General features: G+C 67.3%; 54 protein-coding genes and 1 pseudogene (1 of these 55 cut by a window edge). 21 read left to right on the forward strand and 34 right to left on the reverse strand.

Annotation, left to right across the window (positions count from 1 at the left end; all coding sequences use genetic code 11):
• Window positions 1-13 precede the first annotated feature (13 nt).
• The gene (locus tag CDO87_RS08505) at window positions 14-2,755 is read left to right on the forward strand and encodes a [protein-PII] uridylyltransferase (RefSeq protein ID WP_100930887.1); all 2,742 of its coding nucleotides are present in this window, start codon (window positions 14-16) and stop codon (window positions 2,753-2,755) included.
• On the opposite strand, the gene CDO87_RS08510 is transcribed toward CDO87_RS08505, so the two are convergent.
• Window positions 2,746-3,168: a hypothetical protein gene (locus CDO87_RS08510; protein WP_100928377.1), complete on the reverse strand. Its 423-nt coding sequence runs from the start codon at window positions 3,166-3,168 to the stop codon at window positions 2,746-2,748. The two genes, CDO87_RS08505 and CDO87_RS08510, sit on opposite strands and share 10 nt — an antisense overlap.
• 160 nt (window positions 3,169-3,328) lie before the next feature.
• Here CDO87_RS08510 and CDO87_RS08515 point away from each other — a divergent pair, with 160 nt between their 5' ends.
• From CDO87_RS08515 to CDO87_RS08525, 3 genes are all read left to right on the forward strand, one after another.
• Complete coding sequence (locus CDO87_RS08515; protein ID WP_100928378.1) at window positions 3,329-3,919, forward strand: LysE family translocator; 591 nt, start codon at window positions 3,329-3,331, stop codon at window positions 3,917-3,919.
• Window positions 3,920-4,002: 83 nt separating this feature from the next.
• The gene (gene murJ, locus CDO87_RS08520; RefSeq protein WP_100928379.1) at window positions 4,003-5,556 is read left to right on the forward strand and encodes a murein biosynthesis integral membrane protein MurJ; all 1,554 of its coding nucleotides are present in this window, start codon (window positions 4,003-4,005) and stop codon (window positions 5,554-5,556) included.
• The gene (locus CDO87_RS08525; protein WP_100928380.1) at window positions 5,553-6,959 is read left to right on the forward strand and encodes a phosphatidylserine/phosphatidylglycerophosphate/cardiolipin synthase family protein; all 1,407 of its coding nucleotides are present in this window, start codon (window positions 5,553-5,555) and stop codon (window positions 6,957-6,959) included. The genes murJ and CDO87_RS08525 overlap by 4 nt, the downstream gene beginning before the upstream one ends.
• On the opposite strand, the gene CDO87_RS08530 is transcribed toward CDO87_RS08525, so the two are convergent.
• Entirely contained in the window at window positions 6,956-7,645 is a 690-nt protein-coding gene (locus CDO87_RS08530; protein ID WP_100928381.1) for a rhomboid family intramembrane serine protease, read from the reverse strand. The genes CDO87_RS08525 and CDO87_RS08530 overlap by 4 nt on opposite strands.
• A 76-nt stretch (window positions 7,646-7,721) precedes the next feature.
• Between CDO87_RS08530 and trpS the strand changes: the two genes are divergently transcribed.
• Window positions 7,722-8,753 (forward strand): tryptophan--tRNA ligase, encoded by a 1,032-nt coding sequence (trpS, locus tag CDO87_RS08535; RefSeq protein ID WP_100928382.1) that lies wholly within the window; start codon window positions 7,722-7,724, stop codon window positions 8,751-8,753.
• 354 nt (window positions 8,754-9,107) lie between these two features.
• Complete coding sequence (locus CDO87_RS08540) at window positions 9,108-10,943, forward strand: bifunctional diguanylate cyclase/phosphodiesterase (RefSeq protein WP_100928383.1); 1,836 nt, start codon at window positions 9,108-9,110, stop codon at window positions 10,941-10,943.
• A 3-nt stretch (window positions 10,944-10,946) separates the two neighbouring features.
• On the opposite strand, the gene CDO87_RS08545 is transcribed toward CDO87_RS08540, so the two are convergent.
• Together CDO87_RS08545 and CDO87_RS08550 are read right to left on the reverse strand one after the other, a co-directional pair.
• Complete coding sequence (locus tag CDO87_RS08545; RefSeq protein ID WP_100928384.1) at window positions 10,947-13,220, reverse strand: ATP-binding protein; 2,274 nt, start codon at window positions 13,218-13,220, stop codon at window positions 10,947-10,949.
• A gap of 73 nt (window positions 13,221-13,293) precedes the next feature.
• Window positions 13,294-13,659 carry a response regulator gene (locus CDO87_RS08550; RefSeq protein WP_254698386.1) on the reverse strand — a complete coding sequence of 122 codons (366 nt, stop codon included), beginning with the start codon at window positions 13,657-13,659 and terminating at the stop codon, window positions 13,294-13,296.
• Window positions 13,660-13,740: 81 nt separating this feature from the next.
• Between CDO87_RS08550 and CDO87_RS27195 the strand changes: the two are divergent.
• Window positions 13,741-14,460 (forward strand): annotated as a pseudogene (locus tag CDO87_RS27195) (chemotaxis protein CheB); the annotation flags it as partial.
• A gap of 175 nt (window positions 14,461-14,635) precedes the next feature.
• The gene (locus CDO87_RS27200; protein ID WP_254698388.1) at window positions 14,636-16,276 is read left to right on the forward strand and encodes a CheR family methyltransferase; all 1,641 of its coding nucleotides are present in this window, start codon (window positions 14,636-14,638) and stop codon (window positions 16,274-16,276) included.
• Between the two features lie 43 nt (window positions 16,277-16,319).
• On the opposite strand, the gene CDO87_RS08560 is transcribed toward CDO87_RS27200, so the two are convergent.
• The 4 genes from CDO87_RS08560 to ruvC all read right to left on the reverse strand — a co-directional run bounded on the left by CDO87_RS08560 (window position 16,320) and on the right by ruvC (window position 19,295).
• On the reverse strand, window positions 16,320-16,970 hold the full coding sequence (locus tag CDO87_RS08560) for a hypothetical protein (protein WP_100928386.1): 651 nt from the start codon (window positions 16,968-16,970) through the stop codon (window positions 16,320-16,322).
• Between the two features lie 110 nt (window positions 16,971-17,080).
• Window positions 17,081-18,106, reverse strand: a complete 1,026-nt coding sequence (gene ruvB, locus CDO87_RS08565) for a Holliday junction branch migration DNA helicase RuvB (RefSeq protein WP_100928387.1) — start codon at window positions 18,104-18,106, stop codon at window positions 17,081-17,083.
• Window positions 18,107-18,144: 38 nt separating this feature from the next.
• On the reverse strand, window positions 18,145-18,810 hold the full coding sequence (gene ruvA / locus CDO87_RS08570) for a Holliday junction branch migration protein RuvA (protein WP_100928388.1): 666 nt from the start codon (window positions 18,808-18,810) through the stop codon (window positions 18,145-18,147).
• Window positions 18,807-19,295, reverse strand: coding sequence for a crossover junction endodeoxyribonuclease RuvC (ruvC, locus tag CDO87_RS08575; protein WP_100928389.1), 489 nt, complete (start codon window positions 19,293-19,295; stop codon window positions 18,807-18,809). Before ruvC ends, ruvA begins: the two co-directional genes overlap by 4 nt.
• 325 nt (window positions 19,296-19,620) lie before the next feature.
• On the opposite strand from ruvC, the gene CDO87_RS08580 reads away from it, so the two are divergent.
• Complete coding sequence (locus CDO87_RS08580) at window positions 19,621-19,827, forward strand: DUF1127 domain-containing protein (RefSeq protein ID WP_100928390.1); 207 nt, start codon at window positions 19,621-19,623, stop codon at window positions 19,825-19,827.
• Window positions 19,828-19,911: 84 nt separating this feature from the next.
• Here the strand turns inward: CDO87_RS08580 and CDO87_RS08585 are convergent, their stop codons facing one another.
• Complete coding sequence (locus CDO87_RS08585) at window positions 19,912-20,259, reverse strand: hypothetical protein (protein WP_100928391.1); 348 nt, start codon at window positions 20,257-20,259, stop codon at window positions 19,912-19,914.
• Between the two features lie 111 nt (window positions 20,260-20,370).
• Complete coding sequence (locus tag CDO87_RS08590; RefSeq protein WP_100928392.1) at window positions 20,371-21,240, reverse strand: 50S ribosomal protein L11 methyltransferase; 870 nt, start codon at window positions 21,238-21,240, stop codon at window positions 20,371-20,373.
• 114 nt (window positions 21,241-21,354) lie between these two features.
• Here CDO87_RS08590 and CDO87_RS08595 point away from each other — a divergent pair, with 114 nt between their 5' ends.
• Window positions 21,355-21,735, forward strand: a complete 381-nt coding sequence (locus tag CDO87_RS08595) for a hypothetical protein (protein WP_100928393.1) — start codon at window positions 21,355-21,357, stop codon at window positions 21,733-21,735.
• Between the two features lie 4 nt (window positions 21,736-21,739).
• On the opposite strand, the gene CDO87_RS08600 is transcribed toward CDO87_RS08595, so the two are convergent.
• The gene (locus CDO87_RS08600) at window positions 21,740-22,975 is read right to left on the reverse strand and encodes an MFS transporter (protein ID WP_100928394.1); all 1,236 of its coding nucleotides are present in this window, start codon (window positions 22,973-22,975) and stop codon (window positions 21,740-21,742) included.
• Between the two features lie 69 nt (window positions 22,976-23,044).
• Window positions 23,045-23,485, reverse strand: coding sequence for a cupin domain-containing protein (locus tag CDO87_RS08605; RefSeq protein ID WP_100928395.1), 441 nt, complete (start codon window positions 23,483-23,485; stop codon window positions 23,045-23,047).
• Between the two features lie 232 nt (window positions 23,486-23,717).
• Here CDO87_RS08605 and CDO87_RS08610 point away from each other — a divergent pair, with 232 nt between their 5' ends.
• Window positions 23,718-24,779 (forward strand): YeeE/YedE family protein, encoded by a 1,062-nt coding sequence (locus tag CDO87_RS08610; RefSeq protein ID WP_100928396.1) that lies wholly within the window; start codon window positions 23,718-23,720, stop codon window positions 24,777-24,779.
• A 45-nt stretch (window positions 24,780-24,824) separates the two neighbouring features.
• Here CDO87_RS08610 and CDO87_RS08615 read toward each other — a convergent pair whose 3' ends face one another.
• Together CDO87_RS08615 and CDO87_RS08620 are read right to left on the reverse strand one after the other, a co-directional pair.
• Window positions 24,825-25,586, reverse strand: a complete 762-nt coding sequence (locus tag CDO87_RS08615) for an ABC transporter permease (protein ID WP_100928397.1) — start codon at window positions 25,584-25,586, stop codon at window positions 24,825-24,827.
• On the reverse strand, window positions 25,583-26,521 hold the full coding sequence (locus tag CDO87_RS08620; protein ID WP_100928398.1) for an ABC transporter ATP-binding protein: 939 nt from the start codon (window positions 26,519-26,521) through the stop codon (window positions 25,583-25,585). The genes CDO87_RS08615 and CDO87_RS08620 overlap by 4 nt, the downstream gene beginning before the upstream one ends.
• Window positions 26,522-26,655: 134 nt before the next feature.
• On the opposite strand from CDO87_RS08620, the gene CDO87_RS08625 reads away from it, so the two are divergent.
• Window positions 26,656-27,630: a DMT family transporter gene (locus CDO87_RS08625; RefSeq protein WP_100928399.1), complete on the forward strand. Its 975-nt coding sequence runs from the start codon at window positions 26,656-26,658 to the stop codon at window positions 27,628-27,630.
• 12 nt (window positions 27,631-27,642) lie between these two features.
• Here CDO87_RS08625 and hemE read toward each other — a convergent pair whose 3' ends face one another.
• Entirely contained in the window at window positions 27,643-28,671 is a 1,029-nt protein-coding gene (hemE, locus tag CDO87_RS08630) for a uroporphyrinogen decarboxylase (RefSeq protein ID WP_100930888.1), read from the reverse strand.
• Window positions 28,672-28,762: 91 nt separating this feature from the next.
• Between hemE and hemC the strand changes: the two genes are divergently transcribed.
• Together hemC and CDO87_RS08640 are read left to right on the forward strand one after the other, a co-directional pair.
• Complete coding sequence (gene hemC, locus CDO87_RS08635; RefSeq protein WP_198521886.1) at window positions 28,763-29,707, forward strand: hydroxymethylbilane synthase; 945 nt, start codon at window positions 28,763-28,765, stop codon at window positions 29,705-29,707.
• A gap of 147 nt (window positions 29,708-29,854) precedes the next feature.
• A complete protein-coding gene (locus CDO87_RS08640) occupies window positions 29,855-30,709 on the forward strand; it encodes a DUF2189 domain-containing protein (RefSeq protein WP_100928401.1) in 855 nt (284 codons plus the stop codon).
• 43 nt (window positions 30,710-30,752) lie between these two features.
• On the opposite strand, the gene CDO87_RS08645 is transcribed toward CDO87_RS08640, so the two are convergent.
• A complete protein-coding gene (locus CDO87_RS08645) occupies window positions 30,753-31,733 on the reverse strand; it encodes an NAD(P)H-quinone oxidoreductase (protein ID WP_100928402.1) in 981 nt (326 codons plus the stop codon).
• Between the two features lie 66 nt (window positions 31,734-31,799).
• Complete coding sequence (locus tag CDO87_RS08650) at window positions 31,800-32,474, reverse strand: COQ9 family protein (protein WP_100928403.1); 675 nt, start codon at window positions 32,472-32,474, stop codon at window positions 31,800-31,802.
• A 117-nt stretch (window positions 32,475-32,591) separates the two neighbouring features.
• Between CDO87_RS08650 and rpsU the strand changes: the two genes are divergently transcribed.
• A complete protein-coding gene (gene rpsU, locus CDO87_RS08655) occupies window positions 32,592-32,798 on the forward strand; it encodes a 30S ribosomal protein S21 (protein ID WP_005614280.1) in 207 nt (68 codons plus the stop codon).
• 311 nt (window positions 32,799-33,109) lie between these two features.
• On the opposite strand, the gene CDO87_RS08660 is transcribed toward rpsU, so the two are convergent.
• A complete protein-coding gene (locus CDO87_RS08660) occupies window positions 33,110-34,543 on the reverse strand; it encodes a D-alanyl-D-alanine carboxypeptidase family protein (RefSeq protein ID WP_254698390.1) in 1,434 nt (477 codons plus the stop codon).
• 356 nt (window positions 34,544-34,899) lie between these two features.
• On the reverse strand, window positions 34,900-36,036 hold the full coding sequence (locus tag CDO87_RS08665) for an alpha-D-ribose 1-methylphosphonate 5-triphosphate diphosphatase (RefSeq protein WP_404944746.1): 1,137 nt from the start codon (window positions 36,034-36,036) through the stop codon (window positions 34,900-34,902).
• Window positions 36,037-36,089: 53 nt separating this feature from the next.
• Here CDO87_RS08665 and CDO87_RS08670 point away from each other — a divergent pair, with 53 nt between their 5' ends.
• A complete protein-coding gene (locus tag CDO87_RS08670; RefSeq protein WP_100928406.1) occupies window positions 36,090-36,530 on the forward strand; it encodes an NUDIX hydrolase in 441 nt (146 codons plus the stop codon).
• On the opposite strand, the gene CDO87_RS08675 is transcribed toward CDO87_RS08670, so the two are convergent.
• The 3 genes from CDO87_RS08675 to CDO87_RS08685 all read right to left on the reverse strand — a co-directional run bounded on the left by CDO87_RS08675 (window position 36,500) and on the right by CDO87_RS08685 (window position 41,387).
• On the reverse strand, window positions 36,500-37,357 hold the full coding sequence (locus CDO87_RS08675; protein WP_100928407.1) for a DMT family transporter: 858 nt from the start codon (window positions 37,355-37,357) through the stop codon (window positions 36,500-36,502). The two genes, CDO87_RS08670 and CDO87_RS08675, sit on opposite strands and share 31 nt — an antisense overlap.
• A gap of 85 nt (window positions 37,358-37,442) precedes the next feature.
• Window positions 37,443-40,898, reverse strand: a complete 3,456-nt coding sequence (gene smc, locus CDO87_RS08680; protein WP_100928408.1) for a chromosome segregation protein SMC — start codon at window positions 40,896-40,898, stop codon at window positions 37,443-37,445.
• Window positions 40,899-41,012: 114 nt separating this feature from the next.
• Window positions 41,013-41,387 (reverse strand): hypothetical protein, encoded by a 375-nt coding sequence (locus tag CDO87_RS08685; RefSeq protein ID WP_157814946.1) that lies wholly within the window; start codon window positions 41,385-41,387, stop codon window positions 41,013-41,015.
• 149 nt (window positions 41,388-41,536) lie between these two features.
• Between CDO87_RS08685 and CDO87_RS08690 the strand changes: the two genes are divergently transcribed.
• Window positions 41,537-42,745 (forward strand): TsoY family (seleno)protein, encoded by a 1,209-nt coding sequence (locus CDO87_RS08690; protein ID WP_100928410.1) that lies wholly within the window; start codon window positions 41,537-41,539, stop codon window positions 42,743-42,745.
• 72 nt (window positions 42,746-42,817) lie between these two features.
• Here the strand turns inward: CDO87_RS08690 and CDO87_RS08695 are convergent, their stop codons facing one another.
• The 7 genes from CDO87_RS08695 to CDO87_RS08725 form a co-directional block, all read right to left on the reverse strand.
• Complete coding sequence (locus CDO87_RS08695) at window positions 42,818-43,627, reverse strand: division plane positioning ATPase MipZ (protein WP_100928411.1); 810 nt, start codon at window positions 43,625-43,627, stop codon at window positions 42,818-42,820.
• A gap of 209 nt (window positions 43,628-43,836) precedes the next feature.
• A complete protein-coding gene (locus CDO87_RS08700) occupies window positions 43,837-44,394 on the reverse strand; it encodes a F0F1 ATP synthase subunit B (RefSeq protein ID WP_100928412.1) in 558 nt (185 codons plus the stop codon).
• 5 nt (window positions 44,395-44,399) lie between these two features.
• Window positions 44,400-44,951: a F0F1 ATP synthase subunit B' gene (locus tag CDO87_RS08705; protein WP_100928413.1), complete on the reverse strand. Its 552-nt coding sequence runs from the start codon at window positions 44,949-44,951 to the stop codon at window positions 44,400-44,402.
• Between the two features lie 87 nt (window positions 44,952-45,038).
• Window positions 45,039-45,260, reverse strand: a complete 222-nt coding sequence (locus CDO87_RS08710; protein WP_005862946.1) for a F0F1 ATP synthase subunit C — start codon at window positions 45,258-45,260, stop codon at window positions 45,039-45,041.
• A 70-nt stretch (window positions 45,261-45,330) separates the two neighbouring features.
• Window positions 45,331-46,122 carry a F0F1 ATP synthase subunit A gene (locus CDO87_RS08715; RefSeq protein WP_100928414.1) on the reverse strand — a complete coding sequence of 264 codons (792 nt, stop codon included), beginning with the start codon at window positions 46,120-46,122 and terminating at the stop codon, window positions 45,331-45,333.
• A complete protein-coding gene (locus CDO87_RS08720; protein WP_100928415.1) occupies window positions 46,112-46,504 on the reverse strand; it encodes an AtpZ/AtpI family protein in 393 nt (130 codons plus the stop codon). The genes CDO87_RS08715 and CDO87_RS08720 overlap by 11 nt, the downstream gene beginning before the upstream one ends.
• A gap of 254 nt (window positions 46,505-46,758) precedes the next feature.
• Complete coding sequence (locus CDO87_RS08725; protein WP_198521847.1) at window positions 46,759-47,661, reverse strand: LysR substrate-binding domain-containing protein; 903 nt, start codon at window positions 47,659-47,661, stop codon at window positions 46,759-46,761.
• Between the two features lie 106 nt (window positions 47,662-47,767).
• On the opposite strand from CDO87_RS08725, the gene CDO87_RS08730 reads away from it, so the two are divergent.
• Window positions 47,768-47,974 carry a DUF1127 domain-containing protein gene (locus CDO87_RS08730; RefSeq protein ID WP_100928417.1) on the forward strand — a complete coding sequence of 69 codons (207 nt, stop codon included), beginning with the start codon at window positions 47,768-47,770 and terminating at the stop codon, window positions 47,972-47,974.
• Between the two features lie 30 nt (window positions 47,975-48,004).
• Window positions 48,005-48,370, forward strand: a complete 366-nt coding sequence (locus CDO87_RS08735; protein WP_100928418.1) for a metalloregulator ArsR/SmtB family transcription factor — start codon at window positions 48,005-48,007, stop codon at window positions 48,368-48,370.
• A gap of 196 nt (window positions 48,371-48,566) precedes the next feature.
• Here CDO87_RS08735 and CDO87_RS08740 read toward each other — a convergent pair whose 3' ends face one another.
• Together CDO87_RS08740 and CDO87_RS08745 are read right to left on the reverse strand one after the other, a co-directional pair.
• Entirely contained in the window at window positions 48,567-49,493 is a 927-nt protein-coding gene (locus tag CDO87_RS08740) for a DMT family transporter (RefSeq protein WP_308213929.1), read from the reverse strand.
• Window positions 49,487-50,371, reverse strand: a complete 885-nt coding sequence (locus tag CDO87_RS08745; protein WP_100928419.1) for a LysR family transcriptional regulator — start codon at window positions 50,369-50,371, stop codon at window positions 49,487-49,489. The genes CDO87_RS08740 and CDO87_RS08745 overlap by 7 nt, the downstream gene beginning before the upstream one ends.
• A 117-nt stretch (window positions 50,372-50,488) precedes the next feature.
• On the opposite strand from CDO87_RS08745, the gene CDO87_RS08750 reads away from it, so the two are divergent.
• Complete coding sequence (locus CDO87_RS08750) at window positions 50,489-51,073, forward strand: FMN-dependent NADH-azoreductase (RefSeq protein ID WP_100928420.1); 585 nt, start codon at window positions 50,489-50,491, stop codon at window positions 51,071-51,073.
• A gap of 220 nt (window positions 51,074-51,293) precedes the next feature.
• On the opposite strand, the gene CDO87_RS08755 is transcribed toward CDO87_RS08750, so the two are convergent.
• The 3 genes from CDO87_RS08755 to CDO87_RS08765 form a co-directional block, all read right to left on the reverse strand.
• On the reverse strand, window positions 51,294-52,163 hold the full coding sequence (locus CDO87_RS08755; protein ID WP_157814947.1) for an NAD(P)-binding domain-containing protein: 870 nt from the start codon (window positions 52,161-52,163) through the stop codon (window positions 51,294-51,296).
• A gap of 214 nt (window positions 52,164-52,377) precedes the next feature.
• On the reverse strand, window positions 52,378-52,824 hold the full coding sequence (locus CDO87_RS08760; RefSeq protein WP_100928422.1) for a hypothetical protein: 447 nt from the start codon (window positions 52,822-52,824) through the stop codon (window positions 52,378-52,380).
• A 107-nt stretch (window positions 52,825-52,931) separates the two neighbouring features.
• The gene (locus tag CDO87_RS08765) at window positions 52,932-53,441 is read right to left on the reverse strand and encodes a hypothetical protein (protein WP_198521848.1); all 510 of its coding nucleotides are present in this window, start codon (window positions 53,439-53,441) and stop codon (window positions 52,932-52,934) included.
• A 346-nt stretch (window positions 53,442-53,787) separates the two neighbouring features.
• Here CDO87_RS08765 and ffh point away from each other — a divergent pair, with 346 nt between their 5' ends.
• Window positions 53,788-55,211 carry the 5' portion of a signal recognition particle protein gene (gene ffh / locus CDO87_RS08770; RefSeq protein ID WP_100928424.1) on the forward strand. Its footprint extends 88 nt past the window's final position, so 1,424 of the gene's 1,512 nt are visible here — the first part of the coding sequence; the start codon lies at window positions 53,788-53,790; its stop codon lies beyond the right edge, outside the window.

Below are 55,211 nucleotides of genomic sequence, written 5' to 3' on the forward strand. Positions count from 1 at the left end.
AGACCCGGGTACGCTGCCGACCGACCTGATCGCGTCGGCAGCGGATATCTTCGACCTTCCGGCCGTGAGGGCAGAGCTGTTCGCAGCCCTGCCCACCGGCGCGGAGAACGGTGTCCGCAAGGCCACCGTTTCGGTCCTCTCGGCGGCGGCAAAGCACGGGCGCGACACGGTGCAGGCCGCCTTCGAACGCGAACCCTTCGGCTCCCGCCGCACCACACGGGCCTACACCTGGATCACCGACGGGCTGGTCACACTGGCCTTCGAGGTCGCGACGCAGGTCATCCACCCCAACCCCAGCCCGACCCGGTCCGAACGCATCGCCGTTCTCGCGGTCGGCGGTTACGGCCGGGGCGAGATGGCGCCCTATTCCGACGTCGACCTGCTGTTCCTGACCCCCTACAAGATCACCCCCTGGGCCGAGAGCGTCATCGAATCGATGCTCTACATCCTGTGGGACCTGAAACTGAAGGTCGGCCACTCCTCCCGCACCGTCCGGGATTGCGTCCGCCTCGGCGGCGAGGATTTCACCATCCGGACCGCCATGCTCGAAAGCCGTTACCTGATCGGCGACGAGAAGCTGGCCAACAACCTTGAAGAAAAGCTCTGGTCCGACCTCTTCGAAGGGACGGAGCGCGAATTCGTCAAGGCCAAGCTGGAGGAGCGCGACGCCCGCCACGGCAAGCAGGGCCAGCGCTACATGGTCGAGCCCAACGTCAAGGAGGGCAAGGGCGGCCTGCGCGATCTCCAGTCGCTGTTCTGGATCACGAAATACGTGCATCACACCGACGATGTCGGACAGCTCGTCCGCAGCGGCGTGTTCCTGCCCGAGGAATACGAGACCTTCGTTCAGGCCGAACGCTTTCTCTGGGCGGTGCGGATTCACCTGCACCTGTTGGCGGGCCGCGCGGTGGAGCAACTGACCTTCGACATGCAGGTCGAGGTCTCGGCCCGCATGGGCTACAACGACCGTGGCGGGCGGCGTGCCGTGGAATGGTTCATGCAGGACTATTTCCGCCACGCCACCGCGGTGGGCGACCTGACCCGCATCCTTCTGACCTCGCTCGAGGCCGACCATTCCAAGGGGCCGCCGCTGCTGGAACGGTTCTTCAAGCGCGCCCCCGAGACGGGCGATGGCTACAGCGTGGTGAACGGACGGCTGGCGATTGCCGACGACAAGGCCTTCCTCGCCGACCCGCTGAACCTGCTCCGCATCTACGAGGAAGCGCTGCGCACCGGGCTGCTGATCCATCCGGACGCCATGCGGCTGATCAAGGCCAACCTGCACCTCATCAACGACGCCATGCGGAAGAACCCGCAGGCGCAGGAGCTGTTCCTCAACCTTCTGCTGAACCACGGGAACCCGGAACGTGCGCTGCGCCGGATGAACGAGCTTGGCGTCCTTGCCGCCTTCATCCCCGAATTCGCGCCCATCGTGGCGATGATGCAGTTCAACATGTACCACCACTACACGGTAGACGAACACACCATCCAGTGCATCTGGCACCTGTCGGAGATCGAGCACGGGCACCTGAAGGAAGAGCTGGTCGTCTCCTCCTCGATCCTCGACGAAGGCGTGAACCGCCGGGTGCTTTACGTCGCGCTGCTGCTGCATGACATCGGCAAGGGCCGGGACGAGGATCACTCGATCATCGGCGCCCGCATCTCCCGCACGGTGGCGCCGCGCCTCGGGCTCAACAAGGAAGAATGCGAGACGGTGGAATGGCTGGTCCGCTACCACCTGCTGATGTCCGATATGGCGCAGAAACGCGACATCGCCGACCCGCGTACCGTGCGCGACTTCGCCAAGGCGGTGAAGACGGTCGAGCGGCTGAACCTGCTGACGGTGCTGACGGTCTGCGACATCCGTGGCGTGGGTCCCGGCACGTGGAACAACTGGAAGGCCGCCCTGCTGCGCGCCCTCTACCGCCAGACCCGCCGCGCGCTCGAAGGCGGCATGGAAGAGCTGAACCGCGAAAAGCGCGGCACCGTGGCCAAGCAGGAACTGCGCGAGAAGCTGTCCGACTGGTCGGAGGCCGATCTGGCGCACGAAACGTCTCGGCACTACGGGCCCTACTGGCAGGGCCTGCATGTCACCGCGCATGTCATCTTTGCCAACCTGCTGCGCGGGCTCACGGACGACGAGGTGCGGATGGATATCCATCCCGACGACGACCGCGACGCCACCCGCGTCTGCTTTGCGCTGCAGGATCATCCCGGCATCTTCTCCCGCCTGACCGGCGCGCTTGCGCTGTCGGGCGCCAACGTGGTGGACGCGCGGACCTTCACGACCCGCGACGGCTATGCCACGGCGGTCTTCTGGATACAGGATGCGGACGGCGCCCCCTACGAGGAAGTGCGCATCCCCCGCCTGCGCGAAACCATCCGCAAGACCCTGACCGGAGAGGTGGTGGCCCGCGAGGCGGTGAAATCGCGCGACAAGTACAAGAAGCGCGAAAAGGCGTTCAAGGTGCCGACCCACATCACCTTCGACAACGAAGGGTCCGAGATCTTCACGATCATCGAGGTGGACACCCGCGACCGGCCTTCGCTGCTCTACGATCTGGCGCGTGTGCTGGCGAGCCAGAACATCTACATCGCCTCCGCCGTCATCGCCACCTATGGCGAACAGGTGGTCGATACCTTCTACGTGAAGGACATGTTCGGGCTGAAGCTGCACTCCAAGACGAAGCGCGACATGATCGAGAAGAAGCTGCGGCTGGCGATGGCGGAAGGGGCGGAACGCGCCTACGGCTGAAGGGCGCGCGCCCCGGCCTGCTGCGCCCTCGCGGGCCATGCCGGCCCCCGGTATCCCAGCCAGCGGTCTGCAAAGGCGGCGTAGTCGGGATGCCCCTGGTCCAGTTGCATGAAATCCAGCGCTTCGGCCCGGCTGTGAAAGATCTCCGTCTCCCACGGCGCATCGTCGAGCAGCATCTGCAACATCCGGCACATGCCGTAGGTCACGTCATCGGTCACGAAACAGGCGTGTCGGACGTTTGCCGACTGCGCCAGGAAGGTCCGGCGCGATTTCATGGCGACGGCGCGCATCTCGGCGTAGCCGTGGTTCGGAAAGCGGCATCCGTCGAGGTCGAAGAGGATGCTCTGGCTCGGCTCGAAATCGGGGTCCTGGGCATACGCCGCGATGGAGTCGAGATGCTCCAGCGGATCCACGTCGCCTCTCAGCGTGACTACGACCGCCCCGAGACTCTTGTGTATGCGGTATCCAATTCCCAAGCTGCCCCCGCTGAGCGTCAGGAAAGTTGACTGGTAAACTATCTTAGCACCTTTTTGCATTGTTGCAACTGAATATATGGCGCGGTAGCTCAAACGCATGAGCGACCTTCCGCAATTCCTGCTTGCGGGATTCGCCCTTGCGGGCAGCCCCGGGCCGAACACGCTGTCGATGGCAGCGGTCGGTGCCGCTTTCGGCCGCCGCGATGCGATAGGCTACCTGCTGGGGCTCAGCTTCGGGATGCTCGGGGTCATCGCGCTGGTCGGTACGGGCACGGCGGGGCTTTTGCTGGCTGTTCCCGGCGCCGCGCCGGTCATCACCGGGCTCGCCGCGCTCTACTTCCTGTGGCTCGCCTGGCGGATCGCGAATGCGCCGCCCATCGGCCCGGCAGACAGCGGTCGCCGCCCGCCGCGCTGGCACGAAGGCGCGCTTCTGTCGATGATGAACCCCAAGGCCTACGCCGCCATGGCCGCGCTCTTCTCGGGCTTCACCCTGCGCCCGGAGCCGCTGCCCGATGCGCTGACGAAGACCCTCGTGGCCTTCGCGGTGATCCTGACCGTGAACGCGGCATGGATGGTCATCGGCACCTTGCTGACCCGTCTGGCGGGCAATCCGCGCACTGCCCGGGCCATCAACTACGGGTTTGCGGCGGCGCTGCTGATCTCCGTCGCCGCGACCACGCTGCTCTGACTGCACGAAACCTGCACGAAGGCGGGGTTCACCCTGCACATCTTTCGCGGTAACTGCATCCAGACCTCTTGCTGCGAGCAGCCATGAAACCCATCCGCCTCATCTCCGGCATCCTCACTGTCGGATTCTGGACCCTCGCCAGCCGCGTGCTGGGCCTTGTCCGCGATATCCTGATCGCCACCGTCATCGGCCCCGGCCCGCTGATGGACGCCTTCGTCGCCGCTTTCCGGCTGCCGAACCTGTTCCGCCGGTTCTTTGCCGAGGGCGCGTTCAACGCCGCCTTCGTGCCGATGTTCTCCAAAAAGTTCGAAGCCGGGGAGGACCCGCAGGGCTTTGCCCGCGACGCCTTTTCCGGGCTTGCCTTCTTGCTGCTGATCCTGACCGCGCTGGCAATGATCTTCATGCCGCTCCTGGTCTGGGCCACGGCGGGCGGATTTGCAGGCGACGAACGCTTCGACCTGACAACTGCCTTCGGGCGCATCACCTTCCCCTACATCCTGACGATCTCGCTGGCGGCGCTCCTGTCCGGCGCACTGAACGCCGTGGGCCGCTTTGCCGCCGCCGCCGCCGCGCCCGTCCTGCTGAACATCCTGATCGTGTCCGGCCTGACCTTCGGACAGGGCCTGTTCGGCGGCGCCCATATCGAGTGGCTGATCTGGACGATCCCGGTGGCGGGCCTGGCACAGCTGACCCTCGTCTGGGTCGCGGCAGAGCGCGCCGGGCTGAAGATCCGCCCCGGCCGCCCGCGCCTGACCGACGACATGAAGCGCCTGACCCGCATCGCCATTCCCGCGGCCCTCGCCGGAGGCGTCATGCAGGTGAACCTGCTGGTCGGCCAGCAGGTGGCCTCGCACTTCGAAAAGGCGGTATCGTGGCTCTACAACGCCGACCGTCTCTACCAGCTTCCGCTGGGGGTCGTCGGCATCGCCATCGGCATCGTGCTCCTGCCCGACCTCTCGCGCCGCCTGAAGGCAGAGGATCACGTCGGTGGGCGCATGGCCTTCTCCCGCGCGGGCGAACTGTCGCTGGCCCTGACCGTGCCCTGCGCCGTGGCACTTGTGGTCATGCCGCTGCCGCTGGTCTCGGTGCTGTTCGAACACGGTCGCACCGGGCCGGAGGACAGCCGCGCCATGGCCATAGCCGTCGCGATCTACGGCGTGGGCCTGCCCGCCTTCGTCCTCCAGAAGGTGCTGCAACCCGTCTATTTCGCGCGCGAAGACACCCGGTCGCCCTTCCGCTTCGCAGTCTGGTCGATGGTCGTCAACGCCGTGGCCGCCATCGGGCTTGCGCCGCTGATCGGCTGGCTCGCGCCCGCCATCGCCACCTCGCTCGCCGGATGGACGATGGTCTGGCAACTGGCACGCGGAACCCGGGGCATGGGCGACGTGGCGCGCTTCGACACCCGCTTCTACAAGCGCGCGGGCCGCATCGTCGCCGCGTCGGCGATCATGGGCGCCGCGCTTTTCGGGGCCGAACTGCTGCTGGCCCCGTGGCTGGCGACCGCCGGTCTGCGCGTGCTGGCCCTGCTCCTGCTGATCGCCGTGGGCGTCGCGGTCTATGGTGTCGCGGGGCAGCTTCTGGGCGCCTTCCGGCTGTCGGAGTTCCGCTCCATCGTGCGCCGCCGCAAGCCCGCATGACCCGCCTCCTCCACACCCGGTCCGAAACCCTCGCCGCGCTGGAAACGCTCGCCGCCTCCGCGACAGAAGAGCTGATCCTCGCCGTGCGGACCCTGTCGCCGGGAACGCCCCTGCTGACCGAGGCACTGACCGAGCGTGGCCTGACCACCTGGAGCGACCTGATCGCCTGGGTCACGCGCCGCGGCGTCCGCCTGCTGATGGCGTTCGGGGACGACGACCCGCTGTTCGACGCGGACCGTCACCGGCGGGTGTGGCTGGCGGCCTCGGCCTTTGCCAACGTGCACCAGGGCAATGCGCAGATCCTTTGTGCCCCGCACGGCCAGACGATGGGCAGGCTATGGGCGCTGCGCTTTCGCAGACCGATCCGTGCCGCGCTCCGGCAGCTTGCCACCGACGACGCGCGGCGGCTGACCCTGCCGCAGCGCGCGGCACTCGCCAAGGGTCCGACGCCCAGGCCGCAGCGGATCGCACAGTCCTTTGCCGTGGCGGACGGCGAACGGGCCCTGATCGGCGGCTACTCCATCGACATGCGGCACAAGGGTCAGGACTGGCACGACGTCGCGGCCCTGATCGAGGACGCGGATTTCGCCGGGGCCCTCCGGTCGCATTTCGCCGACTGCTGGAGCGCCGCGATCGCCACCGGCGCGCCCACCCTCGCGTCGGAGCCGCGCCCCTTCGCGACGGTCTCCCGCCGTCAGAGCCGGCCCGAACTGCGCCTGCTCCGCACGCTCTCCGACCCGTCCTCAGGCCCGCTCGCCTTCACCGGCACGACGAAGGCCCGCGATGCGGAGACGCATCTCCTCCGCACATTCGGGGCGGCCCGGCAGCACGTCTACATCGAGACGCCCGCCTTCCGTCATCCCGCGCTTGCCGACGCGCTGGCCAGCGCCGCACGCGCCACGCCGGAGCTGCAACTGACGGTCGTGCTGCATCCAGACGCGGACATCCTGCCCTTCGGCGGCGCCCTGCCCGACACGGTGGCGCGGGCAGAGGACGCACGCGACCACACGCTCGCCCTGCTCGCCCGGGCCTTCGGTCGGCGGGTCACCTTCCTGAGATACGCGCCGCAGGGCCGGGACACGGTGGCACAGCGCGGACCGGACGGGACGGCCGGGCGGGTGATCGTCGTGGACGGCACCACCATCGTGCTCGGCTCGCACAGCCTGACGCTGCGCTCCATGCGGCTGGACACCGAAGCCTCCGTCCTGATCCGCGACACGTGCCTTGCGCAGGACCTCGTGGCGCAGCGGGCGCGGAAATGGCTGGGACCGGAGGCAGACCACAAGGATGCGACCCGGGCCGATACTTGGGCCACGGCGCCCGCGCCGCTGGAACCCTTCAAACCGCAGGCCCCGGCGCCACGCAGCACCCGGCCCATGCGCCTGCCGGACAAGGCGTTCTAGCCCCGGCCCCCGCGCACGCGGTGCAGGAAGCGGCGCCAGCCGCCCGGCACCATCACGACCGCCAGCAGGAACCCCGCAAAGAAACCGCCGAGGTCGGCGATCCATGTGTCGTCCGTCCCGAAGAGCAGGCCGAACACCAGCCGGATGCCCATGAGCATGCCGATCAGCCCGAAAGCCCGCATCTGCGGGCCGCCCTCCTGTCCCAGCCGCAGCCACAAGAGATAGGTGAACCCTCCGATCAGGCCGAAGTCCGAAGGGTAGGCGCCCACCAGCCACGGATCGTTGCTGAACAGGCCGAAGCACAGCGCGCCCGCCACGGCGCTGACGAAGAAGATGGCGACAAAAGCCAGCGCCCCCATCGACTCCGTGACGATCTTGCCCATGGCCAGCAGGAAGACCATGCCGAACAGAGCCTCGTAGAAACTGCCGTGCAGGAACGGGTAGGACACGAAACGGATCAGGTGCTCGGGCGGGTAGCGCGCGTTGTCCAGCATCCAGTCGAAGACCTGCCCCGAGAATCCGAACCGCTCGATGTAGCCGAACCGCAGGCCCACGGCGTCGCGGCCGCCGATCATGCCCATGTCGGCCAGCGAAAAGAACGCCTCGATCCCCAGCAGGACAAGGAACATCGCGGCCACGACCGGGGGCAGCGGGTTCACCGGCGCTTCGTTGTGCGGATGGGTCATGCGGGGCCTTTCCTTGACGGGGTGTCCGGGCATGGGTAAGCCAGCCGCGCAGCAATTTCCAGACGGAGACACCGCCATGACCGAGGGGGTCCAAACCTCTCCCGCTTTCGCGCCCCGCGTCTTTTCCGGCATCCAGCCTTCCGGCGGCCTGACGCTCGGCAATTATCTTGGCGCGCTCAAGCGTTTCGCGCAGAGCCAGAACACCGGCGTGCAGTCGATCTACTGCATGGTGGACATGCACGCGATCACCGTCTGGCAGGACCCTGCCAGCCTGAAGCGCGCCACCCGCGAACTCTGCGCCGGCTTCATGGCGTCAGGTGTCGATCCGGAGAAATCCGTGCTCTTCAACCAGAGCCAGGTCTCCGGCCATGCAGAGCTGGCGTGGATCTTCAACTGCGTCGCCCGCATGGGCTGGATGCAGCGGATGACCCAGTGGAAGGACAAGGCCGGCAAGAACCAGCAGAACGCCTCGCTGGGCCTGTTCGCCTATCCCGCGCTGATGGCCGCCGACATCCTCCTGTACCACGCGACGCACGTCCCGGTGGGTGAGGACCAGAAGCAGCACGTCGAGCTGACCCGCGACATCGCGATCAAGTTCAACCACGACTTCGGCGTCGACTTCTTCCCGATCCCCGAGCCGGTGATCGAGGGCGCGGCGACCCGCGTCATGTCCCTGCGCGACGGCACGAAAAAGATGTCGAAGTCCGATCCCTCGGACATGGCGCGCATCAACATGACCGACGACGCGGACGCCATCGCCTCTAAGATCCGCAAGGCGAAGACCGACCCGGAAGCCCTGCCCTCCGAGGCGGAGGGGCTCGAAGGCCGGGCCGAGGCGCGCAACCTCGTCAACATCTACGCCGCCCTGGCGGACATGACGGTGGACGAGGTGCTGCGCGATGTCGGCGGGCGTCAGTTCTCGGAGTTCAAGCCGATGCTCTCCGAGCTTGCCGTGGCGAAACTGTCGCCGATCTCCGGCGAAATGGCCCGCCTGATGGAGAACCCCTCGGAAATCGACGCCATCCTCGCCCGCGGGGCCGAGCGTGCGCGAGAGATCGCGACGCCGATCATCGACCGCACCTTCGAAATCGTCGGCATGGTACGATGACGTAACGATCTTGCCGGGGCGCATTGCCGCCCCGGTTGTCGGAGGGTATCCACAGCCCGTCTGTTTACGGCTCGTGCCGCCTGTCAGGACCGAATGTTTTTGGTGTCGAAAAGCAACGAATCGGCGCACACTGCGTGCGGCGTTTACCGCGTTAGGACATTATTAACATAAATCAGTTTTCTGGAAGCGCGCGGGCCGGGTCTTTCAACGCCAGGCCGATGCGGTTTCACGGTGTTAAGGATCCAGACAGGAGGTCGTGGCGTGGACGGCCCGGCGACTACCAAAGTAGGGCAGGCCACTGTACGGTCACCCAGGCGGGCCCGTTACAGGTTTGACCGATGGAAAGATGGCAAGTTGAGCGACCTCTGGGAAAGTAACGCAGTTGAATCCGGTGCCGCCTTTCAAGAGGAAGTCAGGCGCATCGTCGAAGGTGCAGAGACTCTGATCCGTGATTCGCTCGGGGCGGCGGAGGTCGTGCTGATCCCGCGCGCGAGCTCCAAGCACGGCGATGTCCACGTGCTGCGCCAGGTGCAGTCGTCCCAGCTGGAAGAGGCCGCGACCCGCTTTCTCGATGACTACCTGATCCAGCGCGCCACCGGCACCAGCATCCCGACAGTCAGGACGATGCCGTATCCCGTGGACGGGCGGCACGGGTCGGACCAGATCATCTGCCGGATCCTCCTGGACGGGGACTACAGCGTCTGCGGCTGCCTCGCGGTGCGCATGCAGGAAGCGGACGCCGCGACGGCCCCGCACAAGGCACGGCTCGACGCGATCTCTGTCATGGTGTCGACGATGCTGAAGGCGGTGACCACCAGCTTCGAGCTGGAGATCGAGCTGATTGCCGCGCAACGCCGCTCTGCCCGGCTCGAGCTGCAGACCCGTACCGATCCGCTGACCGGCGCGCAGACCCTCGGCGCCTTCGAACGCGAGGTCCGAAAACGGTTGCAGGACAGCGCGGATGCCTGCGCGCTGATCCTGTTCGAGGTGGAGAACCTCAAGAACGTCAACGATCTCTTCGGATACCAGTTCGGCAACAGCTACCTCGGACTGGTGGCGGGTGCCCTTTCGGCGGCCCTGCCCGACACCGCCATCGTCGGGCGCCTTGCCGGCGACCAGTTCGGGGCGCTGGTCGAACTGCCCGAACGCTACAACAGCTACCTCGGCGACGTGCTGTCCCGCTGCCGCGACAGCATCCTGCGCAGCACCGCCACGCTGGGGCGTCCGAACCTCGGGCGGACCAGTGCAGGCGCCGCGACCTACCCCAACGACGCCGTGGACTACGACACCCTCTTCGAACTGGCCGAAGGCGCGCTCCACGTCTCCAAGAGCGGCGGGCGCGGCCTGTCCACCGTCTTCGCCCCCGGCATGGACCGGCGCCCGAACCCGCGCGAGATCACGCGCCGCTTCAATGCCGCGCTGTCCGCCAACCAGATCCGCCCGTATTTCCAGCCGGTCCACAACCTCGTCACCGGCGACTGCACGGGCTTCGAGGTGCTGGCCCGCTGGGAAGACCCGGACCGCGGCGTCCTGATGCCCGACGATTTCATCCCGATCCTGAACGATCCGGAAAACGCGGAGCGGCTGACCCAGAAGCTGACCGGCTCCGCGCTGAAGGCGCTCGCCGATCTCGGCCCCAACCGGGCGCGGGACCTGACGCTTGCCATCAACGTCACCAGCTTCGACCTGATGAACCGGGAATTCGCCTTCGAACTGCAATCCCACCTGTCCGAGATCCACGGGCTGTCGTGGTCGCAGATCATCATCGAGGTGACCGAGAAGATCATGCTCGGCGCCGCCGAGGGGCAGGTCTTCCGCACGCTGGAGGAACTGCGCCGCCGCGGCGCGCGCGTGGCGCTGGACGACTTCGGCACCGGGTACGGCGGGCTGCGCCATCTCAGCGGATGGCCGGTGGACATCCTCAAGATCGACCGCCACTTCATCGGGCGGATGCTGGACAGCGAAATCGACCGCGCCATTGTCGAGTCGATCCTCCACCTGTCCGAAAGCTCGGACCTGACGGTCATCGCCGAGGGGATCGAGACGCCGGAACAACTGCGGGCGCTGCAAAGCATGAACTGCGCCAAGGGTCAGGGCCACCTCTTCGCGGCGGCGCTGCCCGCTTCCGGCCTGGCCGACAGCCTCAGGACCATCGACTTCGACATGCTCAACAGCCGGGACGACTGGTAGGCCCTACCGGCCAAGTGCCAGCGCAGCCGTCCGCTTCAGCAGCATGATCGACACCGGCTTGCGCAGGCCGAGGCCGGGAACATGGCGCAGCGCGGGGTCGACCATCTCGGCATAGCCCGAGCAATAGATCACCCTGAGGTCCGGATTGCGCCCTCGGGCCAGCTTGGCAAGGTAATCGCCGCTGCTGCCGTCGTCCAGTTGCACGTCCGTGATAAGCAGATCGATCCGGGCGTCGCCCTTCAGGCTGTCGCGCGCCGCGGCGGCGGTCGCGGCGGTCGTGACATCGGCCCCCATGGCCGCCAGCGCCTCTGCCGACAGGGCCCTCGTGTCGACACGCTTGTCCATCAGCAGCACGCGCACGCCGGACAGGACGGGCTGCTCGACGGGCGTCTGTCCGGCGGCGGCGGGCTCCGGCTCCAGCACCATCCGCACCGAGAGGCCCGCACCGGGCACGTTCGACAGCTCCAGCCGTCCGCCCGTCCGGTCGGCAAAGGCGCGGACGGCGAACAGTCCGATCGGCGTGTCGCCCACCCCGGGACGCTTCACGGCCTGCCGTTCACTGAACCGCGCCAGCAACTCCGCCGACATGCCGGGCCCGGTGTCGCGCACCTCCAGCACGACGGGGTCGCCCTCTGCCCCCCCGGTCAGCCGCACCGTGATCCGCCCGCCGGGACCAGAGGCGATGCAGGCGTCGCGGGCGTTCAGGATCAGGTGGACCAGCGCCGTCTCGTAGTCCGCAGGCCCACCGGGCACCGACACCGGCCCCTCTGGCAGGTCCGCCTCCAGGATCATGTCCGTCGGCAGGGAGGGCCGGACGACCGAGACCGTCTCCTCGATCAGGCGGACGAGTTCAGTCCGGAGGTCCGGGCGCGAATCCCGCGTCAGCGCCATGAGCTGGTCGATCAGCAGCACCCCGCGCGAGACGACCTTCTGCAAGGTGCCGATCACCCCGTCCATCGACGGATCGGTCTTGCGCAGCGACCACGTGTCGGTGGACAGCCGGATGACCCCGAAGATGTTGGCGACCTCGTGCACCACGCCCGAGGCAAGCTGGCTCATCGCCTCGAAGCGTTCGGTCCGCGCCATGTTGGTGCGCACGACCCAGCTTTCGGTCTCGTTCCAGACGGTCAGCACATGACGCCCGGCAGTGCCCGGAACCGGCTCCAGCGGGGTCAGGACGAACTGCAGGGCCTGCTCGCTGCCGTCGGGGCCGAGATGCCCGACAAAGACCGACCGGAAGGCCTCTGCGCCCGTCAGGCGTGCAAAGGGATGCTCTTCCCCCACAAGCCGCCGCCGGGTTTCCAGTTCGTGAAACTCCGCCTCGCGCAGCCAGCGGTCCGCCGTTTCGCCGTCACCGATCATCGCCCGTGCACTGTGGTTGGTCAGGATCACCTTCATGTCCGCGTCCATCAGGAAGACGCCAAGCGGCACCGCCCCAAGGATCGTCCCCAGTTCCTCCAGCCGCTGCCGCGCGGCCTGCGCCCGCTCGTTCTGGAACGCCGCGACCCGCAGGATCACGTAACCCCCGAGCGCGCCCAGCAACATGCTAAGCGCGCTCAGCCGGACGCTGGGTGTGATGAACCCGAGCTCGGTGGCCTTCAGCGCCAGCCACGCCAGCACAACCGGCCCGATGACGACCGGAAGAAGGAACCGCCGGGCGATGTGGCTGCCCGATCCTTCGCCGGTCAGCACAGCCATCCAGCCGCGCGACGGGCGCGAAAGGATCTGGGCAAGGAAGATCAGCGTCAGGCTCAAAGCGGTCGGCAGCGACAGGCCGGTCAGGACCGGGGTGCCCTGCATGCCGCCCAGGTCGAAGGCGAAACTGACAAGCGAGACAAGCGCCAGCAGAAGCCCGGCGCTTGCCACGTAGCCCTTTGCATCGTGCCGCTCCGGCATCGCGGCGACCAGCGCGGCAAGGACGACGCCCAAGCCGGTCGCGGTCGACATCCATGCCGTGGGCTCTGCCCCGACCCGGCCCAGCGTCAGCCCCCAGAAGGCGATCAGGACAGCGAGGCCCTTCAGCCCAAGTGCCAGCGGCGCCAGGCGCGGCGCAAGGTGCCGAAGCGCAAAGCCCGCCGACAGCAGCATCACGCAGACCGAGGTGGCGGGCACCATCGCCGGGCCCAGATCGAAGGCAAGCCCGCCGCCCGTCAGCCGCGTCACGAGGTTGAGAAACCCGACCGCGAAGGCGGCGGCGTTCAGCACATGCGCGGCGCGGCGCACCCGGGAACGCCGCCGTTCGCCGCTCTGGTCCATGTGGGCTGCCGCTGCGCGCATTCCTGTCCTCCGGCCGTGTTCCGGCCAAGCTTGGCGTTCCGCAAGACGGCGAGACGCAGGCCCGAAGCCCGCCTCAGCCTTTGGTCAGGACCCGGACAACCTCGGCCAGCTCCGACAGCGTGGACGTTTTCCTGATCTTCGCATCTGCAGACCGCAGCCCCTGCGTGAACAGCGGAGAGTCAATCAGTTCGGGCCGCCCGGTGATGACCACCACCGGAATGTCCGGCTTGAGTGCGCGGACGCTGTGGACCGCGGTGATCGCCCCGCCCCCGTCCATGATGACATCGAGGAACACGATGTCGAAGGGATCTGCCTGCAACGCCTCCAGCGTCTCGGCCACGGTTTCGAAGGCCGCCACTGAGTGTCCGACCGCCTCCATCGCCTCTGCAAAGGCGATGCGATACTCCGGATCGTCGTCGGCAAGCAGAATACGGACCAAGCTCGGCTCCACGTTCGATTGAAAACGCCTTCTTCTGTGTTACCAAGAGTTCAGGCACATTTAAACCGGGAAGGATCTGGTATGGCCGACGCGAAAGGCAGCTCTGAGAGTGTCCCTCTCGTCGTTGTGGGCGCATCTGCCGGCGGGCTCGAACCGCTCGAAGACTTCTTCGAAGCCGCTTCGGATCTTTCCGGCTGGGCCTTCGTGGTGATCCAGCACCTCTCGCCGGACTACAAGTCGATGATGCACGAACTTCTGTCGCGGAAGTCGCGCATGAAGATCGAACACATCGAAGACGGCATGAGGCTGCGGCCCGACACGATCTACCTGAACCGTCCCGGTATCAGCGTCGAACTGGAGGACGACATCTTCCGGGTCCAATCGTTTTCAAGCCAGGACAAGCTGCCCCGCCTGCCGATCGACACTTTGCTCAGGTCAGTCGCCAAGCGCAAGAAACAGCCCGTGGTCGGGGTGATCCTTTCCGGATCGGGCAGCGACGGATCGCGCGGGGCGAAGGTTCTGCACGAGGCCGGAGGCGCCGTAATCGCCCAGTCTCCGAACGAGGCCGGCTTCAACTCGATGCCGATGGGCGTGATCGCCGCAGGCGCCGTCGACCGCGTGCTGCGCGCCGCCGACATGCCCGATGCGATCCGCGATATCTTTGCCGGACGGGCACCCGATAGCGGCGAAGACAAGGATTTTTCCGGCACGATGAACGGCATCCTGCAATTGCTCGAAGACGGGTTCCGCGTCGACTTTTCCTCCTACAAGTCGGCCAACGTCCGGCGGCGGGTGGAACGGCGGCAACACCTGCGCGGCATCGAGGATCCGGCCGACTATTTCAAGCTGCTGGCCGACGACCGGTCGGCCCTGGACGAGCTTTACCGCGACCTGCTGATCGGCGTGACGGAGTTCTACCGCGACCCGGAGGCCTTCACCGTCCTGCGCAAGCAGGTGCTGAACAAGCTCGCCCGCAATGACGACGAAACCTCGCCCCCTGCGTATCTGGGTGCCGGGCTGCGCCTCCGGCGAAGAGGCCTATACGCTCGCCATAGAGATGTCCGAAGCGCTGGCCGAGGCAGGGGCCGCCCGCAAGTTCCGCATCATCGCGACCGACATGCACCGCGGCTCGCTCGAACGGGCCTCTGCCGGGGCCTATGACGCGCAGGCCGTCGCGAACCTGCCGCCCGAGATCGTCGGCCGCTACTTCGAAAAGCGCAACAACAAGTATGTGGTCGATCCGATCCTGCGCCAGAAGATCATCTTCTCCGCCCATGACGTGCTGAGCGATCCGCCCTTCATGAACCTCAACCTGATCTCCTGCCGCAACCTGTTCATCTACCTTCAGGACCGCCCGCAGGCGCGCGTCCTGTCGATGTTCCTCTTCGGGCTGCGGCGGAACGGCTACATGTTCCTCGGCCCCTCCGAAAGCCTTGGCCGGTTCAGCCAGGAATTCGACACCATCGACTCGCGCTGGCGCATCTTCCAGAAGGCCTCCGAAGGCCGTGTGCTCGACCACAGCGTGATGACCGGCAAGTTCCGCGCCCGCCCGCTGCACGAAACCGCCGTCGCCGCGCCAAAGCGTCCGCGTGACCGTTCCGTCGCCTCGGACATCGCCGACATCCGCAGCCGCGAGACGCTGATCAAGGGGTACGACGCCCTGCTCAAGCGCTATGCGCCGCCGTCGATCCTCGTGACCGGGGACGGGTCGGTGCTGGGCTGGTTCGGCATGGCGCGGCTGTTCATCGACACGATGAACAACCTCACCGACTGGACGGTCGAGAACATCGTGCACCACGACCTGCACTTCACCATCAACGTCGCGCTCGAGAAACTGCGCCAGGGCCAGCTCGAGTCCTACAGCCGCAAGACCAAGGTCACGCTGACCGATGGCGAGGTCCAGACCTGCAACGTCCGCATCGAGGCGCTGGACCAGGTGTCGCGCGTCAAGGTCATGCTGGTCGGGCTGGAACTCGCCAAGGAAGAGGCTCCGCAGGACTCCGCTGCCGCGATCCAGCCGATCAGCGACGAGGACGTAAGCGTCGTCACCACCCGCATCCACGAACTCGAACGCGACCTCCGCCTGACCGAACAGACCCTCCAGCACGTGACCGAACGGCTGGAGGCCAGTGGCGAGGAACTTCAGGCCTCCAACGAGGAACTGCAGGCCTCCAACGAAGAGCTTCAGGCCGCGAACGAGGAACTCCAGTCCTCCAACGAGGAACTGCACGCGGTGAACGAGGAACTCGTCTCCGTCAGCGCCGAGCACGAGCGCAAGATCGAACTCCTGTCGCAGCTCAACGCCAACACCGAACAGGTGCTCGAACTTCTGGGCACCGGGGTCATCTTCCTCGACAAGCAGGGGCGCATCCAGCGGTTCAGCGAACTGGTCTCCGAACGGTTCAAGCTGGAAACCCACGACATCGGCCGCACCTTCCACGTAGTCGGTCCGCGGCTGGAATTCACCGCCCTCGAAACGGTGATCGACGAGGTGCTGGAATCCGGCACGTCCCAGACGGTCAGCGGCGAGCATCGCGGCCAAGCGATCACGGTCGAGGTGCACCCCACGAAGGAGAACCCCGACTCGGACACCGGCGCCGTGGTGCTGGTCCGCTAGCGGCGGCACACGCCGCGTGACGTGCAGGCCCCGCCGGCGCGCCTCAGGCGTCCGGCAACTGCGCGGCCATGCGTGCGAACAGCCGCAGCGCGTGGCTCGGGTCCAGCGACACGGCGGGCAGCACGGGATCGTAGGCGGCGCGGATCACACCCGCGATGTCGGGCCGGAGTACCGTGGTCTCCCCCGCCCGCGCCAGCGGCGAGCGTTCCGAAAAGGCCGTGTCGGACCAGCACAGGATGCTCTGCGCCACCTGTCCCAGGGCCAGCTCCTCTGCCGGGACTTTCGACAGCGCATCGTCCATCCGCAGGAACACGAAACAGGCCCGGATCGCGCCGCTTTCGTCAAAGCGGAAGACCCTGTACTGGTTGGCCTCCGCCGCGTCCAGCCGCGCGACCAGCGCGCCCAGCCCGTCGATCAGCCGGTCGAGGTTGGGCACGTCCAGCAGTTCCGGCCAGTCGCGGAAGAAGAACACCATGAAGTTGCTGCCCAGTTCCGTATCCGTCTCGGCCATGCCGTGAGCGGCCAGCGCACAGACCGCCTCGAACGCCCCCTTCACCACGCTTAGTGTCGCGTCCTCCACGCCAAAGACGATGGGCGCGATGGGCCGCCCCCAGCGGGCGCAAAAGAAGCTGCCGTCCGACCGGGTGAACAGGGCCGCGATGTCCTCGGGGGTGATGGTGTCGGTCTGGGTCATGGGCCCTCCGCCATGTCTCGGGGCGCGCGTGCGGCCACCGGGGCCGGCGCAACAGGATGTGGGGCGGGGTTACACGCCCCTCCCCTTGCGGGCAATCCCGGCGTTTTGTCTCACTTCCCGAACAGGTCGGGGGGTGTGTCCGGGCGCGGCGGGGCCATGCCGATGTGCTTCCACGCCGACTGCGTCAGCATCCGCCCGCGTGGCGTCCGCTGGATCAGGCCCTGTTGCAGCAGGTAGGGCTCCACCACTTCCTCCAGCGCGTCGCGGCTTTCCGACAGCGCGGCCGAGAGCGTCTCGATCCCCACCGGCCCGCCGCCATAGCTCTGCGCGATCAGCTGCAGGTAGCGCCGGTCCGCACCGTCCAGACCCAGCGCATCCACGCCCAGCCGAGTGAGCGAGGAATCCGCAAGCGCCTGCGTGACAACCCCGCCACCCTCGACCACGGCAAAGTCCACGACCCGGCGCAGCAGCCGCCCGGCGATCCGGGGCGTGCCCCTTGCGCGCCGCGCGATCTCCCGCGCGCCGGAGCCTTCGACCCGCACGCCCAGCTTGCGCGCGTTGCCAGCGACGATCGTCTCCAGCTCGTCGACCGTGTAGAAGTTCAGCCGCGTCGGGATGCCGAAGCGGTCGCGCAGCGGCGTCGTCAGAAGCCCCAGCCGCGTCGTGGCCCCCACCAGCGTGAAGGGCTGCAACTCGATCCGCACGGTGCGCGCCGCCGGCCCCTCGCCGATCACGAGGTCCAGCTCGTAGTCCTCCATCGCCGGATAGAGGACCTCCTCCACCGCCGCGCTCATGCGGTGGATCTCGTCGATGAACAGCACGTCCCGCGCTTCGAGGTTGGTCAGGATCGCCGCCAGATCGCCCGCCTTGGCCAGCACAGGACCGGAGGTCATGCGGAACCCCACCCCCAGTTCGCGCGCCATGATCTGCGCCAGCGTCGTCTTGCCCAGCCCCGGCGGGCCGTGGAACAGCGTGTGATCCATCGCTTCGCCGCGCGACCGGGCGCTTTCGATGAACACCCGGAGGTTCGCCCGGGCCTCCGCCTGGCCGACGAAATCCACCAGCATCTGCGGCCGGAGCGCGCGGTCGCGGTCCTCGGGCAGGGGCTCGGGCCGCATCGTCGGGTCAGGTTCCATGCCTCTTCCTTACCGGTCGGTCGGGCGCGCGACCCGCCTCACCCCTTGGGCGCCAACAGCTTCAGCGCCGCGCGGATCAGGCCCGCCGTGTCCAGCGCTCCGTCCTCTCCCGCGGCCTGCGCCACGGCGCCTGCCGCCTCGCCCGGTCCATACCCGAGGTTGCCGAGCGCGGAAAGCGCCTCTGCCTGGGCCGAGGCCACGGGTGCCGGGGCCGCTGCAGGGGCGCGCGGGGCGGTCTCGATCACCTCGTCGGGCGTATCCGACAGCGGCACCGAGGTCGCGCTCACGCCCATGGCCATGACCATCGGCGCCTTGTCCTTCAGCTCGTTCACCACGCGCTGCGCGGTCTTGGGACCGATGCCCTTCGCCGCCTTGATCGCGTTCCAGTCGCCAAGCGCCAGCGCCCGCGACACGCCATCCGCGCCAAGCGCGCCGAGGATCGCAAGCGACGCCTTGGCCCCCACGCCCTGCACCGACATCAGCAGGCGGAACCATTCCTTCTCCACCAGCGTCGGAAAGCCGAACAGCTGCAGCAGGTCCTCGCGCACCAGCAGGTCGGTATACAGCGCTGCGAACTCCCCGGCCCGGCCAAGCGACGCCAGCACCCGGTCGGTGCAATAGACGACATAGCCCACGCCGCGCACGTCGATCAGCACGTGGTCGTCGCCGCGATAGACGATCTGTCCGGCAATCCGCCCGATCATGCCCGCACCTTCATCCGCTGCACGCCGGAGTGATGCGCATGGCAGATCGCGATGGCCAGCGCATCCGCCGCGTCCGGGCCGACCGGCTGGCAACCGGGCAACTGCATCTTCACCATGTGCAGGATCTGGTTCTTGTCCGCATGACCCACGCCGACCACCGTCTTCTTGACCTGGTTCGGCGCGTACTCCCCGATGCTCAGCCCGAACTGCGCCGGCACCAGCAGCGCGACACCCCGCGCCTGGCCCAGCTTCAGCGTGCCCACCGCGTCCTTGTTGACGAATGTCTTCTCGATGGCGGCCTCGTCCGGTGCGTGCGTCTCGAAGACCCGCGTCAGCTGGCTGTGCAGCGACAACAGCCGCAGCGCCAGATCGGTCCCTTCCGAATCGCAAATGCCGTTGGCCACGTGCCGCAAGCGGCTGCCGTCGACCTCGATGACCCCCCATCCGAGGTGTCGCAACCCCGGATCAATGCCCAATACCCGCATCCTCGCCCACTTTTCTTGTTATGCGGCCACAGTTAGCACGAAACGCGAACAAACGCCAAGGTTAAAGCGGCGGAGCCCAAAAGCGACACCCCTTTATCCACAGGCGACATCGCGCGGCAGGCGGTGTCGGTTTGCGCCGGTTGCGGAGTGGAAAGCGACACGATTTCAGGCGGAATTTTGCCAGTTTTTATAGGCAGTTAACCGCGAATGCTGCCATGCAGAAAATGCAGATGTCCCATGCAATTTCCGCCCCTTGCTTGTGCGCTTCGCACATTTTACGTGCGCTTTGTAAACATGCACCCCCCCCATCATCCAGGAGATCGAGATGGCCGCATACGACACCACCCGCCACCACGCCGCCACGGGCTCCGCCGCCCGCATTGGCACCATGTTCACCACTGCCGTCGGCGCGTTCGCCGCATGGAATGACACCCGTCAGACCCGCAAGGCACTTGCATCGCTGACCGACCGCGAACTCGACGACATCGGCCTGCACCGCGGCGACATCGACGCCGTAGCCCGTCGCTACTAAGCGCATGGGGCGCTACAGAAAAAGGGCCGCGTCTGGCAAAGACGCGGCCCTTTTTACGTGAGCACAGCGAGAGATAGTCAGTCTTTACGAAACAAGCAGTGATCCGAGCTCGGCCAGTTTCGCGGTCAGCGGGTCGATCTGCATGAGCCACGCGCCGACCCGTTCAAAGATGGAGCCGCTGGCCAGGGTATCGACGTGGACCTGGTAATCCCCGCTGCCGAGGTACGTCAGGACCAGCGTCTTGAAGGCGATGAAGCCTGCCACCGCCGCCAGAATGACACGCAGTCCCACTCCGCCGGTCTTGCCGGCGGGCACCTGCACGTAATTCCCTGTCTTCTTGTCGAGCTTCGTCACATAGCCCCGCGCCAGGCGCTCGTGCTTGCGACGAAGGGCCTGTTCGCGACGTTTATAGCTGGAGAGCGCTTCTTCCATGGCAGCCTCTGAAATACCGGCCCCCACCGATTGGACACATTTTTAGCCAAGGAATGTGGCGAGAATTGGGCACTTGCCGCAGGTTTTACCCAAAAACGGCATGAACCCTCCTCATTTTTGCAGGAGCAGCGTGACCCAGTCACCGATCGTGGTGCGGTTCACCTCGGCGATTCCCTCTGCCGCGTAGGCCTCTGCGACCTCGTCGGCCTGACGCGTCAGGATGCCCGACAGGATCGCATAGCCGCCGTCGGCCAGATGCGCCTTCATCGACGGGGCAAGGTCGATCAGCGGCTGCTTGAGGATGTTCGCGAACACGAGGTCATAGGGCGCGCGTTCGTGCAGGACGTCGTTCTCGAAGCCCGCCGCCTCCACGCAGATGACCTTGCCCTCAAGCGCGTTGGCGCGCACGTTGGCCTCGGCCACCTCGACCGCAACCTCGTCGATGTCGGAGGCCACCACGGTCTCCGGCCAGATGCGCGCGGCACCCATGGCCAGAACCGCCGTGCCGCAACCGATGTCCGCGACGCTGCGGCCGACAAAGCCCTCGCCCGCCAGCCGGTCCAGCGCCTCAAGGCAGCCCTGCGTGGTGCCGTGGTGCCCGGTGCCGAAGGCCATCGCCGCTTCGATCAGCAGCGGCTCCGACCCTTCCGGGATCTTGTCCGCATCGTGGCTGCCGTAGACGAAGAACCGCCCCGCAACGACGGGCGTCAGTTCGCGGCGCACCTTGTCGACCCAGTCGGTGTCCGGCACTTCGGACACGACAAAGCCCTGCGCGTGGTAGGCCGCGGACAGAAGCGCAAGCTCCACTTCGTTCGGCGCTTCGATGAAGTAGCCGCCGATTTCCCACAGGCCCGATCCGTCCTCGATCTCGAAAACGCCGACGCCTGTCGGTTCCGGTTCGAGCTCTTCCATCGCCTCGCCCAACGCCTCGGCGCGGGTCTTGTCGTCGATCTTGGTGAAGGCGGTCCAGGTCGGCATCATCGGGTCTCCATCGGGTGCTTCCGCGCCTTACACCAGCCGGAGGGCACACGCCAGCATTGCCAGACTCGCGAAACTGCGCCACGCTCACGGCGTATTCTTTCGGAGTCCATTCTTATGAAAACCGTTCTCAAGGTCCTTGGCGGCCTCGTTCTTGTTGTCGCGCTGTTCGCCGGTGCCATGTTCTTCTTCACCTCCGGGTCGCGCGACATCGCCCGGCAGTTCGTCACGCTCAGCACCACCGGCGGCCACGCCGAGGCGCGCGCCCTCCTCCATCCCGGCCTTCAGGATCAGCTCAGCACCGACAAGATGGCCGAGATGTTCGCGGGCGCGAAAGCCTACGAGAAGGTCTCGTTCTCCAGCGTCTCGACCGGCACCGGCAAGCCGACCGTCCTCGAAGGCACGGCCACGACCGCCGACGGCTGCATGTCGGTCCTGAAGTTCGAGCTGCTGAACGAACAGATCGTCGGTTTCGACGTCTCGCCGCTCTGCCGCTGACGGATCACTCCGCCGGGGCGGGGGCCAATGCGCTGAACCGGGTCTCGTTCCCCGGCGCGGGGTGGCGCGGGATCAGCAGCGCCAGCCCCAGCGAGGTCATCGCCATGCAGGACGCCAGCCCGAACACCGCCCCCGGCGAGGTCAGCCAGAGGTAGCCCAGCAGCGCCGGCAGGAAGACCGCCGCGATGTGGTTGATGGTGAACGCTACCGCCGCCGTGGGCGCGATGTCGCCCGGGTCGGCAATCTTCTGGAAGTAGGTCTTCAGCGCCAGCGCCATGGCAAAGAACAGGTGGTCGACGACATACAGCACCGCCGCCAGCACCACGCCCCAGCCGAACCAGTAGATCCCGCCATACAGCGTGAACACCAGCGTCAGGCCGATGTACTCGAAGACCAGCGTGTTGCGTTCGCCGAACCTGAAGACGGCGCGCCCGAAGACCGGCCCGATCACCATGTTGGCGACAAGGTTGATGAGGTACAGCGCCGTCACCTCGTGCACGTCGAAGCCGAAACGCTCGACCATCATGAAGCCCGCGAAGACCACGAAGATCTGCCGCCGCGCGCCCGACATGAACTGCAGCGCGTAGTACAGCCAGTACCGCTTGCGCAGGATGAACTTCTTCACCTGCGGGTTCGGGCTCTCGAACTGCGGGAAGGCGATGGCGCAATAGATCACGATCACCAACGTCAGGCCGCCCGAGGCCATGAACACCGTGTCATAGCTGAGGCCAAGCCGGTCCCAGGTCAGCACGATCAGCCCGTAGGCCACCAGCGTCGCGCCCGATCCGGCAGCGATCAGCCAGCCCAGGATCTGCGGCGCGCGGTCCTTCCTCAGCCACTGAAGCTGCAGCGACTGGTTCACCGTCTCGTAGTAGTGGAAGCCGATGGACGACATCAGCGTAATGAACAGCAGCCCGCCCATCGTCGGGAACCACGCCGTGACCGCCGTGGCCACCGCCAGCAGCGCCAGCGACACCAGCGCCAGCACCTGTTCGCGCATTACGATGATCACGAGGATCACCCCGATGGCAAGGAAGCCGGGGATCTCGCGCACGGTGTGCAGCCAGCCGATGTCCGCCCCGTCGAACTGCGCCACCTCGATGACGAAGTTGTTGAGCAGCGCCGACCACGTCGCGAACGACAGTGGCATGGCAATCGACATCAGGAACAGCAGCGTGATGGGCCGGCGCCAGATCGGCAGCGAACGTGCCTCGGAGAGCGGAATAGGTGTCATGAGCATGCTTTACGCCCGGGCAAACACTTTGGCGAGTCCGCTTTTCGTGCGAAAACGCACAGCCCGGCGAAAAGATCACGCCACGGAGAAGCGGTACTCCACCTCGGCAAAGCGGTCGCGCGGGAAAACGTAGAGGAAGCGCAGCCCCTCAGACCCGGCCACCGTGCCATGCTCCACGTCCGACGGGATGTAGAGCGCAACGCCCGGCGCGATCTCATGTGCTACGCCATCGATGGTGACGATGCCGGTGCCCGACAGGCCGAAGTAGATTTCGGCCGGGGCATGGCGGTGCGGCAACAGCGTTCCCTGCGGGCCGAACTCCGCCACGCCCAGCACCATGGAGGAGGTCGCGGTCTTGTCGCCGTCGAACAGGGTCTTCCAGCGCACCGTGCCAAACGCCGGGTCCTCGCCGCCTTCCAGCGGCGCATGGTCGGCATTGGCCACCACCGGAAGCGCAGACATGGCCACGGCCGCCATCGTCGCGGCGGTCAGGTCGAACTGGACGGTCTCGTTCATCGCGGGCGCCTCCCGGCAAAGCGTGTCTCTGGATCCGCCCATTGCATTTCAGACACCTCCACCGCTGCCCGGAAAACGACGCGCATGTCGCACATGACGCTGTGACGGGCAAAAAACCGGCGCCGTGACCGGCCATTCATGCGGAAAATTGAATTTAATGATCTGCATCAAGTCACCTTTTCCGATTCTCCGGCAGAACCCCGGCCAGCGTCACACCGCAGGAGGGCCGCCCATGGACATCGTTCCGCTGATCGACCGGATCGGAGAATCCCCGACCGCCGCGCTCTTCGGGCTGGTGACCGGCGTGATATTCGGCATCGCGGCGCAACGCTCACGCTTCTGCCTGCGTGCCGCGACGGTCGAATTCGCCCGCGGCATGATGCAGGACAAGGTCGCGGTCTGGCTGCTGACCTTCTCCACGGCGCTTGTCTGGGTGCAGGGCGCGCAGCTACTGGGCCTGCTCGACACGACCGAGGCCCGCATGATGGCCGTCCCGGGAAGCTGGTCGGGCGCCATCGTCGGCGGGCTGATCTTCGGCGCCGGCATGGTGCTGGCGCGCGGCTGCTCGGGCCGCCTGCTGGTGCTGGCGGCCACGGGCAACCTGCGCTCCGTCGTGTCGGGGCTGATCTTCGCCGTCACCGCACAGATGAGCCTGACCGGCTGGCTCGCCCCGATCCGCGACCGCATCGCCGCACTCTGGATCACCACCGGCGGGCGCAACATGGACCTGCTGACCGCCCTGCACCTGCCGCGTGAGGCCGGGCTTGTGATCGGCCTCGCCATCGCGCTCGTCGCGCTGGAACTGAGCCGCCGCAACCGCATCGGGTTTTCGCGGCTGGTCTTCGCCTCCGGCGTGGGCTTTGCCGCGGCTGTGGGCTACGGGCTGACCTACATGCTGTCGCAATCCGCGTTCGAGCCGGTCCAGATCGAAAGCCTGACCTTCACCGGCCCCTCGGCCAACACGCTGATGTTCTTCCTCGACCGTACCTCTGTGCTCGAATTCGACGTGGGTCTGGTGCCGGGCGTCGTGCTGGGGTCGTTCCTGTCGGCCCTTCTGGCGAAGGAACTGAAGTTCCAGGGGTTCGAAGGCTCGACCCCCATGCGCAACGCCATGATCGGCGCGGTGATGATGGGCTTCGGCGGGATGCTGGCCGGCGGCTGCGCCATCGGCGCGGGCGTCTCCGGCGGCTCGATCTTTGCCGGAACCGCGTGGCTGGCGCTGTTCTGCATGTGGATCGGCGGGATGAGCATGGACGTCATCCTCGGCGGCCGCGGCCAGCCCGCGCACGTCTGACCCGCCGAAAAAGCTGCGGGCGACCCGAAGGCCGCCCGCGCAGTCTCAGTTCCGGATCCGCCAGCCGGTCCGGAAGATCAGCCAGATCACCGCCAGACACAGGAACAGGAACCCGCCGATCGCCAGCAGCGACAGGCCGATGGGCACATCCGCCGTGCCGAAGAACGACCAGCGGAAGCCCGAGATCAGGTAGACCACCGGGTTGAACAGCGTGATCTTCTGCCAGATCGGCGGCAGCATGGAGATCGAGTAGAACGACCCGCCAAGGAACACCAACGGCGTCACGACCAGCAGCGGCACAAGCTGAAGCTGTTCGAAGTTCTTCGCCCATATGCCGATGATGAAGCCGAACAGCGCGAAGCTCACGCAGGTCAGGATCATGAACACCAGCATCGCGAAGGGGTGCAGTATCGTCAGGTCCACGAACAGCGCCGATGTGGCAAGGATCACCACGCCGATGAACAGCGCCTTGGTGGCCGCCGCCCCGACATAGCCCGCCACCACCTCGAGGAAGTTCACCGGGGCGGACAGCAGTTCGTAGATCGTGCCGATGAACTTCGGGAAGTAGATCCCGAAGGACGCGTTCGACAGCGCCTGCGTCATCACCGACAGCATGATGAGACCCGGCACGATGAAGGCGCCGTAGGACACACCCTCCACCTCATCGATGCGCGACCCGATGGCCGCGCCGAACACCACGAAGTAGAGCGACGTGGAAATGACCGGAGAGATGAAGCTCTGGAACAGCGTGCGGAAGAACCGCGCCATCTCGAACCGGTAGATGGATGCGACTGCGCGGAAGTTCATGCCGCGTCCTCCTTCTGCTCGTCTTGCACGAGGCCGACGAAGATGTCTTCGAGCGAGTTCTGCGCGGTCGCCACGTCGCGCACCACCAGCCCCTCCGAGGATATGGCAGACATGAGCCGCCCGATGCCCGTCCGCTCGGCGTTGGAATCGTACTGGTAATCCAGGCGCGTGCCGTCCTCCGCCAGCGTCAGGCCGAAGTCCGACAGCGCCGGGGGAATGGCCGACAGCGGCTCGCCCAGTTCGATGCGCAGCTCCTTCTGGCCCATGCGGACCATCAGCGCGTCCTTGTCCTCCACCAGCAGGATGCGGCCCTTGTTGATGACGCCCACGCGGTCGGCGATGGCCTCCGCCTCCTCGATGTAGTGAGTGGTCAGGATGATGGTGACGCCCTGCCGCTTGAGGTCGGCCACCACCTCCCACATGTCGCGCCGCAGTTCCACGTCGACACCGGCGGTCGGCTCGTCGAGGAACAGCACGCGCGGTTCGTGGCTCAGCGCCTTGGCGATCAGCACCCGGCGCTTCATGCCGCCCGACAGTTCCTTCACCGCCGAGTCGCGCTTGTCCCAGAGCGACAGCTTCCTGAGGATGTCCTCGAGCAGCGCCTCGTCGTGTTTCAGCCCGAACAGCCCGCGCGAGAAGCGCACGGTGTTGATGACCTTCTCGAACGGTTCGAGGTTGATCTCCTGCGGCACCAGCCCCACGAGGCTCCGCGCCGCGCGGTATTCGGTGACCACGTCGTGCCCGCCGATGCGGATCGTGCCCTCGGTCGGAATGGTGATGCCGCAGATGGCCGAGATCAGGGTGGTCTTGCCTGCCCCGTTCGGCCCGAGCAGCGCGAGGATCTCGCCTTCCTCGATGGTCAGGTCGACCCCTTTCAGGGCCTCGAACCCGCCCTCATAGCGCTTCTTCACGCCGTCAATTTCTACCATGGCCATGGTCAGAGCCCCTCCGTTTACGCAAGCGGAACCTAAACTCGCCGGTTCGGATTGCAATTGTGCAAACGCGCATACTGCCTATTCATGTCGCTTTCTGACAGGACGGGGGCAGCCCCCTGCCGTATGGGCAGGGCATGAAGGACCGCCTCGACAACCCCGCCCTCGGAATAGTGCTCATCTGCCTCGGCGTACTGGCGATCTCGGTAAATGACTTGCTCATCAAGTGGTTGTCGGGCGGATACCCGCTGCACCAGATGGTCTTCACCCGCTCCGCCATCGGGCTTTGCTTCACCTTCGGCTTCGTGTTCTGGGAAGGCGGGCTCGGGCTCCTCCGCAGCAGGACGCCGGGCATCCACGCCCTGCGCGGCTTCCTCGTGGTCGTGGCGAACATGACCTTCTACGCCGCGGTGGCCGTGCTGCCACTGGGCCAGGCGACCGCGCTCTTCTTCGTGGCGCCGCTGTTCATCACTCTCCTGTCGATCCCGATTCTCGGGGAAAAGGTCGGGCCGCTCCGGCTCGGCGCGGTAATCGTCGGATTCCTCGGCGTGCTGGTGATGCAGCAGCCGTGGAACACCGATGCACAGGTCTCGCGGATCGTGATGCTCCTGCCGGTGGCGGCCGCGCTGTTCTATGCGCTGATGCAGGTCCTGACCCGCAAGCTGGGCGCGACGACGGCGGCCTCCGCCATGGCGGTCTACACGCAGGGCGCCTTCCTGCTGGTCTCCACCGCGTTTTTCCTGATCGCGGGGAACGGGCGGTTTGCGGAGGGCGTCAGCAACGAAAGCCTGATCTTCCTCCTGCGCGCATGGACATGGCCCACGCCCGAGGACTGGCCGGTGTTCATCGGCCTTGGCCTGTGTTCGGGCGTGGTGGGATACTGCCTCAGCTCGGCCTACCGGCTGGCCGACGCGGCGATCATCGCGCCCTTCGAATACATCGGCCTGCCGATGGCGATCTTCTGGGGCTGGACGATCTTCGGCGAATGGCCGGAAATCGCCACGTGGATCGGCTGCGCGCTGATCATCGGGGCGGGCATCTTCGTCTTCCTGCGCGAACAGGCGCGCAACCGGCCGCTGCCCGGCCGCCGGTCGCGCTGGGGCCGCCGCTGACGGCGGACCCGCTCAGGCGCTGCGCACCGCGTCGATCATGATCTGCACGTTCTCCGGATCGGCGTCCGGCGTGATCCCGTGGCCGAGGTTGAAGATGTGCGGCCCCTTCGAGAATGCCCGCACCACGCGCTTCGTCTCTTCGACCAGCGCGTCGCCGCCGGTGACGAGATGCGTGTTGGCCAGGTTGCCCTGCACGCAGCCGTGGGGCTGAACATGCTCTGCCGCCCACTCCGGCGTCACGCTGTCGTCGATGGCGACGCAGTCGGCGCCCGTTGCGGCGTGGAAGTCGATGTACCTGTCGCCCGCCTGACGCGGGAAGGCGATGACCGGCAGACCGGGAAAGCGCGACTTCAGTTCCTGCGTGATGATCTTCGCAGGTTCCAGCGCATAGCGGTCGAAATCCTCGCCCTGCAGCGACCCGGCCCAGCTGTCGAAGATCTTCACCACCTCGGCCCCGGCCTTCACCTGCTCCGTCAGGTAGTCGATGGTGCCCTCGGTCAGCCGGTCGATGATCTTCTCGAACAGCGCGCGGTTCTCGGCCTTCAGCGCATGCGCCGGGCCCTGATCGGGGGTGCCGCGCCCGGCGATCATGTAGGTCGCCACCGTCCAGGGCGCCCCGGCAAAGCCGATCAGCGTGACCTCCTCGGGCAGGGTCCTGCGCAGGATCTTCACCGTCTCGTACACCGGCGACAGCGTGTCGTGGATCATCTCGCCACGGCCCAACTTGTCGAAGTCCGCATCCCGGGTGATCGTCGACAGTCGCGGCCCCTCGCCCGTGACGAACCACAGGTCCGCCCCCAGCGCCTGCGGCAGCAGCAGGATGTCGGCAAACAGGATCGCCGCGTCGAAACCGTAGCGCCGGATCGGCTGCAGCGTCACCTCGGCGGCCAGCTCCGGGTTGTAGCACAGCGACAGGAAGTCCCCCGCCTCGGCCCGTGTGGCCTTGTACTCCGGCAGGTAACGTCCCGCCTGCCGCATCATCCAGATCGGCGGGGTCGGAAGCGTCTCTCCGGCAAGCGCGCGCAGCAGGGTCTTGGTCATGTTGGCTCCCATCGGTGTTTTGCCGCACTTAGGGCAAAACGCGGGTGGTTGCCAGCGGTCAGCCTGCCGCATAAAGCTCTGGGCCATGACGATGCCCACGCCCAACTCCCCGCTCAAGATCGGCACCCGCGGCTCTCCGCTGGCGCTGGCGCAGGCCTTCGAGACCCGTGAACGGCTGATGGCCGCCTTCTCGCTGCCCGAGGAAGCCTTCGAGATCTGCATCATCAAGACGACCGGCGACGACCGCGCGATGATCGCCGCGGACCGGCCGCTGAAGGAGATCGGGAACAAGGGCCTCTTCACCAAGGAAATCGAAGAGGCGCTGATCGCGGGCCGCATCGACATCGCCGTGCACTCGATGAAGGACATGCCGACGGAACAGCCCGAAGGCCTGATCCTCGACTGCTATCTCCCGCGCGAGGACCCGCGCGACGCCTTCATCTGCCACGATCACGGCTCGATCCACAATCTGCCGATGGGCGCCGTTGTGGGCTCCTCCTCGCTCCGCCGCCGTGCGCAGCTGCTCCACCGCCGCCCCGACCTGAGCGTGGTGGAGTTCCGCGGCAACCTCCAGACCCGGCTGAAGAAGCTCTCGGACGGTGTGGCCACAGCCACCTTCCTCGCCTGCGCCGGTCTGAACCGGATGAAGATCCCCGGCGTGCCGATGTTCCCCATCGCCGAAGAGGACATGCTGCCTGCCATCGCGCAGGGCGCCATCGGCATCGAACGCCGCATCGACGATCCCACCACGCAAGAGATGCTGGCCGCCATCCACGACCACGACACCGGCCTGCGGCTTGCGGCGGAACGCGCCTTCCTCGCCCAGCTCGACGGTTCGTGCGAGACGCCGATTGCCGGGCTGGCCGAACTCGACGGCGAGAACCTGAGGCTCCGTGGCGAGATCCTGAAACCGGACGGCTCGATCTCCCACGCAGGCGAGATCAGCGGCCCGGTGGCCGACGGCGCGACCCTCGGCCGGGCCCTCGCCGACGACCTTCTGGCCCGCGCGGGCGACGGCTTCTTCGACTGGCATTGACGCCCCTCTGACCGCGCGCCTCTCGCACAGAGGTGATATGCCGGGCCCCGCTTCCGTGTTACGCTGAGTTCGGAAGCGCCCGCGGTCGAGGCCGGCGCAAAGATCGACCTCTTCCACCGGCGGGCGCCACGCCGGGAGGAGATCGACATGACCCAAACCATCGGAAATCCCGCAAGCTGGCTCGCCGGCGCCTTCGGACGCGCCTCGCACCACGCGGTCGAAAGTTCGCGCCGCATGGGCGGCATCGCCCATCTCGCAGCCCCCCGAACGCGCAGGCTGCGCATGGGCGATATCGGCGACGCCCTCCGCGCCGGATGGGCGGATTTCAAGGCCTGCCGGACGGACGTGATGTTCCTCGTCCTCATCTACCCGGTGATCGGGCTGGTGCTGATGGCCATGGGGTTCGACCGCAACCTGATCCCGCTGATCTTCCCGCTGATGGCCGGCTTCGCCATCCTCGGCCCGGTCGCCGCCGTCGGCGTCTACGAGATCAGCCGCCGCCGCGAACGTGGCGAGGACACCGGCCTCTTCGCCGCGCTCAAGGTGGTCCAGCGCCCGCGTTTCAGCGCGGTGGTGATGCTGGGCCTCTACCTCTGCGCGTTGTTCATCGGCTGGATGCTGATCGCCGCGGGCCTGCACAGCGCCCTGCTGGGCGACGCCCCCGCCTCCCTCTCAGCCTTCGCGGATCAGGTCTTCGGCACGGCCGCGGGCTGGACGATGATCGTCGTGGGCTGCGGCCTGGGGTTCGCCATCGCGCTCGCGGTGCTCGCCATATCGCTGGTGTCCTTCCCCCTGCTGATCGACCGGCCCGTGGGCCTGCCCGTCGCAGTCTCCACCTCGATCCAGGTCACGCGCGAGAATCCGAAGGTCGTCCTGACATGGGGCGCGGTGATCGCCGCCGGGCTGATCCTCGGCAGCCTGCCCATGCTGATCGGCCTCGTGGTGGTGCTGCCGGTGCTGGGCCACGCCACGTGGCACCTCTACCGGCGCGCGATCCACTGAAGGCGGCAGGGGCCGGGTCGCCCCCGGCCCGCCACCCGCCGGCTCAGCCGACCTTCAGCACGATCTTCCCGATATGGCCGGAGCTTTCCATCCGGGTATGCGCCTGCGCGGCGTCGTCCAGGGCGAACTCCGAATCCATCACCGGCGCGATCTTGCCCGCATCCAGAAGCGGCCAGACCTTCGCCTTCAGCTCATCCGCGATGCGCGCCTTGGCCAGGTCGCTCTGCGGACGCAGCGTGCTGCCGGTGATCGTCAGCCGCTTCACCATGACCATGGCGAAGTTCAGTTCCACCTGCGGCCCCTGCAGAAAGGCGATCTGGACCAGCCGCCCGTCCTCCGCCAGCGTCTTCACGTTGCGCGGTATGTAGTCGCCGCCCACCATGTCGAGGATCAGGTTCGCGCCGCCTTCGTCCTTCATGACCTTGACGAAATCCTCGTCGCGGTAATTGATCGCCCGCTCTGCCCCCAGCGCCTCGCAGGCGGCGCATTTCTCCACCGACCCGGCGGTGGCAAAGACCCGCGCCCCGAAATGCTTTGCCAGCTGGATCGCGGTCGTGCCGATCCCGGACGACCCGCCGTGGATCAGGAACCGCTCCCCCGCCTGCAGGCCGCCGCGCATGAAGACGTTGGACCAGACGGTGTAGAAGGTCTCCGGCAGGCAGGCTGCCTCCTTCATGCCCATGCCCTCCGGCACCGGCAGGCAATGCGCGGCGGGCGTCGCCACGTATTCCGCGTAACCGCCCCCGGGCAAAAGCGCGCAGACCATGTCGCCCACCGCGGGCCAGTCCACGCCCGCCCCCACGGCCACCACCTCGCCCGAGGCCTCAAGCCCCGGCAGGTCGGACGCGCCCGGCGGCGGCGCGTAGCTGCCTGCCCGCTGCAGCGCGTCGGGGCGGTTCACCCCGGCATAGGCCACCTTCAGGACGACCTGCCCGGCCTTCGGCTCCGGCACGGGCCGCGTGCAGGGCTTCAGCACCTCCGGCCCCCCGGCCCCGGTTATCTCGATCGCGCGCATGTCGGCCATGGGGCCCTCCCTGTTGTCTCGTCCGGCAACGCTATCAGCGCACCGGCCCCGGGCAACACCCCGAGATCAGCCGCGGGTGGTCCAGCCCCCCGGCAAATCGTCGCGCTTCGGCGCCTTCACCATGTCGAGGATCCGCGCCGGACCGGCGGCCAGCGCGCTCAGCACCTTGCTGTCCCGCACGCCCGCCTTCATCTTCTCGATCCGCATCACGTCCTCGATCCTCCGGTCGAGGAAGGCCCAGGTCGCCTCGTGCCCCGGCGAATCGTCGCCCAGCCAGAACAGCACGGTCGAGGAATAGACCCCCGACAGCGTCGCCCGCTTGGTGTACCAGTTCACGTCCTCCGAGGTGTCGCCCAACGCCCGCCAGATCGCATCCGCCGTGCCCCAGATCAGCTTCGCGCCCTCGGCGGCATACATCGGCAGCGCAAAGAGCGTGGTGCCCCGCCGCACCGCCTCCCGGTCCTCCGCCGCCTCGATCCGCGCCCGCACGGCAAAGGCCACCTTGTCGCGGAACCGCATGCCTTCCATGTCGGCCGCCTCGATCCGCTCCAGCATCAGCGCGTCGCCCCGCCGGTGATAGGCCGCGGCCAGGTCCACGGCGCCGCGCGGGAACAGCGCCCGCGCCACCGTGCGGTCGACCTCCGCATCCTGCACCGCCGCGCGGAACGTGGTCTCCGACCAGCCGTCGAAGGGCACGTGTGTCAGGGCTGCATCCAGCAACCGGTCAGCGGTATCGGGCATGGGACCTCTCCTCTTGCATCGCGCATCAGGGTAGACAAATAGTCCGCCCCTTGCTATAGGGCCGCTTCCTGCAAAACTTCCTTGCAACTCCAGACTTAGAAAGGTGGTGAAAACCACATGCAGGTCAGTGTTCGTGACAACAATGTCGATCAGGCGCTCCGCGCCCTGAAGAAAAAGCTGCAGCGCGAAGGCGTGTTCCGCGAAATGAAGCTCAAGCAGCATTTCGAGAAGCCGTCCGAGAAGAAGGCCCGTGAAAAGGCCGAGGCTATCCGCCGCGCCCGCAAGCTGGCTCGTAAAAAGGCCCAGCGCGAAGGTCTCCTCTGAGGCTCAGCCGTTCTTCGGCACTGAACAAACGATCGACCCCCGGGGCACCCGCCTTCGGGGGTTTTTCATGTGCTCAAGCCGCCAGCCCCCTTGAACTGGCCCCAGCCACAGGCGGGCGAGCCCACACCTGCCGCGCCGCCGGCGCCCCCCCAAACGCCCTCCTCCTTCATCTTGGCAAGAAATACCTCGGGGTGAGGCCGCAGGCCGAGGGGCGGAGCCCCTCCCCTGTCCCGCAAAGGAAAAGGGCCGGCACGAAGCCGGCCCAGTATGGCATGTCAGCGGAGGGCAGGGCGTCCACCGCCCACCCGGGATCAGCTAGGCCCGATCATGAAGCAGTTCACCTGCCGCGCCTGCAGCCGCTTGCAGGCCAGTTCGGCGGTGTCCCGCGTCAGCCCCATGAAGTTCGCGTCGAACCCGCGGTTGCCCTGCACCACCTTGCGCAGCGATCCGTCCAGCGTCGCGGTCTCCGCGAGGGCAGTCTTCAGCAGGATCTTCTCGGCGGCGTAGCGGCTCGGGAAGCGGCCGACGTTGATGCCCCAGTGCCGGGCGTCGTTGGTGGACAGCCGCGTGACGACCTCCGCCTCGCGCGCGGGCGTCGGCGTGTCGCGCAGCGCGGCGCTGGCCAGCGTCACGCCCTGCGGCCTGCGGATCGGCTTGGCCGAGGCCGAAGGCGCCACAGCCGAGGCCGCGACCACGGCGGACCCGACCGGCGCCGCGGCGGCGGCGGACGACGTGGCCTGCACTTCCTTCAGCACCGTCTCGATCTCGTCCTCGAGCTGCGCAACCAGCGGCGCGACCTCGCCCGCGGGCACCGCCGGGGCCACAGATCCCGCCCGCGCCAGCGGACGCAGGCTGCGCGAAACGGCGGCGCTGGCCACGCGGATCGACTTCGCCCGCGTGCCCGGTGCCGGATCGGAGGTATTGGCGACCACGATGCCCGCAGTCCCCGCGCCACGGCCCAGGTAGGGCGGCTTGCCGGGTGCCGCAAAGGCCACGCGGCTCGGCGATTCGCGGAAACCGAGGTCCAGCAGCTCCGCCACCTTGGCGTTGCGCGACGCGGTCGACTGGCCGCCGAACACCGTGGCGATCACTCGCTCCTGCCCGCGCTCGGCCGAGGCGACAAGGTTGAAGCCCGCCGCCCGGGTGTAGCCGGTCTTGATGCCGTCGGCGCCCTTGTAGCTCTGCAGCAGGCGGCGGTTGGTGTGCGACACGGTGCGCACGCCCGCATCCGCCGTCACGCGCGAGAACAGGTTGTAGTACTCCGGGTAGTCGTAGATCACGTGCCGCCCGAGGATGGACATGTCACGCGCGGTGGACAGGTGCCCCTCCGCCGTCAGCCCGTGGGCGTTCTTGAACGTGGTCCGGGTCATGCCCATCGCCTGCGCGGTGCGGTTCATCCGGCGGGCAAAGGCCGCCTCCGACCCTTCCACCGCCTCGCCGATCGCGGTGGCCGCGTCGTTGGCCGACTTCACCGCCGCCGCACGCACGAGGTAGCGCAGCTTGATCTTCTGCCCCTCGCGCAGGCCCAGCTTCGACGGCGGTTCCGCCGCCGCGTTCTTCGACACGGTGACGAGCGTGTCCATCGTCAGCTCGCCGTTCTGCACCGCCTCGAAGGCAATATAGAGTGTCATCATCTTGGTCAGCGACGCCGGGTGAAGCCGGGTGTCCGCGTTCTGTGCGTGCAGCACCTTGCCGGTGCGCGCGTCCATGACCATGGCTGCGTAGGGCGCGGCTTTCACTGCCATCGGCAGCAGAGCCACCAGCCAAACGAATGTGAGTAAACGGAGGCCTGTCCGGCCCCACTTCCTGCGACGTCCCGTCACCTGTTCCGCCTTTCTGCCTCTTTCCCCCCGATGTTTCGGTGGGGTTTGTCCTGGTACCATTCTGCGGGCACCATGGTTAAACAAATGCTAACACGGAAAGGGCTTGTGGAAAAGCCTGCAGTGCATTGATTTGCATCACATTTTCCGGGCAGGTGTTACCAACATCTTGGGGGTTGTCCGCACAACCCCAACTATTGAGGCCATTGTGTCCGGAATAAGGCAAATTGTGGCGAAAATGGGGCAGCCAAACCCGGGCTACAACCGGACCGCCGCGGGACTCACCCGGCCATGAACCGCGCCGCCACCGGACCGCTCATCCAGGCCACCTGTCCCCCCGCCACGGTCGCCACGATTCGCCGGCTCTCGCGCTCCATGACCAGCAGGTCGGCCCGCTTGCCCGGCAGGATCGCCCCCCGGTCCTCCAGCCCCAGCAACCGCGCGGGCCCGTCGGAGACCAGCCGCCACGCCGCCGCCTCGTCCAGAAGCCCCAGCTCGACACAGCGCCAGGCCGCCCGCGCGGGCGAGGGGTAGTGATAGTCGGACGCGAGCGCGTCGCACAGCCCTTCGGCGATCACCTCCTGCGCCGCGACATTGCCCGCGTGCGAGGCGCCCCGCACCACGTTCGGCGCGCCCAGCACCACCTTGTCGCCGCCGTCGCGCGCCGCCTGTGCCGCCTCCAGCGTCTCCGGGAATTCCGAGATCCGGACGCCGCGCGCCCGCCACCCGGCCCGCTGTGCCGCCGTCCGGTCGTCGTGGCTGCCCATCGCCACGCCCCGCGCCGCCAGCCGCGCGCACAAACCGTCCATGGCCGCAGGCACATCCGCCGCCGCCGCGTGCAGGCCCATCATGAGCGCGAAATGCGCCTCCGGGTTACGGCCCGATTTCAGCGCCTGCCCGGTCAGCCGCGGCGGCTTGCGTCCCTCCGCCAGCCGGTCGTGCGGCAGGTGGTCGTTCATCACCACGTAGCCGATGCCCCAGCGGTCCACCGCCGCCTCCGCCCGCGCGAAACTGTCCAGGTAATGCGTCTCCAGCCGCAACTGCAGCCGCAGGTCCACCGGCACCGTCCCCGCCACCGCCGCGACGGAGGCAAAGACCTCCTCCGCGAACTCCGGCCCGCGCATCCCGCCCTCCCAGGACCAGAACTGCGCCAGCATCGCCGTGGTGATCCCGCAGGCCGCAAGCTCTGCCGCAACGGCCACCATGCCCGCGTCCCGTTCCCGCAGGGCCCCGCGCCGCGGCGCCATGTGCCGCTCGAACCCGTCGCCATGGGCGTCCACGATCCCCGGCAGCACGTCGTACCCCGACAGGTCCACGCGCCGTCCCACAGGCACGTCGGCGATCACGCCGCCTGCCATCGAAACGGCGCCGCTGTCCCATCCGGCGGGCGTCATCACGCGCGCGCCCGTCCATGTCATCCCGAGGCTCATGGCGCTGGCATAGCCGGGAGAGGGCGCATAGAAAAGGCACCATGACCTCCCCTCGCCTCGCCTGCCGCGCCATCATCATGCACGACGACCGCCTGCTCCTGGTGAACGCCTGGCCGGGCCGGACCTCGACGCTCTGGTGCGCGCCGGGCGGCGGCGTCGAATGCGGCGCCTCCCTGCCCGACAACCTCGCCCGCGAGGTGCACGAGGAAACCGGCCTGACCGTCGACGTGGGGGCCCCCTGCCTGGTGAACGAATACCACGACCCCGACACCGGCTTTCACCAGGTGGAGGTCTTCTTCCGCTGCACCGTCACCGCGGGCCAGATCACCGACGACTGGCAGGACCCCGAGGGAATCGTCCACACCCGGCGCTTCTTCACGCGCGCCGAACTCGCTGACTTGCACATGAAGCCCGACAGCCTCCGCACCCTGCCCTGGCAGGACGGGCTGACCTACGATCCGCTGGAACTCCTCGCGAAATAGCGCGGCCCAAGGACCGACAGCGCCACACCGCCCAGGATCACCGCCGAGGCCATGAGGAACGTCACCGTCAGCGGTTCGCCCAGCAGCAGCACGCCCCCCAGCGCCGCGATCATCGGCACCGTCAGCTGTGCCACAGCCGCCACCGCCCCGTCGAGCCGCGGCAGGACCGCGTACCAGAGGGCGTAACCCATGCCCGACGTCACCGCCCCCGACAGCACCGCCAGCGCGATCCCGCCTCCGGTCATCGGGCCCGGATCGACCCCCATGGGCAACAGCGCCAGCGGCGCCGCGATCACGAAATTCGCCGCCGTGGACCCCAGCGCATCCGCAGCCTTCCGCCCGGCCAGCGAATAGACGCCCCAGCCCACGCCCGCGGCCACCATGCTCATGACCGCCCAAAGCCCGCCGGACGCCCCGCCGGACGGCCAGGCCAGCCACATGAGCCCGGCAAAGGCCAGTCCCGCCCCGACCCAGCGCAGAAGCGGCGGCCGCTCCCCGCCCAGAAGGCTGCCCGCAAACATCGTCACCTGCACCATGCCGAACAGGATCAGCGCCCCCAGCCCGGACGGCAGGTCGACGTAAGCCGATGAAAACCCGAAGATATAAGCCAGGAGCCCCAGCACCCCCGCAACCCGGCCCGCGCCGCCCAGCCGCAGCCCGCCGCGCAGCGCGAAGGCCAGAACCGCCAGCATCGCGGCCCCGGCCCACAGGCGGATCACCCCGAAGGCCACCGGCTCGATCAGCCCGGCACCGACGGCAGCACGGTTCAGCACGGAATTGGCCGCAAAGGCGACCATCACCACCCCGACCCACGCAAACAGCCTCATGCCGCCCCCTTCATCTTGGCGAAAATACCTCGGGGTCCGGGGCAGAGCCCCGGCGGATCGCCCGGCGCACGCCGGGCGAGACCCCTCATGCTACCAGCTTCTCCGCCCGCTTCAGATCGACGGAGACAAGCTGCGACACGCCCTGCTCCTGCATGGTTACGCCGAACAGCCGGTCCATGCGCGCCATCGTCACCGCGTGGTGGGTGATGATCAGGAACCGCGTGTCGGTGCGGCGGCACATCTCGTCCAGCATGTCGCAGAACCGCGTGACGTTGGCGTCGTCCAGCGGCGCGTCCACCTCGTCCAGCACGCAGATCGGCGAGGGGTTGGCCAGGAACACCGCAAAGATCAGCGCGAGGCAGGTCAGCGTCTGCTCGCCCCCCGACATCAGCGACAGCGTCGACAGCTTCTTGCCCGGCGGCTGGCACATGATCTCCAGCCCCGCCTCCAGCGGATCGTCCGATTCCACCATGACGAGGTTCGCCTCGCCGCCGCCGAACAGGTGCTTGAACAGCATCGAGAAGTTGGAGTTCACCTGCTCGAAGGCCGTCAGCAGCCGCTCGCGCCCTTCGCGGTTCAGCGAGGCGATGCCGGTGCGCAGCGTCTTCACCGCCTCCTCCAGGTCGGACTTCTCCTTCACCAGGCCGTCGTGCTCCGCCTCGACCTCGCGGGCGTCCTCCTCGGCGCGCAGGTTGACCGCGCCAAGCGCGTCGCGTGCGCGCTTCAGCCGCGCCACCTCGATCTCGATCTTCTCCGCGTCGGGCATCTCGTCCGGGTCGGCGTCCAGCGCCTCCAGCAGGGCCTGCGGCGTGGTTTCCATGACCTCCTCGATGCGCAGGGCCGCGGCCTGCACGCCCTCGCGCGCCGCTTCCGCACGGGCCTCGCAACCGGCGCGGGCCTCGCGGGCTTCGCCGGCGCGGCGCTCCGCCTCGCGTTCCGCCGTCACCGCGTCGCGCAGCAGGGTCTCCGCATCGGCCAGCCGGTCCTGCGCCAGGCCGCGCCGCTCCTCGGCGGCGGCGATCCCCTCCGACAGTTCCTCGCGCTGCACCGACAGCGCCTCCGGCACCTCGGCGGCCTCGTACAGCTCCTGCTCGGTCTCGTCGCGCCGCTCCGCCAGTTCGCGGGCGCGGACCGTGGCGGTCTCCAGCCGGTGCCGCCAGCCCGACAGTTCCTGCGTCACCCGTTGTGCGCGCCCCTTGCGGGCCTCGCCCTCGCGGCGCAGCTCGTCGGCGGCGGACCGGCGGGCCATCATCGTCATCCGCGCCGCCTCCACCGTCATCTTGACGTCCTCGGCCTGCCCGCGCACCTCGTCGAGATCGTCGAGCCCCTCCAGCGCGCGCTCCGCTTCCTTCAGTTGCGCCCGGGCCGCGCCCGCCTCGTCCTCGAACCGCTTCACCGCCAGCGCGGCGCTTTCCAGCTTGCCCTCGGCCATGTCGCGATCGGCCTCGGCACGGGACAGGGCGCGGGTCGCCTCCGTCACCTGCTGGTCGGCCTCGCGCCGGGCCACGCGGGCCTCCTTGTCGGCGCGGGTCAGCTCCGCCAGCCGGGCCACCAGCGCGTCATGCGCCGCCCGGCATCCGTCCAGATGCGCAGAGGCTTCCGCCATCTCCTGCTTCAGCGCCTCGAGCCGGTTGAGCTGTTCCAGCCGCAGCGCCGCGGCAGAGGGCTGATCCTCCGCCCAGGCGCGGTAACCGTCCCAGCGCCAGAGGTCGCCTTCGACTGACACCAGCCGCTGCCCCGGCTTCAGAAGCTGCTGCAACCGCGCGCCGTCCTCCGCCTCCACGAGGCCGATCTGCGACAGCCGCCGTTCCAGCACATCCGGCACCGACACGTGCTGCGCCAGAGAGGTCACGCCCGGCGGCAGGGGCTGCGTCACGTCGTAGGCGGGCAGCACCAGCCAGCCCGACGGCCCGTCCTCTCCCACTTCCGGAGCACGCAGGTCGTCGGCCAGCGCCGCGCCCAGGGCCTTCTCGAAGCCCTGCTGCACCTGCAGCCGGTCGAGGATCTGGCCGCCCTCCGCCGTGTCCCGCTCCAGCAGGCGCGCCAGCGCCGTCACCTCGGCGCGCAGCGCGTTCATCACGCCCTCCGCCTCGGACCGTTCGCCGCGGGCCTCCGCCTCGCGCGACTGGCACTCTGCCCGCGCGGTCTCCGAATCGGTCAGCAGGGTCTCCGCCCGCTCCGCCATGGCGGTCGCATCCATCTGGCGGCCGCGCGCATTCTCCGCCGCCTCGCGGGCCGATGCCAGCCGCCCCTTCGCCTCCGCGACGGAGGCATGGGCCTTCTCAGCCTCCGCCTCGCCGCGCGCCACGGTGCGCTGGCAATCGGCAAGGTAGCGCTGCGCCGATTGGTGCCGTGCCGCCAGACGGGCCACGTCCTCCGTCATCTGCGACAGGTCGGCCTCGCGAGCCTGCAACACGTCCGACGCCTCATGCGCCGCCGCCTGCGCCTCCGCCAGCTTTTCGTCGTGGCCCTCTCCGGCCTTTTCCAGCTCGCGCGCTTCCCACTCCAGCCGTTCGATCGTCTCGCCGGCATCGCGGTTCAGCGTCTCCTCGCGGGCCATGTCTTGGTCGAGCTGGGCAATCCGCTTCTTCAGCGTCTCGATCCGCTCCGCTGCCTGCCGCTCCTGATCGGACAGCGAATCGCGCTGCACCAGCAACCGCTGCAGGATGGCAGAGGCGATGGCGTCCTCCTCGCGCAGCGGCGGCAGGGCCTCTTCCGCGGTGCCGCGCCGGGCCTCCGCCTCGCGCGCCTCGCGCTCTGCGGCCAGGGCCGCGGCGACCATGGCGCGCAGCGCCTCTTCCGCCTGCGCGCGGGTCAGGTCCGCCTCCTTCCAACGGCGATACAGCAGCATCCCCTCGGTCTGGCGCAGTTCCTCGCCGATGGCGCGGTAGCGCGCCGCCTGCTTGGCCTGCCGCGCAAGCTGCGCCAGTTGCCCGGCCAGCTGCTCCACCACGTCGTCGACGCGCAGCAGGTTGGCCTCTGTGCTCTTCAGCTTCAGTTCCGCCTCGTGGCGCCGCTGGTAGAGGCCGCCGATCCCCGCCGCGTCCTCCAGCACCTTCCGCCGGTTCGCGGGCCGCGCGTTGATCAGTTCCGAAATCTGCCCCTGCCGCACCAGCGCCGGAGAGGTCGCCCCGGTCGCGGCATCGGCGAACAGCATCTGCACGTCGCGCGCCCGGGTGTCCTTGCCATTGACCTTGTAGGCCGACCCCACGTCCCGCGTGATCCGCCGCACCACCTCAAGCTGGTCGGTGTCGTTGAACCCGGCGGGCGCCAGCCGGTCGCCGTTGTCGATGGTCAGCGCCACCTCGGCAAAGTTGCGGGCAGGCCGGGACGAGGCCCCGGCAAAGATCACGTCTTCCATGCCGCCGCCGCGCATCGCCTTGGCGCGCGTCTCGCCCATCACCCAGCGCAGCGCCTCCAGCAGGTTCGACTTGCCACAGCCGTTCGGCCCCACGACACCCGTCAGCCCGGACGAGATGATGAGGTCGGTCGGATCGACGAAGCTCTTGAAGCCGGTGAGTCGCAGACGGGAAAAGTGCACGGGCAGGTCCTCCTGAGACGTGCAGTCTGCCTGTCCCCACCCCCGAGAGTCAATCTGGAGGCGCCCGATATGGCGGGGCTGCGATCAACTTTCCACAAGATATAGCACGTTACGTCAGGTCTTGTGGCACTCCATTTCAAAGCTGTTTCCGATGCCCGTGAACAGCTCGCAATACATGGTGTGGCGGCGTTTCGGCAGCTTCGGCGGGGTACGCCCGGGGCAGGCCATGCCCACGACCATCATCGCCGGATCGCCCATCACCCACTCGGCCCGGCAGCCCGTCCAAAGCTGCGCGGCGATGCCCGCCTTGGGCGCCACGGCCTGGAATCGGGGAAGAACCTCGGGATTGGTGCGAATCGCCTCCACCAGATCGCCGCGCCGCCGGAGCGTGAAATGCGCGCCGTCCTGTTCCCGGATCGCCTTCTCCGCCCCGGAGAACCCCGGCCCCGCCGCGTCACACGCAGCGAGGCCGAGGATGAGAGAAACCACGGGTAACGTCCGCATGGATACAGTATCGCTCACCTTCCTTACCGTTAGGTTAACCCGTCCGGACAATCCGCGCTTTCATGCTTTACATTCCAAGTTCAGAATGTATATTACATTCCAATATCGGAATTTGTTTAGTCACGGAGGCCGACATGGCACAGACTCATCGTCCCGCCGACAGCTACTCGCCCGTCTACTTCCTCGCGTCGCTTGGCGCGGGCGGGATCGCTGTCACCTTCTTCATGTTCCTGATGTTCTGGGTGCCCCACAAGGGCCAGCCCGTCCCGATCTTCGAAGACATCATGGCCGCATGGTCCACCGGCAGCCCGTGGATGCAGACCGGGATCGCCGTGGCGCTGGCCGGGATCGCGTTCTTCGCGTTCCTCAACATCCGCTCGCTGATCTGGAACCTCTCCGCCGACAGCGCCTTCAAGCGGACGGAGGGCTACGCCAGCCTCAAGGCCTCGAACGCCGAGACCACGCTGCTTGCCATGCCGCTCGCGCTGGCGATGACGGTGAACGTCGGCTTCATCCTCGGCCTCGTCTTCGTGCCCGGCCTCTGGGGCGTGGTGGAATACCTCTTCCCGCTCGCTATGGTCGCCTTCGGCCTGATCGCCGTCATGGCCTTCCGGCTGATCGGTGACTTCCTCGGCCGGGTGCTGTCGAAGGGCGGCGTCTTCGACGTGACCGCGCACAACTCCTTTGCGCAGCTCACCCCGGCCTTCGCGCTTGCCATGATCGCCGTGGGCTTCTCTGCCCCCGCCGCGATGAGCACGAACGCCCTGACCGTCGGCACCGCGCTGGTGATCTCCACCCTGCTCGGCACCATCGCGATCCTCTACACGGTGCTCGCCGCCACGACCGCCTTCGCCTCCATGCTGCAGCACGGCACGGCGCGCGAGGCGGGCCCGACGCTGATGATCGTCGTGCCCATCGTCACGGTGCTGGGCATCATGTTCGTCCGCCAGGACCACGGGCTGCACACCACCTTCGAGGGCCACACCACCGCCGGTGAAACCATGGTCTTCCTTGCCCGGCTGCTCGCCATCCAGGTGGCCTTCCTCGGCCTCGGCGCGGTCGTCCTGAAGGCGCAGGGCTACTTCTCCGACTTCGTGACGGGGCCAAAGACCTCGCCCGGGTCCTACGCGCTGGTCTGCCCGTTCGTGGCCTTCTCGGTGATGATGCACTTCTTCATCAACAAGGGGCTTGTCGCGGCGCAGGTGATCGACAAGTTCGGCACCGGGTACTGGAGCCTGACCGCCATCGCCATCGCCTTCCAGGTGGTCGCCATCGCGCTGGTCCTGCGCCTGAACCGCCAGCACTTCGCCCGGACGCAGATCGCTGCCGTCCCGGCCGAGTGACCCACCTGCCGGAAACGATGAAGCCGGGGCCATGCGCCCCGGCTTTGCCGTCCGTACCGGAACCGCCAGCCCTCAGAACGTGACGTCGACCCCGGGCAGCTTCAGCGCCTTGATCAGTTCCCGCAGCTCCTGCCGCGCCGCCACGTTCGAGATGTTGAGCTGCTTGACGCCCACGTCCTTCAGATCCAGCAGCGTCAGCCCGCGCGGAAACAGTTCGCGGAACACCACGCGTTCGGAAAAGCCCGGCGCAACGCGGAAACCGATCCGCTTCGACAGCCGCTCCAGCGCGCGCTCGATCTTCATCTTGTTGACCATCTGCTGCGCGCCCAGCCGGTTGCGCAGCACCACCCAGTCGATCGGCGGCAGACCGGCCTGCGCGCGCACCTGCCGCGCCGACCAGACCATCTCGGAATAGACCGAAGGGCCGAGGATCTTGTCGCCGTCCGCGTCGATCCGGGCCAGCAGGTCGAAGTCGATGAAACTGTCGTTCAGCGGGGTCACCAGCGTATCCGCCAGCGAATGCGCCACCTGCGCCAGCCGGGTGTGCGAACCGGGGCAGTCGATGACGATGAAATCGCAGGCCGCATCCAGCCCGGCCACCGCCTCGCTCAGCTTCTCCTCGTTCGCCGCCTCGTTGACCGTCAGCCCGTCCTTGTCCGCGTCGGGCAGTTGCGTGTGCCCCGGAGAGGGCAGCGTCAGGTCCGACTTCTGCAGAAAGGCCGTCCGGTTGTCGAGGTAGCGGCCCAGACTGCGCTGCCGCAGGTCGAGGTCAAGCGTCTCTACCCGATGGCCGAGGCGCGCGAGCGCCGTCGCCAGATGCATCGAGACGGTGGATTTCCCCGCACCGCCTTTTTCGTTCCCGACCACGATGATGTGTGCCACGCCCGAACCCCCAAAATCTTACCACATGTTTGCCTGTGGTTTGGTATCCCCAACAGTATCTTGTAGAGACCGTCAAGGAAAGATGAACCCGTGCACGGCGAAAGCAGGCCGCGGCGCGCGGGCCACAAGGCAGGGCGGGCGCAACGCCGCCCCACGAACGGAAAGACCCGGCGCCATGGCCGGGTCCTTGCCTTAAACCTTGCGAAGGCTCAGTGCAGCTTGGCACCGACTTCCGTGATGGAGGAGTCGATCATCTGCTTGGCTTTCGCCGCATCCGTCTGCTCTGCCACCACTTCGCGCGCGGCTGCGATGGCCACGGTGGCCGCCGTGTCGCGCACTTCCTTCACCGCAGCAGCCTCTGCCGACGCGATCTGCGATTCGGCGGCGGCCAGGCGGCGCTTGATCGACTCGGCGATCTTGGCTTTCGCCTCCTCGGCGGCCAGCTCGGCCTCCTGGCGGGCATGGGCCACGATCCGGTCGGCCTGGTCCTGCACGTCGCGCTGCTTGCGCTCGTAGCTGGCCAGAAGGGTCTGCGCTTCCTCGCGGATGCGCCGTGCCTCGTCCAGCTCGGACTGGATGTCCTCTGCCCGCTTGTCCAGCAACTTGCCCAGCATGTTCGGCACGTTGAAGTACACGAGCACCACGAGGAACAGCAGGAACGCCAGCAGCACGATGAAGTTCGTGTTGTGCAGCGAGAAGAACGGACCCGTTGCGGCATGCGCCGGGGCCGCGGCCAGCAGGGCGAGGGGAAGAACGATCTTTTTCATGTCCCTTACCCCTTCAGCTGATTGTCGACGGCGGCCGCGATGCGGCTTTCGTCAGCGGACATGCCCAACGCCGCCACGATGGCCTGCGCGGTGTCCTTTGCGACGACCTCGACGTGCTGCATTGCGCTGGCGCGGATCTCGGCAATCGCCTTCTCCGACTCTGCGGCTTTCGCGGCGATCTCCGCGTCGGCCTTCGCAATGGAAACGTCGAGCTCTTCCTTGATCTCGTCGCGCGTCTTCTGCGCGATGGTCTGGGCCTCGGCCCGGGCATCCGCCAGCGCCTTCTCGTAGGCCTTCTCGGCCTCCTCGGCCTTGGACTTGAGGTCCTCGGCAGCGGCGATGTCGTTGGTAATGGTGCCCTGGCGTTCGGCCAGGACGGACGCGATCCGCGGCAGGGCGACACGCGCCAGGATGAAATAGATCACCACCAGCGTGATGATGAGCCAGAAGACCTGGTTGCCGATCCACTCGCCGCACAGCTGCGGCATGCCGATCGCGCTGCCGTTTGCGTCGACGCAGGCGCCCGCAAGCTCTTCCGTGATGGGTTCTGTCGCCATGTCGTTCTCCGTCGGAACTTGTCTCTACATCGGGCGGTCCGTCAAACGGCGAACCGCCCGCGCGTAAGGATCGTTAAGTTCCGTGGATCAGACGGCGAACATCAGCAGCAGCGAAACGAGGAAGGCGAAGATGCCCAGCGCTTCCGCGAATGCGATGCCGATGAAGAGGGTGGCGGTCTGCGAAGCAGCTGCCGACGGGTTGCGCAGGGCGCCTGCCAGGAAGTTGCCTGCCACGTTGCCCACACCGATTGCGGCTGCGCCGGAACCGATAGCTGCGAGACCTGCGCCGATGAACTGAAGACCTTCCATGTCCTATCTCCTTACGATTGGAAGTTGTATGTTCGGGTGTGTCGGGGGCGGGCGCCGGGGCGCCCAGCCGTCAGTGATGCGGATGCAGCGCGTCCTTGAGGTACACGCACGTCAGGATCGTGAAGACGTAGGCCTGGATGAAGGCCACGAGGATTTCCAGACCGTACATCGCGGTGATCGCCAGGACCGAGATCGGCGAGACGGCGGCAATGGCCGCAAAGCCCGCGAAGACCTTGATCACGGCGTGGCCCGCCATCAGGTTGCCTGCAAGACGGATGGAGTGGCTGACCGGGCGCACGAAGTACGAGATCAGCTCGATCAGCGCCAGCACCGGGCGCAGCGCCAGCGGCGCGGCCGAAACCCAGAACAGCGACAGGAAGCCCACGCCGTTCTTGATGAAGCCAAGGATCGTCACGGTCAGGAACACGGCCAGCGCCAGAACCACCGTCACGGCAAAGTGCGACGTGGTGGTGAACGACATCGGGATCAGCCCGAGGAAGTTGGCGAAGACGATGAACAGGAACAGCGTCATGATGTAGGGGAAGTACTTCAGGCCGTCCTTGCCGGTCACGTCCTCGACCATCTTGTAGACGAAGCCGTAGGCCAGTTCGGCGACCGACTGGGAGCGCGACGGCACGATGGCCCGGCGCGAGGTGCCCACGACCATCAGCAGCACGATGGCGACGATCGACAGGAACAGCCAGAGCGTCACGTTGGTGATGGTGAACATGCCGACATCGCCATGGCCGAACAGCGGCTTCACGATGAACTGGTCCATCGGGTGGAAGACGAGGCTGCTGCCCTCGGCTGCGCCGTGGGCTGCCTCGGCTGCCTGTTCTGCACCTTGCGTTTCAGCTGCCATCTCTGTTCCCCTCGTTCGCACCCGACCGGGCGCCCTTGTCTGCTTCGGGCGCGTCCGCCCCGTTGTGTCCCGGCGTGACCGCCATCTGTGTCGCCTGCACCTCGGCCGCCGTCCTCAGCATCACCTTGATGCCCGCGACGATGCCCAGGAGGGCGAAGATGACCATCAGGAAAGGCGCGGTGCCCAGCACCATGTCGAACCCGTAGCCAAGGCCGAACCCGATCCCGAGTCCCGCCACCATTTCCGTCACCATCCGCCAGGCGATGTTGGCCTGGCTGTAGTGTTCTTCCTGATGTTTCTTCTCGAGCTTCCGCCCGGCCTTGAAGGCCGCCAGCTTCGCATCCAGGTCGTTCAGCTGCCGCTTTGGATCGGGCGCGCTCATGCTCGGGTCGGTTCCATCAGTGTCGCGCTAGGGATTAGGTGCAGGGACGGCCTGAGTCAATGTCCGGTTAAGCCCCGGAATTCGGCCCGCAGGTATCTGAAATCATTAATAATTTCCAAGGACCGGTCGGGACGGCACAGGATGCCGCACCTCCGTTAGCGCCCCAAGACGGCCAAAACCCATATTCAACCCATCAGTTGACAATGCACGGAACCGGGCCTGCGCCCCGCTCCTCCGGGCCCTGGGCCGTGCGATCAGGTGTCGATCCCCGGCCCCTCGTCGAACCGCCAGGGCGCGCCCTCCGCGATCACCCAGTCGCGGAACTGCCGCACCGCGCGCCGCCGCGCCGCCTGCGGCTCGGTCAGGATCATGTAGGACCCGCCCCAGAGCGGCACGTCCCAGGCCCTTTGCAGATCGCCCCGCGCCACGTGGACCTCCGCCACCTCGGCACTGACCAGCATCACCCCCTGCCCCGCGACGGCGGCGGGCAGCGCCAGATCGGCCAGCAGGCGCCACTCCGGCGGTTCCAGCCCGCCCGGATCGACACCGGCGGCGATGAACCAGTCGCGCCACGGATCGCCGCGCCGGTCCTGCAATCGCGGCAGCCGCAGCAGGTCCGACGCATCGGCGATCCCGGCGCAGACCTCGGGCCGGGCAAAGGGATACATCGGCGCGTTGCTGACCAGCGACGCGGGCACATCCGGCACGGTGCGCACCACGGAGCGGATGGCGACATCCGCCTCGAAGCCGGTCAGGTTCGCCAGCGCATAAGAGGCGGTGATCCGCGGCTCGACACCCGGAAAGGCCGCATGGAACCGCCCCAGCCGCGGCAGAAGCCAGTGCGCCGCGATGGTCGGTTCGCAGGAAACGGTGACGACGCCCGGTGCCCGCCCGGTGAGCGTCTCGGTCGCCTCTGCCAGCACGTCGAAGGCCGGGGAGACCTGCCGGAGGTAGGCCCGCCCCTCCGGCGACAGCTCCACCCCGCGCGCCGCGTCACGGAACAGGTTGACACCCAGCCGCAGCTCCAGCCCGCGCACGTGGCGGCTGATGGAGGAGTGGCTGACCCCAAGTTCCGCCGCGGCGGCGCTGAAGCTGCCATGCCGCCCGGCCGCCTCGAAGGCGCGCAGGGCATTCAGCGGAGGCAGGCTGCGGGGCATGGCGTCATGTGCGTTTTCCGCACAGGCTCTGTCAAGCAACTCGCGTTGATCGGACCCGCCATGAGCGGGATATTGAGGGAAACCCACGTCATTCGGACACTCAGACATGCACAAGAACCGCACAGCTCCGCTGGCGCGGGTCTGGGCCGCCTGCCGCGCGCTCACCCGCGTCCTTGCCTCTTCTTCAACTCAGGTGGATCCCGTCAACGGGCTGCCGACCGGCCTCAGCGACCATCACCTGCGCGACATCGGCCTGTCGCGTCAGCAGATCTATCTTTACCGGCAGCGGGAGGCGACACCGCCGCGCTTTTGAAATCCCGGGAAAGCATGTATCGCGGGAAACATGACCGCCCGTCTCGACGCCACCTTCGCGGCCCTCGCCGATCCGACCCGCCGCCGCATCCTCGCGATGCTGCTGGAGGACGACATGGCCGTGACCGATGTGGCCGAACCTTTCGAGATGTCGCTGGCCGCGATCTCCAAGCACCTCACCGTGCTGACCAACGCCGGGCTCATAAGCCAGGAAAAGCGCGGCCGCCTGAAGTGGTGCAAGCTGGAACCCGACGCCCTGCGCGAGGCGACGGTCTGGATGCAGGGCTTCGGCCTGTTCGAGCCGGTCAACCTCGACGCCTTCGAGCGTTTCCTGGAAATGGAACTCGCGCCCCGCGGCGACATCCCCGACGGCCCGCAGAACCCCGACGCGGCCTGAACAGCGCCCGACGGGCATCCCGAAGACAGGCGCAGACCCGCCCCGGTCGTGCCCGATCCTGCCCCGGTTGCGGCGGGACCGCAACGCGGGCCGGGGCGCGTCTGCCGAGGCTTTGGACGCGGGCGGAGGCGACGGGTTGAGGGGCCAGCCCCTCAAACTCCCCGAGGTATTTGCGCCAAGATGAAGGGGAAGCGCATCAGCTGCGGTGGGCGTCCTCGTCCTTCAGCAGGAGGAGCAGCGAGATCACGGTGAGCGCCACGCCGGGCAGCACCGCTGCCGCGGGCGCGCCCTGTCCGAGCGCCAGTTGCCAGAGGATCACGCAGGACGGCACGAGGTAGGTGTAGGCCATGACCTTGGCCGAGGGCAGGCGCAGGGTGGCGAAGCGCATGATCAGGAAGGTCACGCCGGTCGCCATCAGCGCGGTGTAGAGGATCACCCACCAGACCACAGCCGGCAGCGCGGCCCAGTCGGTCGCCAGGATGTCCGGCGCCGCCCAGAGGCCGAGGATCACCGCACCCGCCGTGAGGATCGCCGCGGTGAAGGCCAGCGCCGGTTCGCCGCGGTTCAGCCGGCGCAGCAGCGGCGAGTAGAGCGCGTGGCCGATGCAGCCCCAGAAGTAGACCTGCTCGCCGCGGCCGATCTCGAACCGGGCCAGCGCCGAGGGGTCGCCCCGGAAGATCACCCAGAGCGCACCCGCGCCGCCGACGGCGATGGCCAGCGCCATGCGCGCGGTGGTCGCCTGCCGCACCACCAGCCAGCCGAAGACCGCGGTCAGCGCCGGGTTGAGGGTGAAGACCGCCGCCATGCTGACCGGCTCCGCCGTCTTCAGCCCTTCGAACATCGTCACGAAGTAGAGCGCGAAAAGCCCCGCCAGCGCGAAGTAGCGCCAGGGGGCGCGGAAGACGCGGGCCTCCGCCTGCCCCGCGCCCAGCGCCAGCGCCCACATGACCGCCGCCGCCACGGCGAAGCGCACCGCGGTCAGCACCGCCGGGTCGATGTGCGGGCCGACCATCGCCCCGAACGGAAAGCTCAGGGCGACGATCATCGCGAATCCCAGCATGGCGAGGTGGCCCTTGCCGGCCTCGCCCAGCCGCCCCTCCGCCGCGCCCGTCCCGTTCAGCACTCCGTTTCAGCCCCGACAAAGGCCTTCAGGTGGGCAAGGAAGGCCTGCACTTTCGCGGTGCGGTGCAGGTCGACATGGGTCACCAGCCACAGCGGCGAGGCCCAGTCTTCCTGCGGGCCCATCACCAGTTCGAGGTCGGGGTTGTTCTTTGCCTCGCGCGTCGGCAGGAAGCCCAGCCCGGCGCCCGCCAGCAGCGCCTGCTGCACCACGCGGCTGTCCTCCGACCGGAAGACCACGCGTTCGGTGTAGGGCACCTGCGCCTGCAGCCAGCGGTAGAAGGGCGCGCGGTTCTCCGGATCGTCGTGGCCGACGAAATCGTGGTTCACGAGGTCGGCTGCGCCGGAGGGGCGGCCGCGCCGGGCGATGTAGTCCTTGTGGCCGTAAAGCCCGATGGACTGGCGCGCAAAGGCCTGCACCACGTTGTCGGGCTCCTGCGGCGCGTTGCCCGCGCGCAGCGCCACATGCGCCTCGCCGTATTCCAGCCGGAACAGCCGGTCGCCGGTCAGGAAGCGGACCACCACCTCCGGGTGCGCCTCGCGGAAGGAGGTCAGCGCCGGAACCATCAGCGGCGCAAAGGCCACAAGCGAGGTCACCAGCAACTCGCCCGACACGTCGGAGCCGCGGCCGCGGATGCGTCCTTCGAGCTGCTGGAACTGGTCGGCGGTGGTCTGTGCCACCCGCAGCAGGTCGGTGCCGGCCTCCGTGGCGGTGTAGCCGCGGGCGTGGCGCTGGAACAGCTTGACGCCCAGCCGCCCCTCGAGCGCGTCGATATGGCGGATCACCGTGGCGTGGTGCACGCCCAGAACCTCGGCCGCACCGCTGACGGTGCCCAGGCGCGCCACCTGGAAGGCGGTTCTGATCTCATCCCAATTGTCCATGTCTCACCATGTGCATCTGCAAACATATTCTGTCCATTTCCTCCGATTGCGTTCACGGATGCAAGAACCAAAATGAACGGCAGAGTTCACAAACCGGATATCGAACAGGAAAACCGAATGACACATACCTTGCTGCGCATCGACGCCTCTGCCCGCCACGAGAATTCCACCACCCGGACGCTGGCCGACCGCGTGGCGGAGCGCCTGCAACCGGCGAAGACCGTCACCCGCGACCTGAGCCAGGAGGTCATCCCGCAGCTCGACGCGGGCTGGCTGCACGCCATGTCGACCCAGACCGACGCCCGCAGCCCCGAGCAGCACGACCGGCTGGCCCTGTCCGACCGGCTCATCGCCGAGGTGCAGGAGGCCGACACCCTGCTGATCGCCATGCCGATCTACAACTTCAACGTGCCCGCCAGCCTGAAGGCCTGGTTCGACATGGTCGCCCGCGCCGGCATCACCTTCCGCTACACCGAGAAGGGCCCCCAAGGCCTGCTCGAGGGCAAGCGCGTGATCCTCGTGGTCGCCACCGGCGGGACCGAGGTCGGCAGCCCCATCGACTTTGCCACCCCCTGGGTGCGCCACATGCTGAACTTCATGGGGATCACCGACATCCAGGTGGTTCGCTCGGACCTGCAGAACCTCGACGCTGAAGCCTCTAAGGCGCGCGCCGAAGCCGACCTCGCCGAACTGGCGGCCTGACCGCCGACCGGACTTGCCGCGTCCTGCCGTCCGGCGGGACCCACCGGGGAGGGCAGTGCCCTCCCCGGACCCGTTCCGGGGTACGCGTCAGATGCCAGGCATCAGTGGCTCCTGTTTCACATCGCGGCCCCGGAGAGCGGCGCTTCGTCGGAAGGCCAAGGCCGGGGCCACGCGATCATTCGTGCAAGATTCAGCGAACGGCAGGATCGGGCCCGGACTGTCAATATGCCGCTCCTCCATCGCCTTTCAGGACTTTGAACAAAGCCATCACGTGCTCTTCGCCGTAGCCGGCTTTGATTGCCTTGTCGAAAAGTGTGCCAATGTGGTTCGGAAACCCGGCATCAATGCCTACGTCCATGGCTTGCCGCTTCAATAATTCCAGCGATGCCTGCCAAACGGACAACGTGGCCGTTCTTTGATCGTAAGTGCCGTCTCGTATCGTTCCGACATGATGCTGAATGCGTTCATTGTCAGGAAACATCGAAATGAACTTCTGCAGGTCTATTCCCTCTGCCTGGCATATGTTCGAAGCGTGCAGCATTCCCAAGAACTCGCCGAAGCGGATCGACAGCCATGCCAGGTCAAGCACGGATACGGCTGCAATGTCGTCGCCGAGATGCGCTATCTTCCCGCCCTGATGGCCCAGAAGGTTTTCAACCTGCCTGTAGCTGTCAGAGGGTCCGGAAATCAGGATGTTTCCGTCCTTCGTTCCCAGATACTGGGGGCCACAGTGAATGGCACCGTAGAGAAAGTCGGCGTTTCTTTCAGCCAGCCATTTCTGGTCTTCCCTTACCTGTTTTGGCAGGCTGGTGCTGAGTTGAATTATCGTTCGACCATCGAGCAGCCGCCCGACTTGGCTGTGTCCAAAGAGAGTAAGAACTGATTTAGGATCGTCTACACAGATGATTAAGACCGGGCTTGCAACAATCGCGTCTGAAATCGTTTGAGCGACGACGACATTCTCGGGCTCCAGCGCCTCTGCTTTCCTGATCGTGCGGTTCCAGACGGTTATGGAAACTCCGGCTCTCTGGTAAGCTCTGGCAAGCGCCAATCCCATCAGCCCAAGCCCGAAGATTGTGACTTCGCTCACTTCCCACTCTCCCGACCAAATGCGTGACGAGTGCGTAGACACTATGTCAAAACAGCAAGTTGACCAAGGTCCGGTTTGGGTCAGAAAGGCTTGGCATCCGGGCCGGAAGTGCCTGGTACGGCACCTTGGCAACATTCAGAGAGTGCGACACCAAGAGCCGGAAATGCACGCCATTCGGCAGCAAGTCCGCCGGGATGAAGGGAACCCATGCGCCTCAAGGCGCAACCCGGCCCTGCACGGAGGCCGGGCGCAGGAGGCCGCGGACCTCGGGCGACCGGGGGTCGAGGTCGGCAAAGTCCAGCGCCGCCTCCGCCGTGCGGAACACACCGATGGGATAGGGCGCGTCGGGATTGACGCGCGACCGGTAGAGGCGCGACACGCCGTAGGCCACGTCGCCCGGCGCGTAGATCGACGTCCGGGACCGGGGATCGCGGGTCTGGTAGTAGGGCCGCAGCCTTTCGGCCAGGGCACGCATCTCGACGAAGAAGTTGTCGGGAAAGCGGCAATGGGCCAGGTCCATCAGCACGTTCTGCAGACCGTCGAAGTCCGGGTGCTGCTGGTAGTCGAGGAAGGCCTCGATGTTTTCCTCGGACCGCACCAGCCCGTGGAACAGCACGAGCACGATGTTGAGATCCGGGTGAACGGTGTAGTCGACTGGCATGGCGTCAATCGCGCCTCCTCGCGGCGCCCGGGCCCCCTCGGGCCATCTGCGCGGCGGGTTTTCGGATCAGCGGCCGCGCACGCTTTCCTGAACGATTTGTTGTGGGTTCAACGATGAAAGGCCGGTGCGGGTTGCACACGTGCGGGATTTTTCCGCAGGCGGCGCCCGTTGCCCCTCCCCTCTTGCGCGGGCCTCTGCGCCCTCTCAGCCGGGTCGAAGACCTCCTGCGCGCGCCAGTTCGCCGGGTCGATCCCGAGGTGTCCCAGCGCCCCGGCCGCGTCGCGGAAGATGGTGATCGGGTAGCCCGCTCCGGGGGCGGCCAGCGTCGCATAGGCCGTGGCGATGCGGAACGACCGGTCGTCGGGCGCAAGAAGCGCGCTGCGGGTCGGCGCGCTGTGGGCGCGGTAATAGGGACGGCAGAGGTCGATCAGCAGCTGCACCTCCTTCACGGAGGTCAGCCAGCCGCCGCTCAGGTCCATGGACATGCGGTACTCCGGATCGAAGTCCGGCCCCAGCGCGTATTCGATCGACACATGGGCCAGTTCCTCCGGGTCGACCCGGCCGTCCCACGCAAAGCGCACCAGCTTGAGCTTGTCGAAAACCCGGTAACCGACCATGGTCATCCCCCTCCGGATGGGGAATGTTACCACAGATCGCCTGCCTTTCCAGAACATAGATCATTGACTCCGGGCGCGTGATGCGGCATGGACCAGCCACTTCCGGAAGTCCGCAGAGTCTTCCGGTCCCATGGGCATGGCCCGGGATCGACCTCCGTCAGCGCGTTGCGCCCACGGGGGCATTTCCGCATTGCCCCATGGCACAGGCGCCCCTGGCGCCACGGAAGACGGCGCCCCCGGCGCCATGGAACTCACCGGCGCCCCGGCGCCACAGGATTTGCGAAGCCGGTCGCCGCCCCCTACCTCTCAGGCGACCACCAGAGACATAGAGAAAGGCCAAGGGCCCATGTTCGAAAATCTCTCCGAACGCCTCGGCGGCGTCTTCGACCGGCTGACCAAGCAGGGCGCGCTCTCCGAGGACGACGTGAAAACCGCCCTGCGCGAGGTGCGCGTCGCCCTGCTTGAGGCGGACGTGTCGCTGCCCGTGGCGCGCCAGTTCGTCAAGGCGGTAGAGAAGAAGGCCACCGGCGCCTCCGTCACCAAGTCGGTGACCCCCGGCCAGCAGGTCGTCAAGATCGTCCACGACGAGCTGATCGCCACGCTGGCGGGCGAAGGCGAACCCGGCAAGCTGAAGATCGACAACCCGCCCGCGCCGATCCTGATGGTCGGCCTGCAGGGCGGCGGCAAGACGACGACCACCGCCAAGCTGGCGAAACGCCTGAAGGAGCGCGACGGCAAGAAGGTCCTGATGGCCTCGCTCGACGTGAACCGCCCCGCCGCGATGGAACAGCTCGCCATCCTCGGCACGCAGATCGGAGTCGACACCCTGCCCATCGTCAAGGGCGAGGACCCGGTCGCCATCGCAAAGCGTGCCAAGACGCAGGCTGGCCTCGGCGGCTACGATGTCTACCTGCTCGACACCGCAGGCCGCCTGTCCATCGACGAAGAGTTGATGCGCCAGGTGGAAGCGGTCCGCGACGTCGCCAACCCGCGCGAGACGCTCCTGGTGGTCGACGGCCTGACCGGCCAGGACGCCGTGCACACGGCTGAAAACTTCGACAACCGCGTCGGCATCACCGGCGTCGTCCTCACCCGGATGGACGGCGACGGCCGCGGCGGTGCGGCGCTCTCGATGCGCGCGATCACTGGCAAGCCGATCAAGTTCGTCGGCCTCGGCGAAAAGATGGACGCCCTCGAAACCTTCGAGCCCGAGCGCATCGCGGGCCGCATCCTCGGCATGGGCGACATCGTGGCCCTGGTCGAGAAGGCGCAGCAGACGCTGGAGGCCGAGCAGGCCGAGCGCATGATGAAGCGCTTCCAGAAGGGTCAGTTCAACATGAACGACCTGCGGATGCAGCTCGAGCAGATGATCAAGATGGGCGGCGTCGCCGGCATGATGGAAATGATGCCGGGCATGGGCAAGATGGCCAAGCAGGTCGACAGCGCCGACATGGACGACAAGATGATCAAGCGCCAGATCGCCCTGATCAACTCCATGACCAAGATGGAGCGCGCCAATCCCCAGATCCTTCAGGCCTCGCGCAAGAAGCGGATCGCGGCGGGCGCCGGCATGGAGGTCTCGGACCTCAACAAGCTGCTGAAGATGCAGCGCCAGATGTCCGACATGATGAAGAAGATGGGCAAGATGGGCAAAGGCGGGATGCTGAAGCAGGCCATGCGCGGCATGTTCGGCAAGGGCGGCATGCCGCCGGGCATGGACCCCTCGCAGATGGACCCGAAGGCACTGGAAGCGGCGGCCAAGCAGATGAG

Source organism: Sagittula sp. P11 (genome assembly GCF_002814095.1).
GTDB lineage: Bacteria > Pseudomonadota > Alphaproteobacteria > Rhodobacterales > Rhodobacteraceae > Sagittula.

Coding starts and splice junctions, on each gene's coding strand:
- CDO87_RS08525 (WP_100928380.1), top strand. CDS start 5,553: ATGACCCGCCTCCTCCACACCCGGTCCGAAACCCTCGCCGCGCTGGAA.
- ruvA (WP_100928388.1), bottom strand. CDS start 18,810: ATGATCGGGCGGATTGCCGGACAGATCGTCTATCGCGGCGACGACCAC.
- murJ (WP_100928379.1), top strand. CDS start 4,003: ATGAAACCCATCCGCCTCATCTCCGGCATCCTCACTGTCGGATTCTGG.
- ruvC (WP_100928389.1), bottom strand. CDS start 19,295: ATGCGGGTATTGGGCATTGATCCGGGGTTGCGACACCTCGGATGGGGG.
- CDO87_RS08610 (WP_100928396.1), top strand. CDS start 23,718: ATGGACATCGTTCCGCTGATCGACCGGATCGGAGAATCCCCGACCGCC.
- CDO87_RS27200 (WP_254698388.1), top strand. CDS start 14,636: ATGACGACGAAACCTCGCCCCCTGCGTATCTGGGTGCCGGGCTGCGCC.
- CDO87_RS08640 (WP_100928401.1), top strand. CDS start 29,855: ATGACCCAAACCATCGGAAATCCCGCAAGCTGGCTCGCCGGCGCCTTC.
- CDO87_RS08710 (WP_005862946.1), bottom strand. CDS start 45,260: ATGGAAGGTCTTCAGTTCATCGGCGCAGGTCTCGCAGCTATCGGTTCC.
- CDO87_RS08585 (WP_100928391.1), bottom strand. CDS start 20,259: ATGGAAGAAGCGCTCTCCAGCTATAAACGTCGCGAACAGGCCCTTCGT.
- CDO87_RS08650 (WP_100928403.1), bottom strand. CDS start 32,474: ATGCCCGATACCGCTGACCGGTTGCTGGATGCAGCCCTGACACACGTG.
- CDO87_RS08590 (WP_100928392.1), bottom strand. CDS start 21,240: ATGATGCCGACCTGGACCGCCTTCACCAAGATCGACGACAAGACCCGC.
- CDO87_RS08670 (WP_100928406.1), top strand. CDS start 36,090: ATGACCTCCCCTCGCCTCGCCTGCCGCGCCATCATCATGCACGACGAC.
- CDO87_RS08735 (WP_100928418.1), top strand. CDS start 48,005: ATGACCGCCCGTCTCGACGCCACCTTCGCGGCCCTCGCCGATCCGACC.
- ruvB (WP_100928387.1), bottom strand. CDS start 18,106: ATGGAACCTGACCCGACGATGCGGCCCGAGCCCCTGCCCGAGGACCGC.
- hemE (WP_100930888.1), bottom strand. CDS start 28,671: ATGACCAAGACCCTGCTGCGCGCGCTTGCCGGAGAGACGCTTCCGACC.
- CDO87_RS08625 (WP_100928399.1), top strand. CDS start 26,656: ATGAAGGACCGCCTCGACAACCCCGCCCTCGGAATAGTGCTCATCTGC.
- CDO87_RS08530 (WP_100928381.1), bottom strand. CDS start 7,645: ATGACCCATCCGCACAACGAAGCGCCGGTGAACCCGCTGCCCCCGGTC.
- CDO87_RS08730 (WP_100928417.1), top strand. CDS start 47,768: ATGCACAAGAACCGCACAGCTCCGCTGGCGCGGGTCTGGGCCGCCTGC.
- CDO87_RS08720 (WP_100928415.1), bottom strand. CDS start 46,504: ATGAGCGCGCCCGATCCAAAGCGGCAGCTGAACGACCTGGATGCGAAG.
- CDO87_RS08580 (WP_100928390.1), top strand. CDS start 19,621: ATGGCCGCATACGACACCACCCGCCACCACGCCGCCACGGGCTCCGCC.
- hemC (WP_198521886.1), top strand. CDS start 28,763: ATGCCCACGCCCAACTCCCCGCTCAAGATCGGCACCCGCGGCTCTCCG.
- CDO87_RS08765 (WP_198521848.1), bottom strand. CDS start 53,441: ATGGTCGGTTACCGGGTTTTCGACAAGCTCAAGCTGGTGCGCTTTGCG.
- CDO87_RS08515 (WP_100928378.1), top strand. CDS start 3,329: ATGAGCGACCTTCCGCAATTCCTGCTTGCGGGATTCGCCCTTGCGGGC.
- CDO87_RS08615 (WP_100928397.1), bottom strand. CDS start 25,586: ATGAACTTCCGCGCAGTCGCATCCATCTACCGGTTCGAGATGGCGCGG.
- CDO87_RS08595 (WP_100928393.1), top strand. CDS start 21,355: ATGAAAACCGTTCTCAAGGTCCTTGGCGGCCTCGTTCTTGTTGTCGCG.
- CDO87_RS08600 (WP_100928394.1), bottom strand. CDS start 22,975: ATGCTCATGACACCTATTCCGCTCTCCGAGGCACGTTCGCTGCCGATC.
- CDO87_RS08620 (WP_100928398.1), bottom strand. CDS start 26,521: ATGGCCATGGTAGAAATTGACGGCGTGAAGAAGCGCTATGAGGGCGGG.
- CDO87_RS08675 (WP_100928407.1), bottom strand. CDS start 37,357: ATGAGGCTGTTTGCGTGGGTCGGGGTGGTGATGGTCGCCTTTGCGGCC.
- CDO87_RS08715 (WP_100928414.1), bottom strand. CDS start 46,122: ATGGCAGCTGAAACGCAAGGTGCAGAACAGGCAGCCGAGGCAGCCCAC.
- CDO87_RS08745 (WP_100928419.1), bottom strand. CDS start 50,371: ATGGACAATTGGGATGAGATCAGAACCGCCTTCCAGGTGGCGCGCCTG.
- CDO87_RS08750 (WP_100928420.1), top strand. CDS start 50,489: ATGACACATACCTTGCTGCGCATCGACGCCTCTGCCCGCCACGAGAAT.
- CDO87_RS08700 (WP_100928412.1), bottom strand. CDS start 44,394: ATGAAAAAGATCGTTCTTCCCCTCGCCCTGCTGGCCGCGGCCCCGGCG.
- CDO87_RS08645 (WP_100928402.1), bottom strand. CDS start 31,733: ATGGCCGACATGCGCGCGATCGAGATAACCGGGGCCGGGGGGCCGGAG.
- rpsU (WP_005614280.1), top strand. CDS start 32,592: ATGCAGGTCAGTGTTCGTGACAACAATGTCGATCAGGCGCTCCGCGCC.
- CDO87_RS08705 (WP_100928413.1), bottom strand. CDS start 44,951: ATGGCGACAGAACCCATCACGGAAGAGCTTGCGGGCGCCTGCGTCGAC.
- CDO87_RS08690 (WP_100928410.1), top strand. CDS start 41,537: ATGGCACAGACTCATCGTCCCGCCGACAGCTACTCGCCCGTCTACTTC.
- CDO87_RS08665 (WP_404944746.1), bottom strand. CDS start 36,036: ATGACATGGACGGGCGCGCGCGTGATGACGCCCGCCGGATGGGACAGC.
- CDO87_RS08560 (WP_100928386.1), bottom strand. CDS start 16,970: ATGACCCAGACCGACACCATCACCCCCGAGGACATCGCGGCCCTGTTC.
- CDO87_RS08605 (WP_100928395.1), bottom strand. CDS start 23,485: ATGAACGAGACCGTCCAGTTCGACCTGACCGCCGCGACGATGGCGGCC.
- CDO87_RS08725 (WP_198521847.1), bottom strand. CDS start 47,661: ATGCCCCGCAGCCTGCCTCCGCTGAATGCCCTGCGCGCCTTCGAGGCG.
- trpS (WP_100928382.1), top strand. CDS start 7,722: ATGACCGAGGGGGTCCAAACCTCTCCCGCTTTCGCGCCCCGCGTCTTT.
- CDO87_RS08660 (WP_254698390.1), bottom strand. CDS start 34,543: ATGGCAGTGAAAGCCGCGCCCTACGCAGCCATGGTCATGGACGCGCGC.
- CDO87_RS08545 (WP_100928384.1), bottom strand. CDS start 13,220: ATGCGCGCAGCGGCAGCCCACATGGACCAGAGCGGCGAACGGCGGCGT.
- CDO87_RS08760 (WP_100928422.1), bottom strand. CDS start 52,824: ATGCCAGTCGACTACACCGTTCACCCGGATCTCAACATCGTGCTCGTG.